The following is a 44944-nucleotide window of genomic DNA, read 5'->3' on the forward strand; positions in this document are numbered from 1 at the left end:
CTATGCGAAAATAGCCTTATAAAAATTTTATCACAACAAAAATAAGCTAGGTTAATAAATACCTAGCCCAACAAAAATTTTACTGATTTATGTATAACTAGTTAGTTCACTTCCGCCATCTTTTTAATACTTGGCAGCACTTTGTCCCAAATATCCGCACTTAAATCACGGTATTTTTTCCCTTCCGGCATCACAGAAAAATCTCCTTGCAAAATGTGTAAAGTCGTCTTTCCATTTTCCTCAGACAATTGGAAGGTAATCCCGTCTTCATCGGTAACAAGTGCCTTTTCCTCACTCCGAACATCAAATACGGTAAAGCGGAGGAGTTTATTTTGCTCAAGAGCCGTCACATTACCCTCGACGATAACCGTCTCGTCTTCGCCTTTCCAAAGGACAGGACTGCCTAACTCCCAAGTAGAGTCAAGATGAAACTGTGGGCCTCCGCTTGAAAATTCTGTCGCCCAATGGTTATTGTACTCATGGACCGTTATAACCTCCCAAACCTTTGACGCTGGAGCATTGATTTCAATCGTTTTGTCGACAAAAAGCTTACTCATTTCTTTCCTCCTCCATTTTAGACCTCATGGATATTTCCATTATACTGCACTGATAAGCCTATTCATAATTCTACTAGAAAAAAATCGGCGGTGTTACATTCACCAGCCGGTTAATATTTTCTTAAAAAAATAGGTTCTTTCTGTAACACTTTGGTCCTGATGATTTCATGACAGATAGATAAGACTTTTTCTATGTCCTGTGTGCTATTTGCCAATACCCTTAGAGCAAACCCCGAAACGGCAAGCATCGATATACCCATTCTAACCTCTAGCAAAGTGTCGAAAACATCTTGCAGGTCGGCCAATAACGCTGGATTAATTCGATGATCAACAACAATCATCGATCCATAATGAGAAAAACCCTCCATCATACCAAGGCCCTTAAGGTCGTTGTCAGGTTGCAGTTTCACATGATCAAATAACACGAGTTTGTCGTCCATATAAATTTCCATTTTGGCTTGCAGTAATTCATATTGAAAAGGCATTCCATCTGGAGCCCAGCCAGGAGTATAGATATCCCAGCTAATAAGGGATGCGCTTTTTGCCATTCGAATCACCGTCCGCTGCTTGAAACAGGCATGCTGGTAAGCAATTACTGGGTCAGGTAGATATTCTAATATACTTCCGCTTTTTAAATGGAACTCCATTTCCTGAGTAGCCGGACAGGTACGGGTTTTATAAATTTTAGTAGACGATTGGGTTGTAACAACTGCCTCAGCGTCCTCTTCCAAAACGACGACAGTTTTGTAGGAGTCACCTTCCACGTATCCTCCACCCGGATTCATCACATAAAAATAGGCTTCGCCGCCCCCTGTCAGGTAAACGGGTCTAGTAATTTTTAAAGCACCCTCTGAATAGGATTCTTTTAAAATGGTTTTCTTCCCTTTCCTCATACCTGTTAGCCGCAAGTATCCAGTCCAATGTTCCACTTACCCTAATCCTGCCAATAGCGCATTTGACTTGAGCCAATCAATTACTTCGTTTATACCAACATCCTCTTTTAAGTTTGTAAAAATATACGGCTTCTTGCCTCGCGCTGCCTGTGTATCTGCCTCCATGACTTCTAGACTTGCGCCAACATATGGAGCTAAATCAATCTTGTTGATGATAAACAGGTCCGATTTGATCATCCCTTGACCGCCCTTACGGGGGATTTTTTCACCTTGGGCTACATCGATAATATAAATAGAAAAGTCAACAAGTTCCGGACTAAAGGTAGCAGCTAGGTTATCACCGCCGCTTTCGACAAAAATCAGCGCAAGATCCGGATGTATCTCTTTTAACTCATCAATCGCTGCAAAATTCATGGATGCGTCTTCCCGAATCGCCGTATGCGGGCATCCTCCGGTTTCCACACCAATAATTCGATCCTCCGGAAGGACACTGTTTTTTATTAAAAACTGTGCATCTTCCTTTGTGTAGATGTCATTGGTTACGACCGCCATTTTATATTCTTCATGGAGGTGCCTGGTTAACCGCTCTACAAGCAGTGTCTTCCCTGCTCCCACTGGTCCTCCCACTCCGATACGTATTGGCTCCATTCTTTCCCCTTCTTTCATGGTTATTTAGGACATAAACAATCTGGTATGTAATCTTTCGTGGCGCATTTGTGCCATTTCAATTCCAGGAGCGACGGCCCCGAAATCATCAGCATCCAGCCCCTCCATTTCCTCTGTTGTCTTCAGCAAATACGGCTGTAATTCTAAGAGAATGCGTTGGCCTGCCGTCTGGCCAAGCGGGATTCCGCGTACCCCATTCTGAATAAGTGTCACCATACTTGAATAAAGAAAGGTTAATATACACGGTCTTTTCTCGATCCCTAGGTACTGGCAGATCATCGCAAAGGCAACTCCAGGATGACCATACGCCTCCTTGGCCCGGATTTTTTTAAGGTATGTTTCTAATACTGGGATAGAATATAAATCGATCCCCATTCGAATCATTCTTTCCCCAATCCTCCGGTTTGCCTCTCGTGCTTCTTTGGAGATATTCTGCACGAACAATTTTTTGTCCAGCCCCCATATCTCTTCGAAATCATGATTGAGTAACGCCTCAAAGGTTAAGCGGCAGGCAAGCCCATCCGTATAGGCCATTTGTTTTTCCAAGTATATTCGAATCCATTCAAAAAAGGTTTCCTTACTATAGACGGTTTCCTCCTGGATATAAGTTTCCAAACCAAATGAGTGAGAAAAAGCTCCTGAAGGAAAATTCGAATCTCCGATTTGCAGTAACGCCAAGAGATGATTATCCATGGGAATGACCGATATGGCGGAAGGCCTTTTTTACTTTTCTCTCATCTCTTGAGTAGGGTACAGCAAGCTGGTCCAGCAGTTCTTGAACGAGATAATCATATTGGAGGAGCATAACCTCCCCTTCAAACTGAGCAGGAAGGTGGCGGTTCCCTAACTGATGAGCAATTTCCCCCATTTGCTTTAGGCTAGTCGGTTGAATCACGAGCAAATCATCACTTGTAACACTGATGACAATCATATTTCTGTCATCCATGAACAAGATATCGCCGTCGATTAAGTCTTTGGGGGTCTTTAAGCGAATGCCAAGTTCTTTCCCGTGGTCTGTAGTCACCCGCTGAATTCGTTTCACTAAGTCATCACTCGCTAAATATACTCTTTCAATGTGACGTCCATTTGTCGAGATTTCTTCCATATTCCCAATGATTTCTTCAATAATCATAATCTCACTCCTAAAATAAGAAATAGCGCTGCGCCATCGGTAATACCTCTGCTGGTTCACAGGTCACAAGTTCGCCAGCCACGATGACTTCATAAGTTTGTGGATCGACTTCAATGGTTGGCATTTCAGCATTTAGTTTCATATCCTTTTTTGAAAGTTGACGAATTCCTTGGACTGGTTTGATTTGTTTTTTTAGCCCCAACTTTTCGGGAACACCTTGCTCAATGGCTGCTTTAGACATGAAGGTAACCGATGTGGTGTGCTTGGCTTTTCCGAAAGCAGCAAACATAGGACGGTACAGAACTGGCTGTGGAGTTGGAATGGATGCATTTGGATCTCCCATCAAACTATGGGCAATCATTCCACCTTTAATGACAATCTCTGGTTTAACACCAAAAAATGCTGGATCCCAAATGACAAGGTCGGCCATTTTCCCCACTTCTACCGAACCAACCTCCGCAGCAATCCCGTGCGTTATCGCTGGATTAATCGTGTATTTGGCAATATATCGCTTGGCACGAAAGTTATCTGCTTCTCCCTTGTCTTCAGGCAGCTTGCCTCGTTGTTTTCGCATTTTATCAGCCGTTTGCCAGGTCCGCATAATCACTTCGCCCACTCGTCCCATCGCCTGCGAATCGGAACTAATCATGCTGAACACGCCCAAATCGTGGAGAATGTCTTCCGCAGCAATCGTCTCTTTTCGAATTCGTGAGTCAGCAAAGGCAATATCTTCGGGTACATCAGGATCTAAATGATGGCAAACCATCAGCATATCTAAGTGCTCATCTAAGGTATTCTTGGTATACGGACGTGTTGGATTGGTGGATGATGGTAAGATATACGGGTAGCTTGCCACTTTTATAATATCGGGAGCATGCCCCCCGCCAGCCCCTTCCGTATGATACGTATGGATAACCCGGCCATTAATCGCCGCTAGGGTATCCTCGACAAATCCGCCTTCATTAAGTGTGTCGGTGTGGATGGCAACTTGGACATCATACTTATCTGCGACCCTGAGGCAGTGGTCTATCGCTGAGGCGGTTGTCCCCCAGTCTTCATGCAGTTTAAGCCCGATTACACCGGCATTGATTTGTTCAATTAAGGGTTCTTCCGCAGACGAATTTCCCTTTCCTAAGAATCCAAGATTCATAGGGAATTCTTCAGCTGCCTCTAACATGCGATGAATATTCCATTCACCCGGTGTGCACGTTGTTGCATTCGTTCCAGTGGCCGGACCCGTGCCGCCGCCGATCATGGTTGTAATCCCGGATGATAGAGCTGTTTCGATTTGCTGTGGACTTATAAAATGGATATGGGCATCAATGCCGCCGGCTGTTACAATCATGCCTTCGCCGGCAATAATTTCGGTTGAGGCACCAATGATCATGTCTACGCTTTCCATTAAGAGGGGATTCCCACTTTTTCCGATTCCTGCAATTCGTCCATCACGAATGCCAATATCGGCTTTATAAATCCCGCTATAATCCAGAATAATCGCATTAGTTATGACGGTATCGAGTACTCCTTGTGCTCGTGTGGCAAGCGGATGCTGTCCCATCCCATCACGGATTACCTTTCCGCCGCCAAACTTCACTTCATCCCCATAAACGGTAAAATCCTTTTCGATTTCGATAAATAAATCGGTATCGGCCAGCCGGATGGCATCCCCTGTTGTCGGACCAAACATGTCTGCATATTGCTTTCTTGACATTCGAAAGCTCATAACGGGTCCTCCTCTCCTTGGTCCAATGGGCCCTCCGTTTTATTATTTAACCCATAGACTTCACGCTGACCGGCGAAGGGGACGAGTTCAACTTCTTTCGCATCACCAGGTTCAAACCGGACAGCAGTGCCGGCCGGGATATTTAGATGCTTGCCGAACGCAAGGTCACGTTCAAATTTCAGCGCACTATTTACTTCGTAAAAATGAAAATGTGACCCAATTTGTATTGGCCGGTCGCCTTGATTGAGCACCATGATCCTAGAAGTCTTCCTTCCTTGATTACAGACAATCGGCTCTTGTCGTAAGAGATATTCTCCTGGAATCATTTTTTTCACTCCAATATATTAGATTTGTTTGATTGGTGCTCTGATGATTTTTGGTAAAATGAATCACTTATTTCGTAGGATGGAACCGCTATTTTTAAAGCAGTCTCCTTAATTGGAAGTTACTTTCCATTTATCGTAAAATTAATTTTCTTTTTCGTAAAATAATTTCTTTTTTTGTAAAATTAACTAGCCATTGTGTAAAATTCCCTATTTATCTTGTAAAATTAGATTAATATTTTGTAAAATCACTACTTTTTTCCAACAAACAGCTCTTTGCTAGCGAATCGGTTCATGTACAGTGACAAGCTTGGTTCCATCTGGAAAGGTTGCTTCTACTTGAATATCGTGAATCATCTCCGGTATCCCTTCCATCACATCATCGCACGATAATATTTTGGTCCCTTCACTCATCAGCTCAGCTACCGATTTTCCATCTCTGGCCCCCTCGATAATTTCGTAGGTGATCAGCGCAATCGCCTCTGGATAGTTTAATTTTAAGCCCCGTTCTTTGCGGCGTCTGGCCAGGTCTGCTGCAACAACAATCATTAATTTTTCCTGCTCCCGCTGGGTTAACTTCATCCCTTACCTCTCCCCAATAAATCATAAAGTGTACAAGCAATAATCTTTGTGGCATCAACCAAATCATCGATTCGGATATGTTCATCAGCCCGGTGCCCATTGGCCTCTTCGAGCACTTTAGGTCCAACACCAAACATGATTGTTGGGATGCCTTTTTCATAAAAATGACGGGCATCTGCATAGATCGGTACTCCGTTAATCGCTAATTCACCCTTCTCCTTAATAATGGATTTCCAATTCGAAGAAAGAGTTGAAATCAATGATGAATCTTCAGGAACAGGTCCGAAGCTTTCCGCATGAAGAATTTTTCGAATTTCTATTTTGAGTCCTTCAATTGTCTTAACTGCTTCTTCCACTACATGACGAAATTCCGCTTCTGCTTCGGCCCCGTCTTCACCAGGGATCAATCTCCGGTCGACCCTGATTGTACATTCATCAGGGACGACATTCGTGTTAATCCCCCCTGAAATGAGACCGATAACCAAGGTTGGGTGATCAATCCCAGGCACTGCAGATTTTTTAGCTGCAAGAGTCTGACGATATTCATACAAAGCATTTAGGATTCTTGTTGTCGCCTCTAACGCATCGATTCCTGTGTGAGGCAGAGCTGCATGGGCAGACTTTCCAATCGTTTTGACTTCAAAATGGAGACAGCCGTTATGGGCATTGACCGCTGAGTAGGTAAAACCGGCGGCAATTGCTTGGTCTGGAATGATTGCCCCTTGATCAAGCAGCCTTCTCGGTCCTAATTCCCCCCCTGTCTCTTCATCAAAAGTAAAGGCAAGGTCGACTTTCCCCTGCAATGGTTGACTGATATTGGCCTGTTTCAAAGCTAAAACAGCATACGAATAGGCTGCAATGTCCGATTTGGAAACTGCTACGCCTCGCCCATACATCTTACCGTTAATAATCGCTCCCCCATATGGGTCGACACTCCAGCCCAGCCCCGGCGGCACAACATCCCCATGTGCATTTAAGGCGATATTCATTCCTTCTCCATTTCCAAACTCGGTACGACTAAGGACATTGGCCAAACTAATCATTCCAGCGGCTCTCACTTCCGCTTCATCCACCTCTAAAAGGGAGACATCCTCAAATCCAAGACCTAGAAGTTGTTGGTATAAAAAAGCAGCAATCGGATAACAGTCGCCTGCAGGATTATCCGATGGAACTTGCACAATCTTTTTTAAAAAATCAATCATTTCCGCTTGGTGCTCGTCAATCCACTGGATTAATCGTTCCTTATCTTGATTCATCAAACTCCTCCTTTTTACTACGTGCTCGCTTTGTGAGGTAAGAATTGGATAAGTAAATCAAGAACAATCTCTAGTTCAGTTTTTGGGTATTTTTCTAACGGCGAATGACAGCTTTATTTACAGGCAAACACCTAATTTTTCGTTACTCACCCCGGATTGATCATCATAAATGACCCTGCCTCGTAAAATCGTTTTCTTCACCTTAAGTAAAAACTCTTTATCTTCATAAGGTGAATAGGCATTCCGGAAAGCCAATGACTGTTTATTAACAAACGTTGATTCATCCAGGCGAATCAAGACGAGATCCGCATCTAAGCCGGGACGGATCTGTCCTTTTCGGTCCGCTATGCCAAACCGCTTCGCAACATTGGATGTCCCTAACGGTAAAATTTGTTTAAGGTTCATTCTTCGTTTCAGGGCCTCATCCAGTAGTGACAGCCATGTAAACTGAACCCCTTGAATTCCTCCCCATGCATCCCAGATGGATTCCGTTGTTTTCATCGAATATAGACATGGAGAATGATCTGATCCAATTGTGTCAATCCAGCCGCTCTGAAGGCAGTCCCATAACCCTTCTACCTCATCGCGCGGTCTTAATGGAGGTGCACATTTAAGGATTGCCCCACTTTTAAGAAAATCTTCTTCATCAAAAATCAAATAATGAGGGCAGGTTTCCACTGTGACGTCTACTCCGCTTTTTTTGGCTTGTTCGATTAGTCCAATTACTTTCGCCGAACTAATATGAACAAAATGCAGGGCTGTTCCATATTTGGCAGCAAGCTCTAAGGCATAGCTGACCGCTGTCTCTTCTGCAGATATAGGTCTGCTCGCAAGAAAGGCCTCCCGTTCATTAATCCCGGCTCTATGTTTATAAAAAGCTGTCCATTTATTAATCTCCTCATTCCATTCTGCATGAAGGGCGAGGATCTTCTTATGTTCCTTTGCTGCTTGCATGGCTTGTTTTAATCCATCTGGTGAAACAAATCGGAAATCTTCAATCCCACTCTCACTCATAAAGGCTTTCCAAGCAATAATTCCCTCACCCATTTGAGAGAGTTCCTGCCGGTTAGTGAGGTTCGTGTCAGTCATACCTCCCCACAAGGCATAATCAACATATGACCTTGCAGTTAAATAGTCCTTCTTATCTTGTAAATTCTTAAAATTAGTGACAGAGGGGGCACAGTTCAGCGGCATATCAAAGATCGTCGTTGTTCCACCGATAGCTGCGGCCCGGCTGCCTGTCTCGATTCCTTCCCATTCGGTTCTTCCTGGATCATTAAAATGGACATGGGCATCGATAAAACCAGGAACCACTAGACAACCGCTTGCATCGATTGTCGTATCTGTTTTCTCAATCAATGGTTCTGGTTCATTTTTTTGAAAGGAGTCTATCCGCCCATCAATCACGCGAATATTTACCTCACGAAAGCCTTCCTCGGTAAAAACTATCCCATTCTTCACCCATAGATCTTTCATTTTATGCCCCTCCTTAACTCCCCCGATAGGTACTGTACCCACCAGGTGAAATCAACAATGGTACATGATAGGGGGATGCGGGTTCAGAAATGCCAAATCGAATCGGAACACAATCTAAAAATGAAGGATTTCCGATTTGCTTCCCACAATTTCGAAAATAATCTCCAACATAAAAACGAAGTTCATAGATTCCTATTTTCATGGATGCCCCATCTAAGAGCGGCTGATTAACCCGTCCATCCTCATTTGTGCGGCATGTCAGTATAAATTGAAACAGGTTATCTGAATCTACTTGCCATAACTCCACTAACACCCCACTTGCAGGCTTACCAATACTTAAGTCCAAGACGTGAGTGGTTAACTTCCCTGTCATTTCGGTGATTCCCTTGTATGTTCTAAATCGTCACGAGTCATCGAGAAACATTGAAACCCATATGGAGGGCGCGGTTCGGTAAATACCTTTCCTTCTTGCGAGGCAGGAATCTCGTCTAAAACGGTTTCCCAGGTTCTGTTATTGGATTCAAAGCGAACCTCCACCAACTGTGGAAATCGCTCTAATATGCGAAGGCCAATACGGTAGATAAGATTTTGGATGGAAGGAGAATTCTCTTCATGAAAAACGGTATAAGCTATATCCCTTATTTGCTCTGTTGCGACATACCCATCATTCGTACCGCCCTTAGCATTCTCGAAATCGTTATAACGCCACCCTATATTTAAAAAGATAAAGAGCGGGCGGTCATAGGATTCTGGCAGTGTGGTATATTCATCCCGTACAAACCCGTAAAAGGAACTTCCACGTACCTTTAGAAGTTTAAGCCCCTTCAAACTACAGAGATGATCAGATGTGAGGATCTCTTCCCCAGAGCGTTTCACTTCAACTGAAGCCATGGATTGTTCATTTAATGAATAACGAAACACGAATGGACTTGCTTCAAAGCCATTATTCGTTGGCACTTGAAGTTCATCAAATGGGATTTGTTCACTAGAAATATCAACAGCACTCATATGGGAATATGTTTCAAGGAAACGACGGGCGACAAATTCTAAGAATCCTTCTTGGGTTGAACCTTTATAATCACCAGCATGTTTTAGAATAAAATTTTTCATCGAATCGGTAGCCACTATTAATCTATTATCCCCATCTTTAAATGACGATAGGAAGGCATCCCCTTCAACCGCCACCTTTACATTCATTCCAAAAAGAATATTACTGCGCCCTTTGAAGGTTGATTCAGGAATCGACCGAACTCCTGTAAGCGGAGCTGCATAAGTGCGATAAACCCAAACATCTGCTTTTCCATAGCGCATCGTTCTTTTCATACCATCATCCCCCTTTATATAGTTAAGTTGTCTCATTAGCTTGCCAAAAGGACAACTTCTTAGATAACATCATTTAAGCGGAACCCGGCAATTTTATAGACCTCATTTAAAGCTGTCTGGAATTCTTGTTCATAGGTATTACCAACACGCTGTTGCATCGCAGCCAGGATAGTCTCTTTGGTTTGGCCCTTAACCGCCATGATAAAAGGAAAGCCAAATTGCTCGACATATTTTTGATTCAGTGATAGAAACTCCTTATGCTCATCCTTTGATAGCCGGTCAAGACCTGCTCCCGCTTGCTCTTTTTCGGAAACCTCGGATATTTTTAATCTGGTTCCAAGATCCGGATGGGCTCGGAGCAGTGCCAATTGCAAAGCTTCCTCTGCATTTTTTACAACTGTAACCATTGTTTGTAAAAGTTCCTCGCGAGAATTTAACGGCAGACTTTCCCATACCAGCGAGCCCACCCATGGGGAATGCTCAAACACCCATCCTACTTTCTTCACAAACTCTTCTTTGTTCAATTGATTTAATTTCTCTATCGTAAGCTGCAGGCTATTTCACCCTCTCTTTCTTTTATCCTAGACACGGATCGTTGAACTGAGCGAATAATCCCGCTATATCTTGTACAGCGGCAGAGATTTCCTCTGCTTATTCAGCACCCGTGCCCACACCCTTTCAGACATTCATAATCTTCTTTCGTATCCACATCAAAAAAGTCCCATTCACTTTCATAGTCCACTAGTTTTCCAGTCATTGGGCTCTTATTGAACAACTGTCGTGCCCCTTCGTCCCCCTTGAGTTTTAGTAACTCAGGAACCATCTTTGGTGAAAAAATAATGGGCGGCCTTGGAATCCCCTGAAAACTTGCAGCCAGAAACGGAATATCGATATGTTGCTGGATACCCTTTAGGTATCGAAAAATCAAATCATTGATGATCCTTACTGACAGAAGTGGTTGATCAGCAAGAAGAACCATGATCCCTTTTGGTTCCATTTCAATAGCTGTCGACAAACCACGATTCAAGGAATGTGCCTGCCCTTTATCCGCATCTTGACATATCACCGCTTCCCAATTTTTCCGGAGCGGTATTCGCCAAAGAGTGTCATCAATCCAGTTAAGCCGATCTGCTTCCCTTGTCACCACAATCGTATAGCTTAAATCAGAACTTACCGCCTTTTCTAAGACAGCATTACCAATGGTTTTCTCCCCCAGAGGGAGTGCCAACTTGTTAATCCCCATCCGCTGACTCTTACCCGCCGCAAGATAGACTGCGATGACACCATGGTTATCCATCACATGTCATCACCTTTTGCTGCTTTTTATTGCGCTGCTGTTGTATTAATTCAGCGACAATACTGATTGCAATCTCCTCTGATCCTTCAGCTCCAATCGATAGACCAGCGGGACTGCTAATGTCTGAAATTACAGCCTCCCCCTCAAGAAGCCGTTGTGTCCTTCTTCTGGGACCAAGAACTCCTAAATACCTTAGGTCCTCCCCTTTTATATATTTCAATATTTCCTGATCCTTATGAAATTGGTGGGTAAGGATTAAGACTGAATCAGCACGGGTTAATTGAAGCAATGGAATCGTTTCACTCGGATAACCGACCAGCAATCGGTCAGCATCAGGAAAGTGAATCTCATTGCAAAATGCAGAGCTCCAATCTAAAACAGTCACTGAAAAACCTGCCAGCGAGGCAATCTTTACCAATGGCACTGCATCAGCACCAGCGCCAAATACAACTAATCTAGGCTTTGGTTCAAATGAATGGACATAAACAGTAGAGGATAATTCCGTAACATATTTTATCCCGCTTTTCGGGAAGGATTGATGAATATCGTTTAAGAGACATTTTATCTCCCTTGATACACTGCCATGCCATTTACCAAAATGATGTTTATCATCTGACACAAATAAATAGTCAGAAACAGAAAACTCATTGGTCATTTTTTTGATCATCGTGACTCGTTTCCCATTATCCAAATGGCACTTCAACTTACCTAGATGGTCATGAAGAAAGGCGTCGACAGGTTCGAGCAGCACGTGGATGGCCCCGTTACAGCCTGCCCCCTGTCCCCATGACAAATCCCCCTCCTCACGCAGATCATAAATAACGGTTTGAACAGTCCCTTCATTCTTGGCTTCCTGAACTCGATAGGATAAGTCTGTTTCTAGACAGCCCGCACTTAACATACCAATCTGTGTCCCGTCACTCCGAAACAACATGGTCGTACCCTCTTTTTGATAAGCGGATCCTTCTACATGAATAATCGTAGCGAGGACATCTCCTTCATGATGAGAATCAGAATATAAAGCATTTAAGATTTCATGAATCCCTTCCATCTATGACCCCCTAATCTTACCTAGTTATATAACTATATATATATGGTAGACCTCCCAAAATACACCCATGTTCTTTTTCAAATTTCTTCTGACTGGGTTGATTTATGTAGATAGATGAACATGTTTAACAATGTGCCATGTCATCTTTTTTCACCATAATATCTAAAAGAGGAACTAGTATCTACACAGGTGTCATATAATCTTACATAGAAAATGTAACGATTGATTTCTTACTTTTTACAGAAATGACTAGTTTATAGCCATATAACACTACCTTTTTAAAAAGGTTGGCAGATAACCTTACAATAATGGAGCATTTGTAAGCATCATGGTGAATAATGTATGTTAAGTTACTTCACTGTCATCAATTTCTGGTTCTCCAGGCTAACTACAACCGGAAATTCATCACATGTGTAATCAATCCTAATAGTCTAATTGAAAAATAGAATGGAGTGGTTATATGTCAGATCCACACTTTATGGAAAAAGCAATTGAGCTGGCGTTAAATAATGTTTTGACTAAACAAGGCGGACCCTTTGGAGCGGTCGTAGTCAAGGATGGAAAAATCATTGGTGTTGGCCGGAATCAAGTAACGGGGACCAACGATCCTACTGCACACGCAGAAGTGCAAGCCATTCGAGATGCCTGCCGGAATTTAAACGACTTTCAACTGATCGACTGTGAAATCTATACCAGCTGTGAACCTTGTCCGATGTGTATCGGCGCGATTTACTGGGCTCGCCCCAAGGCTGTTTATTATGCCTGCACTAAACAAGATGCGGCAAAGATCGGCTTCGATGATCAATTTATATATGATCAACTATCCCTACCTGTTGAATATCGAAAAATACCGATGATAAAAATTTTTCCGACTGATGGTGACTTGCCGTTTAGAACATGGGAGATTGCACAAGATAAAGTGGAATATTAATCTGACAGAAGAGGATGTTGTCCTATGGAGGGAAATCGATTAAAGAGGAGAATCTCTGTAGCCTCTAAACGAGAGCCAGCAGATACTGTCATTAAAAATGGAAAAATTATCGATGTCTTTTCTGGTGAAATCGTTGAAGGAGACATTGCAATCGTTGATGGATACATTGCAGGGATCGGAGAATATGAGGGAAAAAAGACGATTGATGCGAAGGGTCAATATATTTCCCCCGCCTTCATCGATGGTCATGTTCACATTGAATCCTCGATGGTCACACCAAAGGAATTTGCAAGGGTTCTTCTGCCGCACGGGGTGACCACGGTTATTGCCGACCCTCATGAAATTGCCAACGTATTAGGAACGGATGGAATACAATACATGCTTGATTCCTCGGAAAATCTTCCGTTTGACTTTTTCTTTATGCTTCCTTCATGTGTTCCAGCGACCGAATTTGAAAATTCTGGTGCAACCCTCACTGCCGATGACCTCAAACCGTTTTATCAACAGCCACGTGTGTTAGGTCTAGCTGAAGTCATGAATTTTCCAGCAGTCTTACAAGCTGAACATGACATGCTTGAAAAAATCTTAACAGCCAAACAAGCCGGTAAAAAAATTGACGGCCATGCTGCAGGTTTATCACCGAATGATATCAATGTTTATATGGCGGCTGGGATTCGCACCGATCATGAAAGCACAACAGCCGCAGAGGCAAAAGAGCGTCTCAGAAGAGGAATGTATGTAATGATTCGCGAAGGGACGGTTGCAAAGGATTTACAACAATTGATTCCAATCGTCAATGAGCGAAATGCCAGAAGATGCTTATTTGTTACCGACGATAAACATTTAGATGACTTGATCCATGACGGCAGCATCGATCACAACGTGAGACTTGCCATTGCCTCAGGTCTCTCTACAATTACCGCCATTCAAATGGCAACTATCAATGCAGCCGAATGCTTTGGCCTCGAAGATAAGGGGGCGATTGCACCTGGATACAAAGCGGATTTTTTCCTGTTTGATGACATTAAAAAACTGACTATTACCAAAGTTTTTAAAGATGGAAAGGTGGTTGTCGAAAATGGTCAACTTACTATGGAGTTATCCAACCAAACTTTCGTTGAAACCGAGCGATTAAGAAATTCTGTTCGTTTCTATGAACTAACCAAAAATCATTTTCACATTCCTTTAAAAACTAACAAAGCAAATATCATTGAAATTATTCCCAATAGTCTTGTGACCCGACATATAATTGAAAAGGTTGACACGAATGAAAGTGGATTCTTTCAAACTTCGATTATTAATGACCAATTAAAGTTGGCCGTCATTGAACGCCATCACCTGAAAAATCAAATTGGTTTAGGAATTGTGAAAGGTTTAGGTCTAAAATCAGGTGCTATTGCAACCACCATTGCCCATGATTCCCATAATCTTATTATTGCTGGTGCTACGGATGATGATATGGTCACTGCCGCACAAGCGATGAAAGAGATGCAAGGTGGTCTGGTTGTAGTTCATCATGGAGAAGTGATTGCTTCCTTGGAGCTGTCCATTGCAGGGTTAATGTCAGAGCGGCCGTTTCAAGAGGTTTATGCAAGTCTTAATGAGATCAATCAAGCACTTAACAAATTAGGAGCAAATCACCATTTTAACCCGTTTTTGACCTTATCTTTCCTTGCACTTCCGGTCATACCCGAACTGAAACTAACAGATAAAGGGTTGTTTCAGGTTAGTAAATTTAAACATATCAGTCTTGATGCATATTAAAAACAAAACATCCTCTCGCCAATTCGGTCGTGAGGATGTTTTGTTATGTTTTCCCTTATAAGGCAACAGAATCTTGATTTTCCACTTTCTTATTATAATATCTATTAAGAAAATGGCCATTTAACGAGGCAAGGGTTTGTTGAAACAGCATGCCGATAACCACTGGCACCGCAACTGCAGCTGGAAAGTAGGAGATAGCGATCACTGCCCCTGCACTGATATTTCTCATTCCACCCGTGAAAGTCAGTGAAATGACGTTATCGCGTCCACCATTAAATAATTTCCCAATTAAAAATGAAAACAAGTATCCAGTCAATGCAATCATAAAGACAGTCATAGTAATACTTACTAATTTAAGATTAATATTCTGTAAGTATGGTGCCACAACTGCCCCATTTAGCATGACGACAAATCCCATACCAATTTTCGAAAAAGGAGCAAGTCGTGTTCCTAATTGATCTTTAATTTTCCCCTTTGTCGCTTGGTTTAAAAACATACCAATCAGCGATGGGAGGACGACCATTTCCAATAGCCCTTTCATAATATTAAAAAAGTCCATTTCAATTCTTTCACCCATAAAAAATGATATCGAGTAGGGAACAATTATAGGTGAAAGCAAAGTATCTATTAAAATAATCGATAAGACCAACGGAATATTTCCTTTGTATATGGCTACCCATATGAAGCTTGTGACCCCTGTTGGTATCACCATTCCTAAAACAAGCCCGGTAATCGTATAAATATCACCAGAAAAAACGATATGTCCAACACTCCATGCCCAAATAGGCATAAGAATATGGAGGATTAACATCGCGATAAAAATAGGAAAAGGATGTACGATTGCCTCTTTTAACGAATGGAAATTGGAACTTAAACTCCCTGAGAAGGTCATAAATGCAAAAATCCATGGCACTAAATAAGAAAAGTCCTTGAGATGTATACTGAATATTACCCCTATCACTACCCCAACCGGTGTAATTAATGGCATGATTCTTTCAAGTTGTTTATTTAACTTTTGCAGCATGTTAAGGATCTCCCTATTCGTCTCGCAGCGAACTTAAATATGCCTTCCAAGCAGTAAGTCCTCCCTCTAGAACCGTCACATTATAATGATGCGCATCCAGAATCTGTGCACATTTCGTTGCTGAATTCCCTGTAGTACAGGTTACAATCATTTCTTGGTCTTTCGGTAAGGCTAGTTGTTTCGCTTCTGCTAACCCCTCAAGCTCAAAAATATTTGTCTTTGGAATGTTAAGACTTTCTTCTATATGAAATTGATTATATTTCTCTTTATCCCGAACATCTAGAAGGACTGGTTTTTCTTCAACTTGCAGCCTTTCATGAAGTTCTTTCGGGGTTATTTTTTTTATTGTCATTGCATCCACCTCCATAACCAAGAATACCACAATTTCTTTCCTTTTTAATTCAAGTAATCTAAAAATCTTTCGAAAAACGAAAAATATACATGTCAAATGCTCACTGAAGATGTATAATAATGGCAATCTATTTTTATGAAGCAGAAAGAAGTGACGCAGTTGGCAAAAGTTCAAAAATATCAGATATACATGCTATTAGTGTTTGTCATGGCAGCCTGGGGACTGAATGTCATTGCGACGAAAATCATTGTTACGACCTTTCAGCCAGAGACCATTACAGCCCTAAGGGTTTTCACAGCGGGTATCTCTGTATTTATCATCCTTGGCTTTTTAAAGAAAGTTAGGCTCCCTTCCAAAAAAGAGTTTCGCTATATTTTCTTCGCAAGTATTTTTAACGTGGTTTGTCACCATTTTTTTCTATCGCTTGGATTGTCCAAAACATCTGCATCAAATGGTGGGCTTATTTTAGGACTTGGTCCATTGCTAACGACGATTGTCGCCTATTTCTTATTAGGAACCAGGATCACAACGATTCGATTGTTGGGCATCATAATGGGTTTTACGGGCGTTACTTTTATAGTGATGTTTGGAAATGATGGTGTACGTACCATCTCTAGTGGGGATGCCTATGTGTTCTTATCCATTTTCACCCAAGCATTTAGTTTCATTTTAATTAAAAAGGTTTCTGACACATTGGACCCGCGCTTAATGACAGGCTATATGTTAGTAATTGGATCTGTTTTATTATTTCTTATTAGTCTAGTTAAAGAGCCCAATGGCTTAAGTGGAATTACTCATGGGTCTGTAGACGTTTGGCTGATTTTTCTTTCTTCCGCAATCATCGCCACGGCGCTTGGCCATATGATATACAATAATGCTATCGGCCAAGTTGGTGTAGCTGAATCAGCTATTTTCATTAATCTTAGCCCCTTTTTTTCGCTGATCGGTGCCGTCATTTTTCTCAACGAGCAGATTACTGCATCGCAAATCTTCGGTTTTCTCTTCATCCTCTTGGGTGTTTTGTTTGGTTCAGGTGCGTTGGAGGAATTTCTTTCTCAATCAAAGCAAAAAAAGAACCTACTTTATGCAAAGAAGGCAAAAGACTTCCATTAATGTGACTCAAGTTTGAGTCACTTTTTTTGTTCCTAAATCCCAAATACGCCTCAAGTCTTAGAGATAAATAAATCTCTGGCTCATTGAGGAAAGTGGGAGGATTTCTTATTCTTAATTAGAAGATGTAAGAAAAGGGGATGGAAAAATTGAAAAGAATTGTCATTTTGTTATTGGTCATCACTGGATTATATATTATCTACAATCAGGCTTCTTCCTTCGACTGGTTTAGTAAATCGGGGAATAAAAATGCACAAGCAACAATGACAAACGATATTGATCGGATTGAAGTGGATGTTTCTAGTGTAAGTACCACGATTATTCCAGAAGACCGGAAAGATGTTAAAGCAGTCTATAACGGCAAAGAAAAGCTAACTGTTAGGGATCATGGGGACACCATCGAGGTCTCTATCAAGCGTAAAGGGTTTGGTTGGTTTGACTGGTCCCCATTCTCAGAAAAGAAGAAAATGAAAATCTATATTCCGGAAGATTATCACCGCAACATGAGCATCAGTTTGGGTTCGGGGAACGTATTTTTTTCAGGTACCTCCAAAAATAATCCAGCAAAACTAAACGAATTAACCCTTGATATTGGTTCAGGCAACATGAACCTCAAAAACATGATCGTTAACGATTTTAAACAAAAGGTAGCCTCAGGAAATGTTGAGATTCATTCCTTAAAGACAGAAACAGGCTCATTTGATGTAGGTTCTGGCAGTTTGGATGTCACAGAATATACTGGTGCCATTCAAGCCGAGGTGTCCTCTGGGGAGGTAAATTTTCAAGTGGATCAATTGACAGACTCGATTGATATGGAAGTGAGTTCTGGAGATGTGGGGCTAGACCTACCTAACAATGCTGATTTCAGCCTAGATGGAGATGTATCCAGCGGGGAGATAAAGTGTGATTTCCCATTGACTTCAAAAAACATGAAGAAAAAAAGCATCGAAGGGGTCCATGGCTCTGGTAAATACAAAATAGACCTTGATGTGTCCAGTGGGGATATTTATATCCATTAAGATCAAAAAGCGCATGGATTTTCTAATCCATGCGCTTTTTGTGTAGCCTTTCATGGAACCATCGTCGGAAAAATATCATATCCTATTCTGGCCTGCGTTTTAAATTTGGAAGGAGAGTAACCATGTATTACTACCCATATCAATATCCAATCTATCCTCCATTACCTGCTTACCCGCCTCAGTTCATGCTTCAGTCGTATTTAAGGAGTTATCCACCCGTAGATGTAAAAATATTTGAAGACTCAGTCAAATCATTTCGATTTTTGATGGATCAAGGTCGTATTTTGCTTGATCGTTTAGGGAATATAGAATTCGCTAAAAAAATGATGAGTTCAGCTCAACAAGGAAAAAAAGCCGATGTAGATCAGTTAATCAAGACGATTGGATTAAAAGTACCTGTGGTCACAAATTTTACGCCTTCAGGAGTCAACTTTGAGCTTATCTCACAAACCAACCCTCAACATCCAGCCGGCTGCTGTACCTTAAAAGTAGCCATGAAATGGGGAAATTGATGTTGAATCGAGACCACCTAACAATCCCCCGAATAAACGAAAGTGGTACTCCAATCAAATGGGGATACCACTCCTCTTTTCATTTCTAGATAAAAGATATACATCCATCTGTTCAGCAGAAATTGGTTTGCTAAATAAATACCCCTGTCCAATTTTACATTCATTTTCCTTTAAAAAATGAAGTTGTTCATCTGTTTCGATTCCCTCTGCAATAACAGCAAAGTTTAAATTCAACCCCATATCAATAATCGTTTTCACCATGATCCCCTGATTCGAATGGTAAATAATATCATCGACAAATGATTTATCAATCTTAATCTTATCAATAGGAAGATGCTTTAAATAACTTAATGAGGAATAGCCTGTTCCGAAATCATCGATGGAGAGAAGTACACCTAGTTCCTTCAATTTATTTAATATAATCGTTGAGTTTTCTAGATTTTGCATGATACTCTCAGTAATTTCTAACTCTAGCTGATTGCCCTTTAGATCGTTTTTATTCAATAAAGATGAGATAAAGTCAATGAGATGGTCATCTTCAAATTGACGAACAGAGACATTGACTGCGATAGGAAAGCCGCGAAACCCTATTTGTTCCCATGCTTTTCGTTGTCTGCATGCTTCTTGCAGAACCCATTTTCCAATTGGAACAATCAACCCTGTTTCCTCTGCGAGCGGGATAAATTCAGAAGGCGGGATGAGACCATGCTCAGGATGCTGCCAACGAATTAATGCTTCTATTCCTACTATTTCCGCTGTTTGTAAAGATATTTGCGGTTGATAATGCAGCATCAATTGATTCTTTTCCAGCGCTTTTCTTAAGCCATTTTCCAACTCCATTTTTCGAATGGAAATTCCATTAAGATTAGAAGAGTAGAATTGGAAATTGTTTTTCCCTCGTTCTTTTGCTTGATACATAGCCGTGTCTGAATTTTTTATTAAGGTTTCCACATCCTCCCCATCTGCGGGGTAGAGGCTAATCCCAATACTTGGAGTAACAAAAAACTCTTGTTCATTCACTTCCAGCGGCTTGGAAAACTCAGAGAGGATTTGCTGGGCAATATATGATGCTCTTTCTTTATCCGTGTTCTCTAGTAATATGATAAACTCATCTCCACCCTGCCTTGAAACCATCCCTGCAGAATTAACGGTGGCGGCTAATCGATGGGCTACCTTTTGGAGGATCAAATCACCGACTGTATGCCCTTTGGTATCATTTATGATTTTAAAACGATCTAAATCTAAAAATAATACGGCCTGGACCTGCTCTAATTGTTTTGTTAAGACTTCGTTTAGATGGTTTCTAAACTGATTTCGGTTGGGCAAGCCTGTCAACGAATCATAAAAAGCCATATATTGAATAGTCTTCTCTGCTTTCTTCCGTTCCGTAATATCCCTGCCAACAACCTGTACCGCAAATCTTCCTTCATAAATGATTGAAGTCGCTGCCATCTCGACATCTATGGTCTCTCCATCGAGCCTTTTCACCTGGAATTCAAAACGTAACCTATCATGATTGGGACGCTTAAACTTGCTTTTAATCAAATGAATAATGTTTAAAGAGGCGAATTTCATGGCAGACTCCCCAATGACTTCTTCTGAGCCGGATGCACCAACCAGCTTCCAGCCTGCCTCATTCATATATTCAATTTTTTCTTGGCAGACAACCGCAATAATATCGGGTGACATTTCTACTAAACTGCGATAACGGTCCTCGCTTTCTTTACGGTCCGTAATATCAAACAAGACACTATTGAAATCCACAAAATTTCCTTTACTATCTAGGGTTGGAAATCCCCTATCCTGAATCCAACGGACTTCGCCATCCGGCCTAATAATCCGATATTCGCTTGTGACTGTTTCTCCTTTTGCTAATTTTTCTGCTCTTTCATCTAATATAGTTAAATCATCTGGATAAATTACTTTTTTCCAAAGATTTAGATCTTTATAAAAGTCGATATAAGAATACCCATACAATTTTTCAATGCCAGGTGTAATTAATAGAGCGTCAGACTTTAAATCATGGGACCAAATTGCTATATCTAGCGTATCAAATATATTCTTTAACTTTAGCTTATTTAAGCGAAGTTCTTCTTCTTTCCTACTCATTTCTTTGAGTGTAATGATAATAAATGGCAGGATACCTAATAGTATAAAAAGGGTACCATACTTGATTAGACTCACGGATGGAAAAAGAATGGTACAAATTAAATCAACTAGTTCGGTAAGGACGATCAAACTAAAAATGAGCATCCATTTATATACATAGGTTGTTATATGGGTCCTCAATTTGATTTCTCCCTTTTTCTATGTCATCTTTTCTATGCTATTATACTAAGAAAAAAGTATTATCTTTAAAATATCAAAAAAAGATTTACTTAACAATCTAGTGTTTACGATTTTGAAAGCGATTACAGTAATTATTTTACAGTAACCGAATGGCCATAAAAAAGACGATTCTGCTTTGGAATCGTCATTTCTCATTTTTGATTAACTTTTGTACTATATTTTATCGTTAAAGCTAATATCGTTACCGCTAAGATAAAGGTTATCGAGTTTGCAATAATTATAGGTATATCTTTCACAAAAAAACCATACACCAGCCATAACAAAACTCCACTTGTGAACATGCTGTACATGCCTAAGGAAATTCCATCCGTGGTTTTATCTTTGATGGTTTTAATCGCCTGTGGAAGAAAAGAAACGGTTGTAAGAATAGCCGCTATATATCCGATAACAGATATGAAATCCATTATATTTCACCTCTCATTCTAAAAACAAAGCCATTTTTGAAGCAAAAAAAGGGCAAGCAGCCCTTTATGTTTACAATAGCATATAAAACCCTGTTTCATACGGTTTTAAGGTGAAATTTTCCTGTAATGTCTTTGAAGCAACGTCATAATTATGAAAGATAAGTTCAGAAGAAGCATAAGATATACTTCCCAGAACCCTACACCCACCACATTTGCGAGACGGATTCCTCAATTAAAACCGATTTCAAGTTGGTTACCGCTCGTTTGAATCCCTCATCAATTGACATAATTGGATCCTCATGTTCGATGCTGACCACATAATCATAGCCATAGGTTCGTAATACACTCATCATATCAGACCACTCTTTTAGGCTATGCCCGCAACCGACAGACCGGAAAGACCAAGCCCTCGTTTTCACTTCCCCGTAAGGCTGCATATCCGTTAATCCATACATATTCACATTTTCCTGATCAATGTATGTGTCTTTCGCATGAAAATGATGAATGGCATTTTCTTTGGCGAGAATTTTGATTGCCGCAACAGGGTCAATGCCTTGCCACCATAAATGGCTTGGGTCTAAATTAGCACCAATCGCATCACACGTTTCCTCGCGCAGTTTTAAAAGTGTATAGGGAGTGTGTACTAAAAAACCACCGTGGAGTTCGAGCCCGATCTTCACATTATGATCCTTAGCAAATTGACCTACTTCTTTCCAATACGGAATCAATTTTTCTTCCCATTGCCACTTTAAGACATCGCCATATTCATTTGGCCAAGGGGTAACTGGCCAGTTCGGATATTTAGCTCCTTCATGATCCCCCGCTGTACCTGAAAAACAATTTACAACCGGCACTTTGAGAAGAGATGCAAGTTGAATTGTTTTTAAGAGTGTTTCATGAGAGTTTTTCGCAAATTCCTTCTCTGGTGAAATCGGGTTTCCATGGCAGCTGAAGGCGCTGATGATTAGTCCGCGTTCCTCTACTTTTTGGATATACTGTTGGCGTGCTTCATCACTTTCTAATAACGTGTCTAAGTCACAGTGGTGGTTACCAGGGTAACAGCCGGTTCCAATTTCCACTGCATGGAGTCCTGCTTCCTTTACTGTATCCAGCATTTCTTCGAATGTTTTTTCCGCAAATAAGACAGTAAATACACCTAATTTCATAATTGAGTTCCCCCACTCTTATATATTTGATCAATAATTTGAGAAACTTGAAGCGCCTCTTCAGGCTTAACGATCAATTCACTTGTTCCAAGACAGGTTTCAATAAAATTTCGCGCTTGAAGCAGGCCTGGATCAACTTCACCTTGAATCCAGGCTGCCTCACTGTTAAACAGAATGCCATTTTTTGTTGTATAGAGTTCTAAAGGAAATACACTTAAACCACCATCTACTCCTGAAATGCTCAGGTGCTCGCTGTCGTCTTTTATATTGGCCGCCCATGAGGTTTCGAATAGCATAGACGTTCCATTTTCAAATTTCATGTAAGCTGTCACATGATCATCCACATTAAAAGTTTCATGATCAAACGATCCCCATTGGTTCACTTGGTTGGGCATTTTACTTAGCGTGTTATAAGTGGTGCCTGACACCGCAATATGGTTTGGATTTCCTATCAGCCAAAGAGCTAAATCGAGTAGGTGACAGCCATAATCAATCAGGCTGCCGCCGCCTTGGAGGTCTTTATTGGTAAAAACGCCCCAGCCTGGTACCTTTCGGCGTCTTAAGGCTTTGACCCTCACAACAAGCGGAGTGCCTACCTCTTGCATTACCTTCTTAGCCGCCTGCGATTCCTTCATGAAACGATAATGATAGGCAATAGCCAGCACTTTATCTGCTTTTTTAGACGATGCCATCATCTTCTCGCATTCTTCTGCGCTGAGAGCCATCGGTTTCTCACATAGAACATGAACCCCTGCTTCAAATGCGGCAAGCGTAATCTCCGCATGAAATTTATTGGGTGTACAAATGCAAACAGCATCCACTTCTGAAAAGAGGTCTCGATAGTCCTCAAATACGTGAGGGATGTTATATTTTTCGGCAATTTCCTTCGCTCGTTCGATATTAACATCACTTACGGCTGTTAATTCACAAACTGCATTTAATTGAAGAAAAGCAGGGATATGACGGCCTTGTGCAATACCGCCAACCCCAATGATTCCAATTCGAAGTTTTGTCATAGCTCATTCACTTTGACAATTTTTTTAGTTTCATTTGATTCTAGTGCCGCTAATATAACCTCTAGTGACTTCATACCTTCCTCACCAGGTACCGGCGGTTCTTGATCCTGAAGAACGGAATCAACAAACTTCTCGATGACATGTGTATTATTTTGACCGCCTTCATCATTGGACTGGATTTTTCCCAGCTCATAATTCACGACTTCACCGTTCGCATATTGTACAACTAGTGAATAGGTTGGGTTATCCTCTAAACGGAGGATCGCTTTTTCTCCATATATAATCGTGGAATTATCTTCCTTACCTTTATAGGACCAACTGGCAGCAAGGGTTCCAATCATGCCGCTTTCAGTTTTTAACACACAAACTGCGTTATCATCAACATCAGCAAACTCCTTAGAACTAGTTTCTACAAAGGCACCCACTTCGACAATTTCCTCCCCTAACACATAGCGAAGTAAATCTGTCTTGTGAACCCCCAAGTCCCCCATAGCACCGACAAATGCTTTTTCTTTTTGGAAAAACCAGCTATCTTTTCCATCTACACTCCATCCCTCGGGACCGCCATGTCCGAAGGCTGTGCGGAAACTATAAATCTTACCGATTTCTCCGCTTGCAATCAACTGACGGGCTCTTTGATGAGAAGGGACAAAACGCTGATTATGGGCAATCATTAACTTTTTACCGCTCTCTTTTGCTGCAGCAATCATCGCTTCTGCTTCCTGTTTAGAAGTAGCCATCGGTTTTTCACAAAGAACATGCAGGTCTGCATTTAAGGCAGCAATTGAGATTGGGGCATGAAGATAATTCGGTGTACAAACACTGACTGCATCGACCGTGCCGCTGCCTATTAACTCATCATAACTGGTGTAAGCAGCAAGTTGATATTTCTCAGCAATTTCTTTAACCCGTTCTTCATCAATATCACAAACAGCCACTATTTCGACGTTTTTATTGGCTTGATATTCAGGTATATGTCGATGCTGAGCTATACTGCCGCAGCCGATTATGCCAACTCTTAACTTTTCCATTATTGATGTCCCCCTTTGATTTGTTCTAGTGGTTTCGCATTCCCATAGACTGGACGTTCCCGTTTGACAGGTGCTGCCCATTTGACCGCATTGATGATGACACGTTGAATCTGTTCGTTATGATAGGTCGGATACGTTTCATGACCTGGTCTGAAGTAAAAAACTTTTCCATTTCCACGTTTGAAGGTACAGCCGCTTCGGAATACTTCGCCGCCTTCAAACCAGCTCATAAAGATAAGCTCATCCGGCTGCGGGATATCAAAGTGCTCGCCATACATTTCTTCTTTCGTTAATTCAATATATTCAGAGATCCCTTCTGCTATGGGATGACTCGGGCTAACCACCCAAAGACGTTCTTTTTCATCGGCTTCCCGCCACTTTAAATCACAGCTGGTACCCATTAAGGTCTTAAAGATTTTTGAAAAATGACCGGAGTGAAGAACAATTAACCCCATTCCATCGAGAACACGTTGTTGGACTTTTTGAACAATCTCATCTTTTACTTCACCATGTGCAAGGTGTCCCCACCAAACTAGGACATCGGTAGCAGCGAGTACTTCATTTGTTAAGCCATGCTCTGGCTCATCAAGGGTAGCGGTTCTTGTTTCAAGCCCTTCAGCTTGAAGAAATTCAGCGATCGTACCATGGATGCCGTTCGGATAAATATCCCTGACAACCGGATTTTTTTGCTCATGACGGTTTTCGTTCCATATAGTAACTTTTAACATATCAAACCACTCCTTTTTTATCGTTGCTTTACCTTTAATTTTAGAGAATGATAGAATAAATGAAATGGCTTACATTGACGGATAAGGTGGAAAATATTAAACAAGATACCTATTTAATCTGCAGCGTCTTTAAGTAATTCATACTGATTTCTATGCTTTCGAAGGGAGAGCGGCGGCTCATATCCTGTTCAACCACCCACCACTCTACACCGTTTTCTGCTCCCGTTTTTAGCACTGCTTTGATATCAACACCACCTGTTCCAAGCTCCGCAAAAAACTGTTCTCCATCTGTTGTCATGTCTTTCAGGTGAATGAGCGGTGATCTATTTTTATAACGATTCATCCACTCCACCGGCTTTTCGCCCGCTTTAGTAAGCCAATACACATCCAGCTCCGCCTTCACATTGTTTGGGTTCGTTCTATCAAAGATTGCTTCAAGGAAGGTTCTGCCATTGGACAGGCGCTCTAGTTCAAAATCATGGTTATGATAGCAAAGAGTGATACCTTGCCGGCGGCATGTTTCACCTGCTTGATCCAAAAATGAAATAAGAGCTTTATAATCCTCCTTGCTGCGACGGTCTGGCATTAGGTAAGGGCACACCACATAGCTGCTCCCTACTATTTTCTGGTCTTCAATAACCTGGAAAAGATTGTTTTCCAAATCTTCCAGCGGTATGTGGCTGGCCGCTGCCTGAAGACCAAACTCATCCAATAACACTCTTACTTCTTTTGCAGTCAATCCTCCAAATCCCGCAAACTCAACACCGTCGAACCCAAGCTCAGCGACTTTTTTTAAAGTGCCCGCAAAATCCTTGGCACTTTCTTCTCGTAATGTATACATTTGTACAGCTATCGGAATTCTTGCCATCTTTGCCTCTTCACCCCTAATAACATTTCTTATTTAATTAAATGATATATTGTTTATCTAGGAAATAAATATAGATGATATAATTAAAACATCTACAATTTTGCTATTATGTTTTGGAACAGAGGATGATTATGACAACAAAAATATTTTTTTGCGGCTATTCTTATCACACAAATGGGTATCATTCCCAATATAAAACCGGTTATCCGGCCTATCTATTCCGCCTGCAAACGGAAGGTCTCTGCGAAGTTGTGGTAAAGGGCAGAAAAAATGAGCTTAAGAAAGGAGACCTCCTGTTCATTAAACCAGGGGACCATTATGAACTGCTGGTAAAGGAAGGCCAAAATAGCGGTGACTATCACTTGGGCTGCGAAGGCGCATGGATCGACGAATGGTGGAGCCGATCCGAAAAGCCAGCTGTCTCCCGAATCGACCTTGATGAAAAACTGCTTAATTTATGGCGCCATATCATGATTGAAAAGCGCCGGCCATCATCCAGCCAAAACGAAGAGCTCACCGGCTATTTACTGCAAGCATTATGTATATCTCTGGAAAGAGCCGTCAACGAAACGGTCCCTTCTTCCCATCACCCGTATACGGTTACACGGATGATGCGCTATATTGAAGAACATGCCACGCGCGCCTTCAAAGTGGAGGATGTGGCTGGGCATGCCGGCCTCAGCGTCTCCAGGTCGGTTCATTTATTCAAAAGCAGCGTCGGGAAAACGATGATGGAGTATGCGCAGGAAATCCGCTTATCTGCTGCAATCGAACGAATGAAATACACGACGATGACGCTTGAGCAGATTGCCGTTGAATGTGGATTCGGAACCTACCCATATTTTCACAAAGTATTTAAAAAGAAGTATGGCCAGGCTCCAGGATCTTATAGGCGTCAAGAATACTAGATTAAGTGATACTCCAAAAACAGCCTATGTAAACAAGTAGTGACTTAAATTCCAAACATTTTTGTATGCCTGTACCTATTATTCTTTTACTGATCCTGAGGTTAAGCCCGAAACTATCCTCCGTTGGAAAATTAAAACCATAATAACGAGAGGAACACTTACAACTACTGTTGCGGCAGCAATTTCACCCCATGGGATGGTAAATTGCCCTTGGAACATCGCTATTCCAATCGGTACTGTCTTAAACTTTTCATCTGTATTGATGGTAAGGGCAAAAAAGAACTCGTTCCATGCTGCTATAAAGACAAGGATGGCAGTGGTAAATATTCCAGGAACCGCAAGCGGCATAATGACTTTCCAGTAGGTTTGCATTAAGGAAGCCCCGTCTATTTTTGCCGCCTCTTCAAGATCCAAAGGAATTTTACGGAAAAACGTTACCAGGATCCAGATCGAGAGCGGAAGGGTAAATGTTGTATAAGGGATAATCAATCCTAAATATGAATTGGTAAGCCCAAGATTCTTCAAGAAGATAAAAATAGGTGTTATCGTCGCAATTTGCGGAAACATGGAAACTGATAACACAATTCCAAGAATGAATGTTTTTCCTTTAAAATTAAGTCTGGCAATGGCATAGGCAGCAAACGAAGCAACACAAACCGTATACACAGTCGTGATGGTAGCAACAACCGTACTATTCCACAAATATCGTAAAAACGGATGATCAACAAAAACTGAGACATAATTCTCCAATGTTGGATGTGTGGTATATGGAGTAAATGCCTTGTCCCCAAACAATTCTGTCGCCGGTTTTATCGAACTGATTAGCATCCATAGGAATGGAAACATGACAACAAATACAAACACTACGAGAAACACATAGAAGAATGGACTAGCTTTTTTCTGCATATTTAACTTCCTCCCTTAATATATCCCTATCTGTCATTAAGCAGGTCTCTGCCCAAAAACTTGATATAAATCATTGAAATGATCGCAACGCAGATAAACACAATGACAGAGAGAGCCGATCCATCACCAAAATTCGTCTGATTGAACATCACTTTATAAGCGAGGATTGAAATGGTTTCCGTTGAATTAGCAGGCCCACCGCCGGTAAGAACGTAAATTAAGTCGAAAACACGGAATGCATCAAGAGTTCTAAAAAGTAGTGCAACAAGTATACTTGACTTTAATAACGGTAAAGTAATTTTCATAAATTGTTTCCATTTGCCAGCGCCATCAATAGCAGCTGCTTCATATAGGGAATCGGGAATGGTTTGAAGCCCTGCCAATAACAGCAATGACATATACGGAGTGGTTTTCCAAACATCAGAAAAAATGACCGAAAACATCGCACCCGTATCGGTTACAAGCAGTTTCTCCATGTTATCAACCAGCCCGATATTTTCAAAGATTTTGGCTACAATCCCATTTTGTCCATCATATAAAAACTTCCACATTAAGGCAGACACAGCCGTTGGAATGGCCCACGGAATCAGAATGCTTGCCCTGATAAGCCCTCGGCCAAAGAAAGCTTTATTGATTAACAGGGCAATGGCTAATCCTAAAACCAGCTCGACAAAGACGGAGATGATCGTAAATGTAGTAGTATTTCCGATGGCCTTCCACATTCTGCTAGCTGATAAATTATCTTTATAATGTTGCAAACCGATAAAATTAGGTTGAATAAGCGCATCTCCATATCCTGTGGCTAAACCAAGGAGTTTCTTTTCTTGAGAGAACTTAACATTGACGGACAATTTCTTCATTTTATTATTAATAATTTCAGAAGTATTTTCATATTCTTTAGCCATTTTTCTATCAATTTTTGCAATGCTCAGCTCAGAGTCCACCTGTTCAAAATTCATTAACTTATCGTTTACGGAATCATATTTTGTGCTGATCTCAGATCTGTTGCGAATCTTCTTATCTAATGATTGCAGTTTGTCTTTTATGGATTGAAGCTCCTCGGCGCCATTTCCACTTTTAATTTCGTTGTCAATGGTTCCAATTAAAAACGGATAGTTATTCAGATATCGTTCTAGATCGAGATTATAACTTAAATGGACTTCCGATTTAGTGGGATTGTTTAATCTTAAATCAAACAAACTGAAATAAAAGGATTGCAAAACTGGCCAAATGGCAATGAGGAAGATTAAAATCATAGCAGGTGCCACAAGATAATACCCGGCTGTTTTCTCAGTAAAGAGTTTTTTTCTTTTCTTTTTCGGGGTAATAGAATTATTTCTAACCGATGCTTTATGATTATCTGTTTCTATTTTTAGGGCACTATTTTTCACGTTAACCCCTCCTTTTTTAGGGATTTAAACGGATTAGCCCCCAAGGAGAAGGCTAATCCTAGCTTTTAAATATTATTTATTAAGGGCTGCCTTCATTTCTTTTTCCATATTTTGAGCCGCTTGTTCAACGGTTTGTTCCCCTGCAATTGCTTTTGAAACATTAATTTGAATAATCTCTGAAATTTCAGGATAATTCGGAGCTACTGGGCGAGAAATCGCTGCACTTAAACCAGCTACGAAGCCTTTATCAGCAAAAGTTGGGTTCGCTTTAAGAATCTCTTGATCTTCGTACAACTTTGTAATAGTTGGAGCATGACCGCCGTAAATTGCATCAATCTTTTGACCATCAGCACCTGCCATGAACTTTAAGAATTCCCATGCTTCCTTCGGATGCTTGGAATACTTATTGATACCTGCCATCCAACCGCCTAGTGCCGCCGCAGATCCTTTATCACCTGCTGGAAGTGGTGCTACACCGACTTGGCCAACAATTTTAGATTTTTCTTTGTCATTTGCACTTGCATATTCATATGGCCAGTTGCGCAAGAATACGGTTTGGCCTTCAATAAAGGCTTGGTCTGACTCTATTTCTGTAAATGTTGTGACGTTGCCAGGAACTACATCAGACTTGGCAATTTCGACCATTTTCTTCAATCCCTTGATGGCTTCAGGACTATTCACGGCTACTTTACCATCTTTATCGATAAAAGCTCCACCATAGGAGGCGACAAATTCTACAGCGTTACACACAAGTCCTTCATACTGCTTCAATTGGAAAACATATCCAAATTTCGTATTACCTTGTCCTTTCTTTGCCTTAGCTTGTGCCAATAGCTCATCCCATGTTTTTGGTATTTCATTTGGTTTAACTAAATCTTTTCGATAGTATAATAGACCAGCATCGACAAATTTAGGAAGGGCCCATTGTTTTCCGTTAAATTGTGCAGCACCTAAAGCACCTTGGTTATATTCACTTAAATCAACGCCATCCTGCTGAATGAAACGGTCAAGTGGAAGAACATAGCCAGCCTGGGCAAATTCAGCAGGCCAAATGACGTCCATATCAATAACATCGATTTCTGAAGATTTCGCATTAAAAGCCGTGATATACGCATCATGCTGCTGCCCGGTATCGGAAGGCATTTCCCGGAACTCTACATCAATATTTGGATGTGATTTTTCAAATGCTTCCACCATCTTTTCTGTTCCCTTTGTTACATCCTTCCCGCGCGCATATACGATTTTTACTTTTTCCTCAGTTGATGTCTTCGGTTTATCACCAGCTGGCTTTTCCTTTGTACTGGATTGATCAGAGCTACAGGCAGCAAGGGCCAATGATAAGGTAGCAAATACGGCTAAAAGTTTTGCTTTTTTTGACTTTTTCATATAAATTCCCCCTATTTTGAAATCGATTTCAATTTTGACATGGTTGATTCTCTAATTACCAAATCATAGGGTAATAGAATCTCTTGGTGCTTAGCATCTTCCTTAAAGGAAATGAGATCAATCATTACTTCCATTGCTGTCTTACCTAATTCTTCAATTGGTTGTCCAATTGTTGTCAGAGAAGGCTCTACTACCCTGGCAATTGGTTGATCATCAAATCCGATGATGGCGATATCATCCGGCACTCTTTTACCAAGTGCCTTTGCTGCCATGATCATTCCTGCTGCAACCTGATCACTGCCTGTAAAAACAGCAGTAGGTGCTTCTTTCAAATTCAAAATCGTCCTTAATACCCTTTTACCGTCTTCCATGTCGAATACGTTAGAAAAAATCCAGTCCTTATGAGCCTTAAGTCCGTATTCTGTAAGAGCTTTTAAGTACCCAGCATGTCTATCCTTTGCCAGATTACTTTTATCGCCGCAGGTACAGGCAATTCTTTCATGGCCTTGTTCAATCAAATGCCGTGTCCCTATGTAGCTGGCCTCAAATTGATCCATCCGGATGATTGGCACCTTTGTATCTCTTTCATATTCATTGCATAAAACCATGGGGCCAAACGCTGAAAATGGCTCAATTAGTTTCCACTCGTTTTCATAGGAAGTTAAGATGAGACCATCTACTTGCTTTGTTCTTAATAGCTCCAGAAAATCCAGTTCCTTTTGTTTGCTATATCTCGTTTGGCAAATAAGTAACTGAAGATGGTTCTTCGTTGCTACCATATCCATTGCTTCCAGCAAGTAAGCGAAAAATGGATTTGTTAGGACTGGAACTAATATGGCAATAGTGTCTGTTTTTTGATTCCTCAGTCTCTGAGCAGTTGTATTTGGAACATAATTTAACGACTCCATTGCTTCGCGAACTAACCTTTTTTTGTCTTCTGTCACATTTGGGTGATTGTTAAGCACCCTTGAGACGGTAGCCCTTGAAAGCCCTGCTCTTTTAGCTACATCGGCAATCGTTGCCAAACAAAATCCCCCCCTTTCCCTCCTTTACAAAAGTCAACAGTTCTTGTAATCGATTTCAGAAAACGGTTACATTCCTACTTTAATAGATTTAAAACATAAATTCAATATTTTTTCAGAAAAATCGGAGAATTCAAAAAAATTTAGGGACTCTAAATATTTTGGAAGATGAGGGGAATTTTTCCACTAAAATAAATTAACCCCCTTGATGCTTGATAGATCAAGAGGGTATTAACCAAGCTTGTGGTGAGCAAGTAGACGGTTAGGGAAAAATTTTATCTGAATAAACTTTTTCCTCTCGTATTTTCCAATCAACTTACACTATTTTCATTTCTTCAAGTACTGTATCTTCATAGGCATGTTTTTCTCCACTAAGTATATCTTGAACTCTGACTGGCTTGCCTATCGTTGCCGATTCAAGTGCTGCAAACACAACTCCAAGTGCTTCCAGCCCTCGTTCTGCACTTGAAATTGGCAGCTTACTTTCAGTAATGGCTTCCCATAATTCCACATAGGAATGGGCGAATGGATGTTCCACGATACCTGGTGCATAACGTTCAATTAATTCCGGCAACAGAATTTTTTTCCCATCCGCAAGAGTTACGTGCTGTCCCGGGCGCAGGCATCCCTTACTTCCATAAATCCATGCACCTCCGGTCTTTTCACCATGAGTCGATGTTGCACACATCCAATTTCCGAGTCCGCCGTTGGTATATTTGAAAACTGTAACTGCCGTATCTTCTCCGGTAGGTTTAATGGACACATACCCATTACTTAATTCTTTTTCAAAAATTTCCGTATAGGCAAAAACCTCATCAATCGAACCATTAATCTCAGTAAAAAAGTGAGTTCGATGAACTCCATGATCATTAATCCAGCCCGCCCCTGCTTGACCTTTCATATGCCGCCATGGAGTACCCGCAAAAAATCCGCGATTCAATGTAACAGTGGCATAATCCAAAATTAAAGAAATTGAACCTATTACACCATCTTTTATTGCCTTCACCATGGCCACATTTTCTGCCCCTAAAACACTTGGTTCAGATAAGGTTATGACTTTATTAAACTTCTTCGCATCAGCAATCATTTTCCACCCAAAAGACGGAGAAATCGCCAGCGGCTTTTGCATTTGTACATGGACCCCTGCAGCAAAGCAATCTTCAGCCACTGTATGATGCAAATCATGATTGATCAGGACGGATACAGCATCTAATTGTTCTTTCTCTACCATTACACGATAATCCGTATAGACTGCAGGGCGTTTCCCTAATCGCTTTGCCACCGCTGAAGCAAACTGTTCAGCTCTTTCATGTTGAATGTCACAAACCGCTGACAATTCAAATGTTTCCAGTCCTTTTCTTTTTAACTCTTCCAATCCTTCCACATGTGCAATCGAAATAACACCACAACCGATAAAGCCTAGTTTCATGATCTCACTCCTCTTAAAGAATTTGACTATCTTAAAGACTATTAATCCGAGTATTATGAAAACTATTTACTTCCTCTTGGGTTGGTAAAGCCGAAATTGCCCCTACTTTCGTACAGACCCTCGCGCCCACTTTATTACTAAAGAAAATAATTTGTTTAAGCTGTTCGAAGTCTTCCAACACACTTTTAGGTTCTTTTTCTCCAGCTAACTGATAAAGCGTTGCGCCTACGAACGCATCCCCGGCACCGGTAGAATCGATTGATGCAACCTCAATACTAGGAACGGTGTCAATCTGTTGGCCATTTGAGATCAATGTTCCTTTTTTCCCTAACGTAACGGCTGCTGCTTTTGCCCCTATTTGATGAAGGGCAGCAATTCCTTCTGTTAAAACATCTGCTCCAGTGATAATCTTTAATTCCTCATCACTGACTTTGACAAAATCAGCGATCGCGATTCCCTTTTTCGTCAGGTCTATAAAATGGTCATTTCTGCCCTTCCAAAGGTCATGTCTAAAGTTAGGGTCAAACGAGATAAATTTTCCTTCATCCCTGGCTGCCTGCATCATATTTAAATAAGTGGTTCGAAATGGGTCAACCAATAAAGCGGTCGCTGAACCAAAGTGAAGTATCTTGGATTTCATTATTCTTTGTTTATCAAGATCGTTTTCCGTTAAGAAGGCATCTGCACCACGGTTAAACACAAAATCTCTTTCCCCATTTGCCTTTAGCGAAACAAAAGCCAATGTTGTTTGATGCTCATCATCGAATATAAGCATGGAGGTATCAACATTCACTTCATCCAATGTTTTCTTTAAAAAATGCCCAAACGGGTCATTTCCCACTTTGCCGCAGAAAGAAGCTCTGCCCCCCAATTTCACAATCGCTGCACAAACATTGGCAGGTGCTCCCCCTGCCTGTTTTTCAAACCTTCGACCTTCGACTAAGTCAATATCCACATCTGTACAGAAAAAATCAATTAACAATTCTCCGATACAAATGACTGATGAATTAATATACATTTACATTCATCCATCCTTTTCTAATTATTTGATTAAAATATATCTCTTTAAAAACAAAGCTCTAACCCGATATGTTCGATTAGAGCTTTGGATAATAATAAAATTACTTTTTCCGAATAGCATCCAACTCTGTTACGGTTAATAAAGACACTTTTTACCTTTTTTATTTTATATTAGACGAAAGTGTCCACTGCTGACGCTCTTGATCCAGATTCACATCATTAAGAATCAAATTTCCCTCTTCCGATATTTCGAGTGCCTTGCCATTATGGACTGAAGTGATTCTTACAGTTCCATTATCATTTTTGGTAATAAGCCAGCGTTGATTGTTATAGCCAAGATAGTTGTACAGCTGAAGTTTATTTTTCCCTGTATCCAGATCAAGCGCTTTGCCGCCATCTGTACGTATGGAATAAGAACCATGCTGATCACCTGTTGGCATCAAAGTCCAGTTTGTAGCTTTGTCTGCATCAGCTACAATCACAGGCTCACCGTTTTGAGAATTAGCAGTATAAATCGCTTTCCCTGTTGGTGCATTCGTTAAGCTTGTTACGGTTAAGTTTGCTTTTGAAACATTACTGACATTCACATTCTGATAGTATGCTTGACCACCAAATACATTTAATCCAAAATGGCCTTCTGCAAAGGATCCATCCTGTAAATCCATGATTTTCTGACCATCAATATAAATCTGGATGTGAGGACCTTTCGCTTCGATTTTCACCTTATACGTCTTTCCTGGTTGTATAAAGGCAGGAACTTTCCCAATTACCATACGTTCCTCAAAGCCGCCGTCCATTTTGTAAAAAAGACGGAATGCCTTCATATTCGGATCAAGATTGAAGTAATAGCCGCTTCTTCCATCCTCATTTGCCCGGAACAAAATAGAACCTGCTCCTCCTTCTTGTCCCAGCATCATATCTGCTTCGTAAGTAAAGTCTCCTGCAATTTCCTTGGCTATATAGTTTGCATCACTTGTATGCGTACCACGGATTCCATTTTCCGTAATTGTCCATTTGGAGGCAGAAAGATCTGATTTCCATCCAGTCAGATTCGAATAGAATTCACCATCATACACACTTACAACTACACTTGCTGAAGCTTTTCCATTTGGTGTAGATGCTGTAATAATCGCTTCTCCTTTGCTTCCTGATTTAAGTACTGCTTCGGAGCTAGTAGATGAGTCAACCTTCACTACATCCGAATCACTAGATTTCCATATTATTGGCTGGGCTCCCTTTCCTGTTCCATTCGCCACGGAAGCATGCAAGGATAGAGCATCGCCAATATTCATCTCTCTTTGATTTGTATCCATTACAATTCTTGTTTCCTCATCCGCGTTTTGGTTCCAAGTGTCGGCAAGAGAATGAACTTTTAATGATACAAGATTCACTTCGCCACCCTTGGTGTAGAAGTTCATACTGCGACTTGAAGGATCAGGGAAAATTACATCTGAAAAAACAACTTTTCCATCATTAGCAAATACTTCAATGGACGAATCATCTACAAAGATATTCATTTTGATACGTTTATTATCCGGTTTTAAAGGAGCTTCATGGAAGGTTGAAAATGATCTGGAGAAATCCATTTCTCCTGACTCAGCACGATCAACGAATATTTGATTATCTGATGTTTTGTATCCAACGACCGTTTTTTGGTCTGCTCCTTCACGAACTAGAAAACCAAATTCGTTTATTTTGCTTGCAGATGGAATTTCAATCTCTGCTTCTATTTCAAAGGCTCCTGAAGAGATACCTTTTAACAAGTTTGAAGCATTAGATTGATTTACTATTTTGTTCTGTGTTTGGAATATGGTACTGCGGATCGACTGTAGTTCCTTAATTGGAGATTGTGCAAGTCTTATCCCTTGATCTGTTTTCTCCAATCTAACTTCTCTCGGAATCGTCAGTTCTCCCTTCCAGCCCGTAGTTGGAAAAGCGAATGGATAATCCCAGTTGGTCATCCATGCCATCATTACTCGGCGGTTATCCGGCATATTGGAGAAGGACATAGATGCGTAAAACTCCTTACCGTAATCCGTTTTCAGTACTTTACCAGCTGGGTTGTCATTGACGAATTTACCATCAGGTGTCAAATGTCCTACAAAATACTCCGCATCTGACCCTATTGTCTTTGGATTTGCTCCTGTGCTAATCATCAAAACCCATTTTTTCTCTCCTGAACCGTCTACCTGAAGTTCGAAGAGATCAGGGCATTCCCATACACCGCCGCGTACATAATTTCCATAACCAAAATTGTCAGTAAGCTTCCAATCAATTAGGTTAGTAGAAGTAAAGAAGCGAATATGATCTCCTCCGGATACAACCATTATCCACCGATTGTTCGCATCATCTCGGACTACTTTAGGATCACGGAAGTCCCAGCCGCCTGGATCTTCTCCATTCCTGCCCGGATTCTCGATGACAATTGGCCTCTCCGTTGAAAATTTCCAAGTACGGCCCTGATCAATACTGTAGGCAAGACCAATACGCTGATTACCATTAGGTCCATCTGGATTAAAGGAAGTATAGTACGCAATCAGCCCTTTACCACCAGAATTAGCGAATAAGCCGGAAGCATTATTCAGATCTGCTACAGCTGAACCAGACCAAACATGCCCATGATCATTCCACGGCAAAGCAATAGGAAGGCGTTTCCAATTCACCAAATCCTTACTAACTGCATGAGCCCAAGTCCCCCCATCTTGATGGAACAAATGATACTCGCCTTCGAAGTAGACTAGACCATTCGGATCACTTACAGAGCCGCGAGCTGGAGTATAATGATAATCTGGTCTATATTTTTCCTTGTAATAGCTGGATTTTGGAACAAGATATACATCCTGGAAGTAAGCAGAACCTGATGTTACGTTTAATCCGGCAAATCCAGTTCTGCAGCTCATATCCGTCACCTTTACGGCTGCCTCAGAATATCCATCAACATAAAGTTCGATTTGATTGCCGTTTGCAATAATTTCAAGATGGTGTTTGGTACCTTCTTGGGTTTTATAGGTGCGGTTCGATGTTTTGAGCACAGTACCATCGGCCTTCTTTAATTGCGCTTTGACAGTGCTCCCTTCTTTAATAAGCGCAGCCAGGTAACCTGTTGTTCCTTGTTCATTTGTACGAAATGCAAGTGCTGCTTCCGATGAATTTTGATCAAAAGAAACATTGCCTTCAAGGACAAAATCACTTGTACTCTTATTGAAAATTTCCATGGTTTTCATACCATCCACAGCAATCCCCTTTAAACCTTTGATGGCAGGTTCCCAGCTTCCTTCCTTATATAGGGATGGACCTAAATTTGTTGAAAGTGCGCTAACTTTTACATTTTGAAACAACGCTGCTCCATCCCATACATGAAGACCAAGAAACCCCTTCTTGTATGCAGGATTGTTAACATCCATAATAGGAGCATACTTATTCTCCCAATAAACTTTGATCGTATCTTCTACCACCTTCACCTTCAGATGATAGATTTCTCCCTCTTGGAGGTTTACTTGGCGTTCCTCTTGTAATTTCCTTTCATCACGAGCATCACGAAGACGAATGATTCCCGCATTTGGAACGATTTGCAGCATATAGGAGTCCCAGCCATCTTCACTAGAACGGAATACTAAGGTGGCGTCCGCATTCTTGTCTATTACTTTAACATCTGCTTCATAAATAAAATCTTCGGATATGACACTTGATATAGCCATAACATTCTCTTTAGGTTCTGAAGTAAGCAAAAGTCCCTGGTCTGTGTCTTTTAACATGCCTTTTCCTTTAATTTGCCAGTCTGTTAGATTAGTAATTGCTTTGGATACACTCTCAACAATAGCAGCCCCCTCCCTCGTTTCATTTGACTCGGTTGCCCAGCCTGTCGCAGGAACAACAAGAATCGTTGCCATGGAGGCTGCGATAAGTAAGGTGGACAAAAATACAGAAGTCCATTTCATAAAAGTTGGTTTCATCCTTTACCTACCCCCAGATTGAATAAAGGTCAATTAGCCCTAATGAGGAGACCTGCGTTGTTCCGTTGTTTGAGAAGAGGAGAATTTTATCATATGGCTGCTTCGGAAAGACTAAGCTTGTGCAAACTGCCTTACCATCATTGGCGAGTACTTCAATAGAGGAAGCGTCCATAAAGATCTGCAAGGTTATTTTGTCGTTCTCCATTTTCAATGCGGTTTCCTGTATTGCTGGAAATGATTCGGAGAAGCTGCTAATTCCAGCTTGCATTCGGTCAACCATTAACTTTTCAACTTCAGCATCATACTGAATCAGAACCCTTTCATTTTTACCATTTTCAAAAATAATTCCAAAGAAAGCTGCGTCCCTCTTCTCAAATTTAACAATTACTTCCATTAAGTGACTTGGCATCTCAAAAGTTATGGGGGTGCTAGATTCAATGGTTAAATCCTGAGTGACTACAGAATGATTCCGAATGGAATGAACTTCTGACACAACCTTCTGTATCAAACAAACTCCTGACTCGGTAGAAGTAAGAGATAGCTCTCTTGGCAAGGTCATCGCGCTTCTCCATCCTTCAGTAGGAACCTGGTTCGCATAACGCCAGTTGCTCATCCACCCGATGTAAATTCTTCGGCCATCTTCTGCTGGTATATCCGACCAGCTTACACCTGCATAATTATCCCGGCCAAAATCCAGCCATAGTACGGTTTCATCCGGGTTATCATTCACAAAGTTCATTCCATCAAACTCACCAATAAAGTATTGTGTTCTTGAACCTTCGCTAGATTGATTGTTATCACCAATGCTGACAAACATGACCCATTTATTATTATTATTATTATTATTATCACCATCTACCGGCAGCTTAAATAGGTCAGGGCATTCCCAAACGCCGTCATGTGACCCGGCTTTACTTCCAAATTCACTGGCAAACTCCCAATCTTTTAGATTTAGAGAGGTATAGATCGTAATGGATTGTCCAGTCGCTAATACCATCACCCATTTATTCGTTTCATCATGCCAAAACACTTTTGGATCGCGGTAATCGGTAATATTGACATCGGATAAAACTGGATTTCCATCATATTTTGTCCAGGTTCTCCCGTCGTCCTTACTGTAGGCGAGGCTTTGCCGCTGACGCGGCCGGTCGGAATCAGGATACGTATCCGCACTTGTATAAATGGCCACCAAGCCCGGTTCATCAGGAAAAAAGCCTGAAGTATTCTTCCAATCCACTACCGCACTGCCTGAGAAAATCGCTCCATGCTCATCTGGGTATAACGCGATCGGAAGGTGCTCCCAATGGATCAAATCCTTACTAATGGCATGCCCCCAATGCATTGGACCCCACGTAGTGCCAAACGGATGATATTGATAAAATAGATGGTACTCATCCTTAAAAAAGACCATACCATTTGGGTCGTTCATCCATTTCTCCTCAGGTGAAAAGTGATATTGAGGACGATGCTTTTCTTTATACTCTAGTTTCATTATTTATTTCTCCTTTAGGTTATAAATTGGAAAAGGCTGTATCTAGCAATATACTGTACAGCCTTAACCTATTTGTTTGAATCTATTATTTAGTGAACTTATCGTATCCAGATTGCTTAATCTTTAACCAATCCTGCAATCCTAATCGATCTAATTCTTTTAGATATGCATCCCATTCCTTTTCCACTTTTCCATTTTGAATCCATTCTGCTCGTTTTCTAAGCACATAAGCAAACATATCGGTTTCTATCGCAGAAAGTCTATCTAGTTCATCTTTAGAGAAAAATACTTTAGGATAAATATTTTCTGCCTGCATATCTGGAACCATAACTTTTTTCATTAAATCTAATCTCCAAGCAGCATCGTCTGGCTTAGTTGTAACTTTACCGTAATATTCATCTAATAACGCTAACGGTCCAGCAACAAACGTTTTTTGTCTTAATTCCCATGGAGATGTTCCATTTAACGGCAAATGTTTTAACATCCCTGTAGCCTCGTCTAATTCAAAAATGTTTTGTTGCTTTTCATCTCCGTAAGTGCCCCAGTTATTCTGTACAGACTGATGTGGTTCATAAAGTTGATCAATCCACTTTGCCGTTAATTCTAGGTTTTTGTTTTCACTTGTGATAACCATTTTTCCTCTATCAAAGCCCATTCCATTCGTTCTGGTTACGTTTTTATGACCATTTGGCCCTGCAAGTGCCGGCATCAGATCATATTTATCATTCATACCTGTAATATTCGATTTATCCCAAGTGAAATATAAACCATAGCGATTGTCTTTTCCTTTGGCAAGATACGTATTCCAATCTTGTTCAAAAGATTCAACATCAATTAAACCTTCTTTAAATAGCTCATTGATAAATTTAATCCCCTCTTTATACCCATTATCCGATGAGGTGAACGTAACTTTTCCATCATTAGTTACAACCGTATGATCCCAGTTTTCCCCTAGACCAAACGAACCAAATAGGAAAGCTAAGTCTTCGCCGCCAGTCTTATTAATAAATGACATTGGAATTTCATCGGCTTTTCCGTTGCCATTTGGGTCTTTGGTTTTAAAAGCAATCAACACCTGCTTTAACTCTTCTGTTGTTGTTGGCATTTTTAAGCCTAATTTATTTAACCATTCCACATTGATCCAGGGGAAATCATCCACTGAGTGAATACTTTCTTTCCCCGAACCTAGCTCCTCAATCCAAGGGAAAGAATAGATATGCCCATCTGGAGCGGTTATCATTCCTTTATATTCAGGTGCTGCCTCCAGAACTTTCTTTAGGTTTGGCATATGTTTCTCAATTAAATCTTCTACTGGAATAATCGCTCCATCTTTTGCTAGCTTTAATAAATCATAGTCACTATAAGCGGCATCAAAAATTGCATCAGGCAGACTTCCGCTAGCCATTGCTAGATTTCTTTTTTCAGCAAATGTATCCCATGTATAGTTCTTCCATTTGATATGAACACCCGTTTGTTCTTCTAAACGCTTAAAAACTAATTTTTTATTTGGATCAGCTGGGGCTAATGGTGAGCTTTGGGTCATAAAGTTTAAGGTCACTTTTTCCTTTAAAGGAAAAGAAACATCTTTTAGTTTATACTCTTTAGATGCTGTTTCACTTTTTCCGCCACTATTACTGCAGCCTGAAACTAGTAATATCGTAGCCAGTGATGCAGCCATAACTTTTTTTACATTTTTCATAAAGAATCCCCCTAAACCTTTTTTGTGTAAGCATTTACAAAATTTTATTTTTAATTAACTCATTATTTTAATGAGCCAACCATAACACCTTTTTCAAAGTACTTTTGGAAAAAAGGATACATGACCATGAGCGGCAGACTAGAAATAACAATCGATGAATATTTAATCATTTCGGAAAGCTTTTTTAGTTCAGCCATTGCCTGCTGATCACCAATCATTCCTGGACCTGTCTGATTTTGGATTAATATCGATCTCAAAACTAATTGTAATGGGTGTAAATTTGGATCTTCGAGATAGATCATCGCATCAAAATAGGAGTTCCATTGACCAACAAAAGCATACATAGCTAAAACGAAGATGATTGGTTTTGAAAGCGGCAACACGATTTTAAAGAAGATTAATAGATCCGATGCCCCATCCACCTTTGCTGCCTCATGCAATTCGTAAGGAATCCCTTTAAAATAAGTCCTTGCCAGGATAATATTCCATACATTCACGGCACCAGGTATTAAAATGGCCCAAACAGTGTTTAACATTCCTAGGTCTTTTACAACTAGGTAAGTTGGAATGAGTCCGCCACCAAAGAACATGGTTATAATAAATAGGGTCATGAAGAAATTTTTCCCGACAAAACCATTTACGGATAACGGATAGGCCGCAAAAATACAAACCACAACAGTTACAATGGCGAATCCTACTGAGTAGAGAATGGAATTGAGGAAGCCTCGCAGCATCGCATCATTGGATAAAATCAACTGATAACCTTTTAAACTCCAATCAGAAAAATTGAAAGATATCCCTTTATTTAATAGCACCGTTGGATCCATCAATGAAGCAAGTACGACGTATATTAAGGGAACTAACACGACTAGTACAGCTATGCATAGAAAGATATTATTAAAGCTTAATATGATTCGGTCTATGCGGGTGTGCTTTATATTCATCTCAAGACTCCTTTTAAAGTTAATATAGACCTTCACCTTCGTTTAATTTTTTAACGACTTTATTAACCACAATTAACAAGATTACGTTTATAACTGAATTAAATAGTCCAACAGCGGTTGAATAGGCGTAGTCACCAGCCTGTAAACCTACTTTGTAGACATAAGTTGGCAGAATTTCAGAAGCCGGTAAATTCATAGCGGTTTGCATTAAATATGCTTTTTCAAAGCCTATCGACATAATCCCTCCAGCAGCCAAAATAAATGTAACTGCCATTAACGGTTTAAGTGTCGGCAAATCAATGTGAATCATTCTTTGCAATATATTTGCACCATCAATTGTGGCAGCATTGTGCAATTCAGGATCAACATTTGCTAAAGCTGCTACATAAATAATTGATGACCAGCCTGCTGCCTGCCATATGCCAGAGATGATATAGATTGATCGGAAGTAATCAGGATTTGACATGAACATAAGCGGCTTCCCTGTTATGAAGCTAACCAACTGATTAATCGGACCTGTTGGTGATAAGAAAATAAACACCATCCCCACAATAACTACCACTGAAATAAAATTTGGTGCATAGAGTACAAGTTGAATATTCTTTTTTATGGCTGCTCTTCGTAGTTGATTAAGCATTAATGCAAGGATGATAGGGACTGGAAAACCAACTATTAAGCCAAAAAGACTGAGTTTAAGCGTATTCATAAAAATGTCAGTAAAGTTAGGTGAGGATAAGAATTTGGTGAAATTATCAAATCCGGTCCAATCGCTCCCTAAAATACCTTTGATGGTACTAAAATCTTTAAAGGCAATAATCGCACCATACATTGGGATGTATTTAAAAATGATTGCTAGAATAACAGCTGGCGCAATAAGCAAATAAAGATGATAGTTTTTCTTGATATATTCCATTTTGACTTTCAGTTTCGATGCTGCTTTCTTGTCCGCTTGGACCTGTATTGCTGGTTCTTTTTGAACATTTACTAATTCTTGCAATCTCTTAACCTCCTATCTATTGTTTATCTTGGTTTAACTTTAACAAAATAAAAAATGAGAAGAGTTTAATATATTTGGAAACAGGGGTTTAAAATTTTCGGAAGTTGAAAACGATTCCATTAAGGCCCACGAAAAAGTTAACAAAGTATTCACACATTTCTTCTGTTTATTTTTGTACGATGAAAAAGGAGTTTTAATAATTTTGAGAGGATGTGGAAGATGCCTTTTAAAGCACGAACTGTCCCAGTTGGATTAATCATGCTGCGTATTTTACACAAACGAATGAATTTTTCAGGAGAGGAGAAAAAGTATTATGTTTACCAAGAAAAAGGCTTTGCTGGTGAAGTTCAGTTTGATTTATTAACAGATAAGCTTCAGTCTGAGTGTTATATTTTAAATGATTTACTGCTGAAGGTTAATAACACCACATTCCAAATTGATACTTCGATTATTTTTCAAAAGACCCTTCACTTTTTTGAGGTAAAAAATTACGAAGGGGATTATTGTTTTCGCAACGGCCGGTTCGAAACGCTGAATGAAAAGGAAATTAAGAATTCGCTGGATCAGGTGAAACGGATTACATCCTTACTCCGCCAATTACTCCAAAAGCTCGGATATCATCATCTAACCATTGAGGGAAAGGTTGTTTTTATCAACCCCCGGTTCACCTTATACCAAGCCCCCCTAAACGAACCCATAATCTATCCAACGCAGGTAGATGCATTAATGGAAACATTAAATGTCAAACTGTCAAAATTAACTAACCAGGATAAGAAGCTTGCCGAACAACTAGTTTCATTACATCAAAAGGAATCCTCATTTATTCAAATACCGACTTATAACTATGAGCAGCTTAAAAAAGGGATAACTTGTAGAGAGTGTGGTTCGTTTTTGATGTCAGTATTGGGGATGAATGTTGTCTGTAGTGATTGCGGATGCAATGAGATAGTTGAATCTGCTGTTTTGCGGATTGTGGATGAAATCAAACTTCTTTTTCCTGATCAGAAAATAACCACCAATGTTGTGCACGAATGGTGTGTGGTAATTAAGTCTAAGAAAAGAATAAGCAGGATTCTGGAGAGAAACTTTAAGATGGTGGGTGTTCGTAATTGGACTTATTATGAGTAATCCTTAGAATCAACATGATTGACATTTTTCTTGTTCTCCTGTAGGGGTGGGCTGTCCTTCAGAGCCTTTACGATAGACATTTTTCCGGTTCCACTATAGGGTTTTGTCTTTCGGAG

42 protein-coding genes are annotated in these 44944 nt (G+C 40.6%); 7 read left to right on the top strand and 35 right to left on the bottom strand.

Annotated elements, in window-relative coordinates; translation table 11 throughout:
* Positions 1-101 precede the first annotated feature (101 nt).
* The 15 genes from V7137_RS06690 to V7137_RS06760 all read right to left on the bottom strand — a co-directional run bounded on the left by V7137_RS06690 (position 102) and on the right by V7137_RS06760 (position 12279).
* Positions 102-557, bottom strand: a complete 456-nt coding sequence (locus tag V7137_RS06690) for an SRPBCC family protein (RefSeq protein WP_335697353.1) — start codon at positions 555-557, stop codon at positions 102-104.
* A gap of 110 nt (positions 558-667) precedes the next feature.
* The gene (locus V7137_RS06695; RefSeq protein WP_335697354.1) at positions 668-1486 is read right to left on the bottom strand and encodes an urease accessory protein UreD; all 819 of its coding nucleotides are present in this window, start codon (positions 1484-1486) and stop codon (positions 668-670) included.
* On the bottom strand, positions 1487-2098 hold the full coding sequence (gene ureG / locus V7137_RS06700; protein WP_218350337.1) for an urease accessory protein UreG: 612 nt from the start codon (positions 2096-2098) through the stop codon (positions 1487-1489).
* 24 nt (positions 2099-2122) lie between these two features.
* Complete coding sequence (locus tag V7137_RS06705; RefSeq protein ID WP_335697355.1) at positions 2123-2794, bottom strand: urease accessory protein UreF; 672 nt, start codon at positions 2792-2794, stop codon at positions 2123-2125.
* A gap of 7 nt (positions 2795-2801) precedes the next feature.
* Entirely contained in the window at positions 2802-3248 is a 447-nt protein-coding gene (ureE, locus tag V7137_RS06710) for an urease accessory protein UreE (protein ID WP_335697356.1), read from the bottom strand.
* A 10-nt stretch (positions 3249-3258) separates the two neighbouring features.
* Entirely contained in the window at positions 3259-4971 is a 1713-nt protein-coding gene (gene ureC, locus V7137_RS06715; RefSeq protein WP_335697357.1) for an urease subunit alpha, read from the bottom strand.
* Entirely contained in the window at positions 4968-5297 is a 330-nt protein-coding gene (locus tag V7137_RS06720; protein ID WP_335697358.1) for an urease subunit beta, read from the bottom strand. Before V7137_RS06720 ends, ureC begins: the two co-directional genes overlap by 4 nt.
* A gap of 276 nt (positions 5298-5573) precedes the next feature.
* The gene (locus tag V7137_RS06725) at positions 5574-5876 is read right to left on the bottom strand and encodes an urease subunit gamma (protein ID WP_335697359.1); all 303 of its coding nucleotides are present in this window, start codon (positions 5874-5876) and stop codon (positions 5574-5576) included.
* The gene (locus V7137_RS06730) at positions 5873-7132 is read right to left on the bottom strand and encodes an ArgE/DapE family deacylase (RefSeq protein ID WP_335697360.1); all 1260 of its coding nucleotides are present in this window, start codon (positions 7130-7132) and stop codon (positions 5873-5875) included. The genes V7137_RS06725 and V7137_RS06730 overlap by 4 nt, the downstream gene beginning before the upstream one ends.
* 117 nt (positions 7133-7249) lie before the next feature.
* Positions 7250-8608, bottom strand: a complete 1359-nt coding sequence (allB, locus tag V7137_RS06735; protein WP_335697361.1) for an allantoinase AllB — start codon at positions 8606-8608, stop codon at positions 7250-7252.
* Between the two features lie 13 nt (positions 8609-8621).
* Entirely contained in the window at positions 8622-8981 is a 360-nt protein-coding gene (uraH, locus tag V7137_RS06740; protein ID WP_335697362.1) for a hydroxyisourate hydrolase, read from the bottom strand.
* Positions 8978-9931: a factor-independent urate hydroxylase gene (gene pucL / locus V7137_RS06745; RefSeq protein ID WP_335697363.1), complete on the bottom strand. Its 954-nt coding sequence runs from the start codon at positions 9929-9931 to the stop codon at positions 8978-8980. The genes uraH and pucL overlap by 4 nt, the downstream gene beginning before the upstream one ends.
* A 59-nt stretch (positions 9932-9990) precedes the next feature.
* On the bottom strand, positions 9991-10437 hold the full coding sequence (uraD, locus tag V7137_RS06750) for a 2-oxo-4-hydroxy-4-carboxy-5-ureidoimidazoline decarboxylase (protein WP_335697364.1): 447 nt from the start codon (positions 10435-10437) through the stop codon (positions 9991-9993).
* Between the two features lie 149 nt (positions 10438-10586).
* A complete protein-coding gene (locus V7137_RS06755) occupies positions 10587-11228 on the bottom strand; it encodes an NTP transferase domain-containing protein (protein WP_335697365.1) in 642 nt (213 codons plus the stop codon).
* Positions 11221-12279, bottom strand: a complete 1059-nt coding sequence (locus tag V7137_RS06760) for an XdhC family protein (protein WP_335697366.1) — start codon at positions 12277-12279, stop codon at positions 11221-11223. The genes V7137_RS06755 and V7137_RS06760 overlap by 8 nt, the downstream gene beginning before the upstream one ends.
* A gap of 460 nt (positions 12280-12739) precedes the next feature.
* Here V7137_RS06760 and V7137_RS06765 point away from each other — a divergent pair, with 460 nt between their 5' ends.
* Both V7137_RS06765 and ade read left to right on the top strand, forming a co-directional pair.
* Positions 12740-13210: a nucleoside deaminase gene (locus V7137_RS06765; protein ID WP_335697367.1), complete on the top strand. Its 471-nt coding sequence runs from the start codon at positions 12740-12742 to the stop codon at positions 13208-13210.
* Between the two features lie 24 nt (positions 13211-13234).
* Complete coding sequence (ade, locus tag V7137_RS06770) at positions 13235-14974, top strand: adenine deaminase (protein ID WP_335697368.1); 1740 nt, start codon at positions 13235-13237, stop codon at positions 14972-14974.
* A 55-nt stretch (positions 14975-15029) separates the two neighbouring features.
* Here ade and V7137_RS06775 read toward each other — a convergent pair whose 3' ends face one another.
* Entirely contained in the window at positions 15030-15998 is a 969-nt protein-coding gene (locus V7137_RS06775) for a bile acid:sodium symporter family protein (RefSeq protein WP_335697369.1), read from the bottom strand.
* A 13-nt stretch (positions 15999-16011) separates the two neighbouring features.
* A complete protein-coding gene (locus V7137_RS06780; RefSeq protein WP_335697370.1) occupies positions 16012-16350 on the bottom strand; it encodes a rhodanese-like domain-containing protein in 339 nt (112 codons plus the stop codon).
* A gap of 135 nt (positions 16351-16485) precedes the next feature.
* Here V7137_RS06780 and V7137_RS06785 point away from each other — a divergent pair, with 135 nt between their 5' ends.
* The 3 genes from V7137_RS06785 (at position 16486) to V7137_RS06795 (ending at position 18991) form a co-directional block, all read left to right on the top strand.
* A complete protein-coding gene (locus tag V7137_RS06785; RefSeq protein ID WP_420490099.1) occupies positions 16486-17463 on the top strand; it encodes a DMT family transporter in 978 nt (325 codons plus the stop codon).
* Between the two features lie 137 nt (positions 17464-17600).
* Positions 17601-18479, top strand: coding sequence for a LiaG family protein (gene liaG / locus V7137_RS06790; RefSeq protein ID WP_335697371.1), 879 nt, complete (start codon positions 17601-17603; stop codon positions 18477-18479).
* Positions 18480-18601: 122 nt separating this feature from the next.
* Positions 18602-18991 carry a hypothetical protein gene (locus V7137_RS06795; RefSeq protein WP_335697372.1) on the top strand — a complete coding sequence of 130 codons (390 nt, stop codon included), beginning with the start codon at positions 18602-18604 and terminating at the stop codon, positions 18989-18991.
* Between the two features lie 54 nt (positions 18992-19045).
* On the opposite strand, the gene V7137_RS06800 is transcribed toward V7137_RS06795, so the two are convergent.
* The 7 genes from V7137_RS06800 to V7137_RS06830 all read right to left on the bottom strand — a co-directional run bounded on the left by V7137_RS06800 (position 19046) and on the right by V7137_RS06830 (position 26553).
* The gene (locus tag V7137_RS06800) at positions 19046-21280 is read right to left on the bottom strand and encodes a sensor domain-containing protein (protein WP_335697373.1); all 2235 of its coding nucleotides are present in this window, start codon (positions 21278-21280) and stop codon (positions 19046-19048) included.
* 191 nt (positions 21281-21471) lie between these two features.
* Positions 21472-21744 (bottom strand): SemiSWEET transporter, encoded by a 273-nt coding sequence (locus V7137_RS06805; protein WP_335697374.1) that lies wholly within the window; start codon positions 21742-21744, stop codon positions 21472-21474.
* Between the two features lie 197 nt (positions 21745-21941).
* Positions 21942-22910: a sugar phosphate isomerase/epimerase family protein gene (locus tag V7137_RS06810; RefSeq protein ID WP_335697375.1), complete on the bottom strand. Its 969-nt coding sequence runs from the start codon at positions 22908-22910 to the stop codon at positions 21942-21944.
* On the bottom strand, positions 22907-23926 hold the full coding sequence (locus V7137_RS06815) for a Gfo/Idh/MocA family protein (protein WP_335697376.1): 1020 nt from the start codon (positions 23924-23926) through the stop codon (positions 22907-22909). Before V7137_RS06815 ends, V7137_RS06810 begins: the two co-directional genes overlap by 4 nt.
* Entirely contained in the window at positions 23923-24957 is a 1035-nt protein-coding gene (locus V7137_RS06820; RefSeq protein ID WP_335697377.1) for a Gfo/Idh/MocA family protein, read from the bottom strand. The genes V7137_RS06815 and V7137_RS06820 overlap by 4 nt, the downstream gene beginning before the upstream one ends.
* Positions 24957-25685, bottom strand: a complete 729-nt coding sequence (locus V7137_RS06825; RefSeq protein ID WP_335697378.1) for a ThuA domain-containing protein — start codon at positions 25683-25685, stop codon at positions 24957-24959. The genes V7137_RS06820 and V7137_RS06825 overlap by 1 nt, the downstream gene beginning before the upstream one ends.
* 109 nt (positions 25686-25794) lie before the next feature.
* Positions 25795-26553: a sugar phosphate isomerase/epimerase family protein gene (locus V7137_RS06830; protein ID WP_335697379.1), complete on the bottom strand. Its 759-nt coding sequence runs from the start codon at positions 26551-26553 to the stop codon at positions 25795-25797.
* 131 nt (positions 26554-26684) lie between these two features.
* Between V7137_RS06830 and V7137_RS06835 the strand changes: the two genes are divergently transcribed.
* Complete coding sequence (locus V7137_RS06835; RefSeq protein ID WP_335697398.1) at positions 26685-27461, top strand: AraC family transcriptional regulator; 777 nt, start codon at positions 26685-26687, stop codon at positions 27459-27461.
* 78 nt (positions 27462-27539) lie between these two features.
* On the opposite strand, the gene V7137_RS06840 is transcribed toward V7137_RS06835, so the two are convergent.
* The 11 genes from V7137_RS06840 to V7137_RS06890 form a co-directional block, all read right to left on the bottom strand.
* The gene (locus V7137_RS06840) at positions 27540-28367 is read right to left on the bottom strand and encodes a carbohydrate ABC transporter permease (protein ID WP_335697380.1); all 828 of its coding nucleotides are present in this window, start codon (positions 28365-28367) and stop codon (positions 27540-27542) included.
* A 26-nt stretch (positions 28368-28393) separates the two neighbouring features.
* Positions 28394-29623, bottom strand: coding sequence for a carbohydrate ABC transporter permease (locus tag V7137_RS06845; RefSeq protein ID WP_335697399.1), 1230 nt, complete (start codon positions 29621-29623; stop codon positions 28394-28396).
* A 207-nt stretch (positions 29624-29830) separates the two neighbouring features.
* Positions 29831-31144, bottom strand: coding sequence for an ABC transporter substrate-binding protein (locus V7137_RS06850; protein WP_335697381.1), 1314 nt, complete (start codon positions 31142-31144; stop codon positions 29831-29833).
* Between the two features lie 11 nt (positions 31145-31155).
* Complete coding sequence (locus tag V7137_RS06855) at positions 31156-32169, bottom strand: LacI family DNA-binding transcriptional regulator (RefSeq protein WP_335697382.1); 1014 nt, start codon at positions 32167-32169, stop codon at positions 31156-31158.
* Positions 32170-32482: 313 nt separating this feature from the next.
* Positions 32483-33595 (bottom strand): Gfo/Idh/MocA family protein, encoded by a 1113-nt coding sequence (locus tag V7137_RS06860; RefSeq protein WP_335697383.1) that lies wholly within the window; start codon positions 33593-33595, stop codon positions 32483-32485.
* Positions 33596-33626: 31 nt separating this feature from the next.
* Complete coding sequence (locus tag V7137_RS06865; protein WP_335697384.1) at positions 33627-34613, bottom strand: carbohydrate kinase family protein; 987 nt, start codon at positions 34611-34613, stop codon at positions 33627-33629.
* Between the two features lie 163 nt (positions 34614-34776).
* Complete coding sequence (locus V7137_RS06870) at positions 34777-38568, bottom strand: GH32 C-terminal domain-containing protein (RefSeq protein WP_335697385.1); 3792 nt, start codon at positions 38566-38568, stop codon at positions 34777-34779.
* A 7-nt stretch (positions 38569-38575) separates the two neighbouring features.
* Positions 38576-40060, bottom strand: a complete 1485-nt coding sequence (locus V7137_RS06875) for a glycoside hydrolase family 32 protein (protein ID WP_335697386.1) — start codon at positions 40058-40060, stop codon at positions 38576-38578.
* 85 nt (positions 40061-40145) lie between these two features.
* A complete protein-coding gene (locus V7137_RS06880; protein WP_335697387.1) occupies positions 40146-41759 on the bottom strand; it encodes an ABC transporter substrate-binding protein in 1614 nt (537 codons plus the stop codon).
* 62 nt (positions 41760-41821) lie between these two features.
* A complete protein-coding gene (locus V7137_RS06885; RefSeq protein WP_335384566.1) occupies positions 41822-42703 on the bottom strand; it encodes a carbohydrate ABC transporter permease in 882 nt (293 codons plus the stop codon).
* Positions 42704-42722: 19 nt separating this feature from the next.
* A complete protein-coding gene (locus V7137_RS06890) occupies positions 42723-43616 on the bottom strand; it encodes an ABC transporter permease (RefSeq protein WP_335697400.1) in 894 nt (297 codons plus the stop codon).
* Positions 43617-43919: 303 nt separating this feature from the next.
* Here V7137_RS06890 and V7137_RS06895 point away from each other — a divergent pair, with 303 nt between their 5' ends.
* Positions 43920-44828 (top strand): nuclease-related domain-containing protein, encoded by a 909-nt coding sequence (locus tag V7137_RS06895; protein ID WP_335697388.1) that lies wholly within the window; start codon positions 43920-43922, stop codon positions 44826-44828.
* The last annotated feature ends 116 nt before the right edge of the window (positions 44829-44944 follow it).

Source organism: Neobacillus drentensis (genome assembly GCF_036962765.1).
GTDB classification, from domain to species: domain Bacteria; phylum Bacillota; class Bacilli; order Bacillales; family Cytobacillaceae; genus Neobacillus; species Neobacillus drentensis_C.

Bases quoted from the DNA above. Each gene is read 5' to 3' on its own strand.
- V7137_RS06875 (WP_335697386.1), bottom strand. From the start codon at position 40,060: ATGAAACTAGAGTATAAAGAAAAGCATCGTCCTCAATATCACTTTTCA.
- V7137_RS06890 (WP_335697400.1), bottom strand. From the start codon at position 43,616: ATGGAATATATCAAGAAAAACTATCATCTTTATTTGCTTATTGCGCCA.
- V7137_RS06885 (WP_335384566.1), bottom strand. From the start codon at position 42,703: ATGAATATAAAGCACACCCGCATAGACCGAATCATATTAAGCTTTAAT.
- V7137_RS06865 (WP_335697384.1), bottom strand. From the start codon at position 34,613: ATGTATATTAATTCATCAGTCATTTGTATCGGAGAATTGTTAATTGAT.
- V7137_RS06895 (WP_335697388.1), top strand. From the start codon at position 43,920: ATGCCTTTTAAAGCACGAACTGTCCCAGTTGGATTAATCATGCTGCGT.
- uraH (WP_335697362.1), bottom strand. From the start codon at position 8,981: ATGACAGGGAAGTTAACCACTCACGTCTTGGACTTAAGTATTGGTAAG.
- V7137_RS06780 (WP_335697370.1), bottom strand. From the start codon at position 16,350: ATGACAATAAAAAAAATAACCCCGAAAGAACTTCATGAAAGGCTGCAA.
- V7137_RS06850 (WP_335697381.1), bottom strand. From the start codon at position 31,144: ATGAAAAAGTCAAAAAAAGCAAAACTTTTAGCCGTATTTGCTACCTTA.
- ureE (WP_335697356.1), bottom strand. From the start codon at position 3,248: ATGATTATTGAAGAAATCATTGGGAATATGGAAGAAATCTCGACAAAT.
- V7137_RS06825 (WP_335697378.1), bottom strand. From the start codon at position 25,685: ATGTTAAAAGTTACTATATGGAACGAAAACCGTCATGAGCAAAAAAAT.
- pucL (WP_335697363.1), bottom strand. From the start codon at position 9,931: ATGAAAAGAACGATGCGCTATGGAAAAGCAGATGTTTGGGTTTATCGC.
- V7137_RS06805 (WP_335697374.1), bottom strand. From the start codon at position 21,744: ATGGATTTCATATCTGTTATCGGATATATAGCGGCTATTCTTACAACC.
- V7137_RS06810 (WP_335697375.1), bottom strand. From the start codon at position 22,910: ATGAAATTAGGTGTATTTACTGTCTTATTTGCGGAAAAAACATTCGAA.
- V7137_RS06835 (WP_335697398.1), top strand. From the start codon at position 26,685: ATGACAACAAAAATATTTTTTTGCGGCTATTCTTATCACACAAATGGG.
- V7137_RS06765 (WP_335697367.1), top strand. From the start codon at position 12,740: ATGTCAGATCCACACTTTATGGAAAAAGCAATTGAGCTGGCGTTAAAT.
- V7137_RS06840 (WP_335697380.1), bottom strand. From the start codon at position 28,367: ATGCAGAAAAAAGCTAGTCCATTCTTCTATGTGTTTCTCGTAGTGTTT.
- V7137_RS06725 (WP_335697359.1), bottom strand. From the start codon at position 5,876: ATGAAGTTAACCCAGCGGGAGCAGGAAAAATTAATGATTGTTGTTGCA.
- V7137_RS06795 (WP_335697372.1), top strand. From the start codon at position 18,602: ATGTATTACTACCCATATCAATATCCAATCTATCCTCCATTACCTGCT.
- V7137_RS06815 (WP_335697376.1), bottom strand. From the start codon at position 23,926: ATGACAAAACTTCGAATTGGAATCATTGGGGTTGGCGGTATTGCACAA.
- V7137_RS06720 (WP_335697358.1), bottom strand. From the start codon at position 5,297: ATGATTCCAGGAGAATATCTCTTACGACAAGAGCCGATTGTCTGTAAT.
- ade (WP_335697368.1), top strand. From the start codon at position 13,235: ATGGAGGGAAATCGATTAAAGAGGAGAATCTCTGTAGCCTCTAAACGA.
- V7137_RS06775 (WP_335697369.1), bottom strand. From the start codon at position 15,998: ATGCTGCAAAAGTTAAATAAACAACTTGAAAGAATCATGCCATTAATT.
- allB (WP_335697361.1), bottom strand. From the start codon at position 8,608: ATGAAAGATCTATGGGTGAAGAATGGGATAGTTTTTACCGAGGAAGGC.
- liaG (WP_335697371.1), top strand. From the start codon at position 17,601: ATGGAAAAATTGAAAAGAATTGTCATTTTGTTATTGGTCATCACTGGA.
- V7137_RS06785 (WP_420490099.1), top strand. From the start codon at position 16,486: ATGAAGCAGAAAGAAGTGACGCAGTTGGCAAAAGTTCAAAAATATCAG.
- V7137_RS06870 (WP_335697385.1), bottom strand. From the start codon at position 38,568: ATGAAACCAACTTTTATGAAATGGACTTCTGTATTTTTGTCCACCTTA.
- V7137_RS06880 (WP_335697387.1), bottom strand. From the start codon at position 41,759: ATGAAAAATGTAAAAAAAGTTATGGCTGCATCACTGGCTACGATATTA.
- V7137_RS06690 (WP_335697353.1), bottom strand. From the start codon at position 557: ATGAGTAAGCTTTTTGTCGACAAAACGATTGAAATCAATGCTCCAGCG.
- V7137_RS06830 (WP_335697379.1), bottom strand. From the start codon at position 26,553: ATGGCAAGAATTCCGATAGCTGTACAAATGTATACATTACGAGAAGAA.
- V7137_RS06760 (WP_335697366.1), bottom strand. From the start codon at position 12,279: ATGGAAGGGATTCATGAAATCTTAAATGCTTTATATTCTGATTCTCAT.
- V7137_RS06820 (WP_335697377.1), bottom strand. From the start codon at position 24,957: ATGGAAAAGTTAAGAGTTGGCATAATCGGCTGCGGCAGTATAGCTCAG.
- V7137_RS06845 (WP_335697399.1), bottom strand. From the start codon at position 29,623: ATGATTTTAATCTTCCTCATTGCCATTTGGCCAGTTTTGCAATCCTTT.
- ureG (WP_218350337.1), bottom strand. From the start codon at position 2,098: ATGGAGCCAATACGTATCGGAGTGGGAGGACCAGTGGGAGCAGGGAAG.
- ureC (WP_335697357.1), bottom strand. From the start codon at position 4,971: ATGAGCTTTCGAATGTCAAGAAAGCAATATGCAGACATGTTTGGTCCG.
- V7137_RS06730 (WP_335697360.1), bottom strand. From the start codon at position 7,132: ATGAATCAAGATAAGGAACGATTAATCCAGTGGATTGACGAGCACCAA.
- V7137_RS06755 (WP_335697365.1), bottom strand. From the start codon at position 11,228: ATGGATAACCATGGTGTCATCGCAGTCTATCTTGCGGCGGGTAAGAGT.
- V7137_RS06860 (WP_335697383.1), bottom strand. From the start codon at position 33,595: ATGAAACTAGGCTTTATCGGTTGTGGTGTTATTTCGATTGCACATGTG.